The 57671-nt window shown below is 43.3% G+C and carries 41 protein-coding genes, 4 tRNA genes and 1 pseudogene (2 of these 46 running past the window's edge); 16 read left to right on the top strand and 30 right to left on the bottom strand.

The features are described 5' to 3' along the window. The 24 genes from nuoL to KW136_RS02210 form a co-directional block, all read right to left on the bottom strand. On the bottom strand, positions 1 to 1559 hold the 5' portion of the coding sequence (gene nuoL / locus KW136_RS02325) for an NADH-quinone oxidoreductase subunit L (RefSeq protein ID WP_216797444.1). 445 nt of this gene lie to the left of the window's left edge; only the first 1559 of its 2004 coding nucleotides appear in the window; the start codon lies at positions 1557 to 1559; the stop codon falls past the left edge of the window. 21 nt (positions 1560 to 1580) lie between these two features. Beyond that, positions 1581 to 1886, bottom strand: coding sequence for an NADH-quinone oxidoreductase subunit NuoK (nuoK, locus tag KW136_RS02320; protein WP_216796870.1), 306 nt, complete (start codon positions 1884 to 1886; stop codon positions 1581 to 1583). Positions 1887 to 1978: 92 nt separating this feature from the next. Next, positions 1979 to 2599, bottom strand: coding sequence for an NADH-quinone oxidoreductase subunit J (locus tag KW136_RS02315; RefSeq protein ID WP_216796869.1), 621 nt, complete (start codon positions 2597 to 2599; stop codon positions 1979 to 1981). Between the two features lie 68 nt (positions 2600 to 2667). Beyond that, the gene (gene nuoI / locus KW136_RS02310) at positions 2668 to 3156 is read right to left on the bottom strand and encodes an NADH-quinone oxidoreductase subunit NuoI (RefSeq protein WP_216796868.1); all 489 of its coding nucleotides are present in this window, start codon (positions 3154 to 3156) and stop codon (positions 2668 to 2670) included. Positions 3157 to 3165: 9 nt separating this feature from the next. Continuing rightward, positions 3166 to 4230 (bottom strand): NADH-quinone oxidoreductase subunit NuoH, encoded by a 1065-nt coding sequence (nuoH, locus tag KW136_RS02305; protein ID WP_216796867.1) that lies wholly within the window; start codon positions 4228 to 4230, stop codon positions 3166 to 3168. After that, complete coding sequence (gene nuoG / locus KW136_RS02300; RefSeq protein WP_216796866.1) at positions 4231 to 6567, bottom strand: NADH-quinone oxidoreductase subunit NuoG; 2337 nt, start codon at positions 6565 to 6567, stop codon at positions 4231 to 4233. Positions 6568 to 6643: 76 nt separating this feature from the next. After that, the gene (nuoF, locus tag KW136_RS02295) at positions 6644 to 7969 is read right to left on the bottom strand and encodes an NADH-quinone oxidoreductase subunit NuoF (RefSeq protein ID WP_216796864.1); all 1326 of its coding nucleotides are present in this window, start codon (positions 7967 to 7969) and stop codon (positions 6644 to 6646) included. Beyond that, positions 7966 to 8442 carry an NADH-quinone oxidoreductase subunit NuoE gene (gene nuoE / locus KW136_RS02290; RefSeq protein WP_216796862.1) on the bottom strand — a complete coding sequence of 159 codons (477 nt, stop codon included), beginning with the start codon at positions 8440 to 8442 and terminating at the stop codon, positions 7966 to 7968. The genes nuoF and nuoE overlap by 4 nt, the downstream gene beginning before the upstream one ends. Positions 8443 to 8562: 120 nt before the next feature. Then, a complete protein-coding gene (locus KW136_RS02285; protein WP_216796860.1) occupies positions 8563 to 9816 on the bottom strand; it encodes an NADH-quinone oxidoreductase subunit D in 1254 nt (417 codons plus the stop codon). Between the two features lie 82 nt (positions 9817 to 9898). Further along, entirely contained in the window at positions 9899 to 10501 is a 603-nt protein-coding gene (locus KW136_RS02280) for an NADH-quinone oxidoreductase subunit C (RefSeq protein WP_216796859.1), read from the bottom strand. 15 nt (positions 10502 to 10516) lie between these two features. Continuing rightward, entirely contained in the window at positions 10517 to 10996 is a 480-nt protein-coding gene (locus tag KW136_RS02275; protein WP_216796857.1) for a NuoB/complex I 20 kDa subunit family protein, read from the bottom strand. Positions 10997 to 11055: 59 nt separating this feature from the next. Then, positions 11056 to 11415, bottom strand: a complete 360-nt coding sequence (locus tag KW136_RS02270; protein WP_216796855.1) for an NADH-quinone oxidoreductase subunit A — start codon at positions 11413 to 11415, stop codon at positions 11056 to 11058. Positions 11416 to 11579: 164 nt separating this feature from the next. Continuing rightward, positions 11580 to 11664, bottom strand: a tRNA-Leu gene (locus KW136_RS02265). A gap of 153 nt (positions 11665 to 11817) precedes the next feature. Beyond that, positions 11818 to 12189 (bottom strand): preprotein translocase subunit SecG, encoded by a 372-nt coding sequence (gene secG / locus KW136_RS02260; RefSeq protein ID WP_216796854.1) that lies wholly within the window; start codon positions 12187 to 12189, stop codon positions 11818 to 11820. Further along, on the bottom strand, positions 12189 to 12986 hold the full coding sequence (gene tpiA, locus KW136_RS02255) for a triose-phosphate isomerase (RefSeq protein ID WP_216796852.1): 798 nt from the start codon (positions 12984 to 12986) through the stop codon (positions 12189 to 12191). Before tpiA ends, secG begins: the two co-directional genes overlap by 1 nt. Before the next feature lie 114 nt (positions 12987 to 13100). Next, positions 13101 to 14105: an NAD(P)H-quinone oxidoreductase gene (locus tag KW136_RS02250; RefSeq protein WP_216796850.1), complete on the bottom strand. Its 1005-nt coding sequence runs from the start codon at positions 14103 to 14105 to the stop codon at positions 13101 to 13103. A 145-nt stretch (positions 14106 to 14250) separates the two neighbouring features. Further along, on the bottom strand, positions 14251 to 16347 hold the full coding sequence (pnp, locus tag KW136_RS02245; RefSeq protein WP_216797442.1) for a polyribonucleotide nucleotidyltransferase: 2097 nt from the start codon (positions 16345 to 16347) through the stop codon (positions 14251 to 14253). A gap of 258 nt (positions 16348 to 16605) precedes the next feature. Beyond that, entirely contained in the window at positions 16606 to 16875 is a 270-nt protein-coding gene (rpsO, locus tag KW136_RS02240) for a 30S ribosomal protein S15 (protein ID WP_216796848.1), read from the bottom strand. 1538 nt (positions 16876 to 18413) lie between these two features. After that, complete coding sequence (locus KW136_RS02235) at positions 18414 to 19958, bottom strand: 2-isopropylmalate synthase (protein ID WP_216797440.1); 1545 nt, start codon at positions 19956 to 19958, stop codon at positions 18414 to 18416. A gap of 358 nt (positions 19959 to 20316) precedes the next feature. Beyond that, the gene (gene pssA / locus KW136_RS02230; RefSeq protein ID WP_216796847.1) at positions 20317 to 21207 is read right to left on the bottom strand and encodes a CDP-diacylglycerol--serine O-phosphatidyltransferase; all 891 of its coding nucleotides are present in this window, start codon (positions 21205 to 21207) and stop codon (positions 20317 to 20319) included. A 21-nt stretch (positions 21208 to 21228) separates the two neighbouring features. After that, positions 21229 to 21867, bottom strand: a complete 639-nt coding sequence (locus KW136_RS02225; protein WP_216796846.1) for a phosphatidylserine decarboxylase — start codon at positions 21865 to 21867, stop codon at positions 21229 to 21231. 129 nt (positions 21868 to 21996) lie between these two features. Next, a complete protein-coding gene (gene ilvC, locus KW136_RS02220; protein ID WP_320412902.1) occupies positions 21997 to 23064 on the bottom strand; it encodes a ketol-acid reductoisomerase in 1068 nt (355 codons plus the stop codon). Between the two features lie 32 nt (positions 23065 to 23096). After that, positions 23097 to 23588: an acetolactate synthase small subunit gene (gene ilvN / locus KW136_RS02215; RefSeq protein WP_216796844.1), complete on the bottom strand. Its 492-nt coding sequence runs from the start codon at positions 23586 to 23588 to the stop codon at positions 23097 to 23099. 68 nt (positions 23589 to 23656) lie between these two features. Next, the gene (locus KW136_RS02210) at positions 23657 to 25426 is read right to left on the bottom strand and encodes an acetolactate synthase 3 catalytic subunit (protein WP_216796843.1); all 1770 of its coding nucleotides are present in this window, start codon (positions 25424 to 25426) and stop codon (positions 23657 to 23659) included. On the opposite strand from KW136_RS02210, the gene KW136_RS02205 reads away from it, so the two are divergent. The 7 genes from KW136_RS02205 to KW136_RS02175 all read left to right on the top strand — a co-directional run bounded on the left by KW136_RS02205 (position 25408) and on the right by KW136_RS02175 (position 38106). Then, on the top strand, positions 25408 to 25698 hold the full coding sequence (locus tag KW136_RS02205; protein ID WP_217946836.1) for a hypothetical protein: 291 nt from the start codon (positions 25408 to 25410) through the stop codon (positions 25696 to 25698). The two genes, KW136_RS02210 and KW136_RS02205, sit on opposite strands and share 19 nt — an antisense overlap. A 1372-nt stretch (positions 25699 to 27070) precedes the next feature. Then, complete coding sequence (locus tag KW136_RS02200) at positions 27071 to 27625, top strand: LOG family protein (RefSeq protein ID WP_216797438.1); 555 nt, start codon at positions 27071 to 27073, stop codon at positions 27623 to 27625. Between the two features lie 1321 nt (positions 27626 to 28946). Beyond that, the gene (locus KW136_RS02195; RefSeq protein ID WP_216796841.1) at positions 28947 to 29672 is read left to right on the top strand and encodes a YebC/PmpR family DNA-binding transcriptional regulator; all 726 of its coding nucleotides are present in this window, start codon (positions 28947 to 28949) and stop codon (positions 29670 to 29672) included. Positions 29673 to 29721: 49 nt separating this feature from the next. Continuing rightward, positions 29722 to 30996 carry a phosphoribosylamine--glycine ligase gene (gene purD, locus KW136_RS02190; protein ID WP_216796840.1) on the top strand — a complete coding sequence of 425 codons (1275 nt, stop codon included), beginning with the start codon at positions 29722 to 29724 and terminating at the stop codon, positions 30994 to 30996. 632 nt (positions 30997 to 31628) lie between these two features. Continuing rightward, positions 31629 to 32297 (top strand): nicotinate-nucleotide adenylyltransferase, encoded by a 669-nt coding sequence (locus tag KW136_RS02185; RefSeq protein ID WP_216796838.1) that lies wholly within the window; start codon positions 31629 to 31631, stop codon positions 32295 to 32297. Between the two features lie 1112 nt (positions 32298 to 33409). Beyond that, positions 33410 to 34879 (top strand): ribonuclease G, encoded by a 1470-nt coding sequence (rng, locus tag KW136_RS02180; protein WP_216796836.1) that lies wholly within the window; start codon positions 33410 to 33412, stop codon positions 34877 to 34879. 1535 nt (positions 34880 to 36414) lie between these two features. Beyond that, positions 36415 to 38106: an NAD+ synthase gene (locus tag KW136_RS02175; RefSeq protein ID WP_216797431.1), complete on the top strand. Its 1692-nt coding sequence runs from the start codon at positions 36415 to 36417 to the stop codon at positions 38104 to 38106. 755 nt (positions 38107 to 38861) lie between these two features. Here KW136_RS02175 and trxB read toward each other — a convergent pair. Continuing rightward, the gene (gene trxB, locus KW136_RS02170) at positions 38862 to 39815 is read right to left on the bottom strand and encodes a thioredoxin-disulfide reductase (protein ID WP_216796835.1); all 954 of its coding nucleotides are present in this window, start codon (positions 39813 to 39815) and stop codon (positions 38862 to 38864) included. Between the two features lie 371 nt (positions 39816 to 40186). Between trxB and KW136_RS02165 the strand changes: the two are divergent. The 6 genes and pseudogenes from KW136_RS02165 to minE form a co-directional block, all read left to right on the top strand. Next, positions 40187 to 42238: pseudogene (locus tag KW136_RS02165) on the top strand (DNA translocase FtsK); the annotation flags it as partial. A 1563-nt stretch (positions 42239 to 43801) separates the two neighbouring features. Further along, positions 43802 to 45094: a serine--tRNA ligase gene (gene serS / locus KW136_RS02160; RefSeq protein ID WP_216796831.1), complete on the top strand. Its 1293-nt coding sequence runs from the start codon at positions 43802 to 43804 to the stop codon at positions 45092 to 45094. Positions 45095 to 45178: 84 nt separating this feature from the next. Further along, positions 45179 to 45269, top strand: a tRNA-Ser gene (locus tag KW136_RS02155). 1075 nt (positions 45270 to 46344) lie between these two features. Further along, positions 46345 to 47133 (top strand): septum site-determining protein MinC, encoded by a 789-nt coding sequence (gene minC / locus KW136_RS02150; RefSeq protein ID WP_216796829.1) that lies wholly within the window; start codon positions 46345 to 46347, stop codon positions 47131 to 47133. Positions 47134 to 47206: 73 nt separating this feature from the next. Next, on the top strand, positions 47207 to 48022 hold the full coding sequence (gene minD, locus KW136_RS02145) for a septum site-determining protein MinD (protein ID WP_216796827.1): 816 nt from the start codon (positions 47207 to 47209) through the stop codon (positions 48020 to 48022). A gap of 10 nt (positions 48023 to 48032) precedes the next feature. Further along, on the top strand, positions 48033 to 48287 hold the full coding sequence (gene minE / locus KW136_RS02140) for a cell division topological specificity factor MinE (protein ID WP_216796825.1): 255 nt from the start codon (positions 48033 to 48035) through the stop codon (positions 48285 to 48287). Positions 48288 to 49234: 947 nt separating this feature from the next. Here minE and KW136_RS02135 read toward each other — a convergent pair. The 3 genes from KW136_RS02135 to KW136_RS02125 all read right to left on the bottom strand — a co-directional run bounded on the left by KW136_RS02135 (position 49235) and on the right by KW136_RS02125 (position 51338). After that, positions 49235 to 49319: transfer RNA gene (locus KW136_RS02135), tRNA-Ser, on the bottom strand. A 116-nt stretch (positions 49320 to 49435) separates the two neighbouring features. Then, positions 49436 to 50704, bottom strand: a complete 1269-nt coding sequence (gene hemW, locus KW136_RS02130) for a radical SAM family heme chaperone HemW (RefSeq protein ID WP_216797430.1) — start codon at positions 50702 to 50704, stop codon at positions 49436 to 49438. A 13-nt stretch (positions 50705 to 50717) separates the two neighbouring features. After that, positions 50718 to 51338, bottom strand: coding sequence for a non-canonical purine NTP pyrophosphatase (locus KW136_RS02125; RefSeq protein ID WP_216796824.1), 621 nt, complete (start codon positions 51336 to 51338; stop codon positions 50718 to 50720). A gap of 690 nt (positions 51339 to 52028) precedes the next feature. On the opposite strand from KW136_RS02125, the gene KW136_RS02120 reads away from it, so the two are divergent. Genes KW136_RS02120 through rpoZ form a run of 3 tightly spaced genes read left to right on the top strand, consistent with a single transcriptional unit; the run spans position 52029 to position 53893 of the window. Next, positions 52029 to 52970: a YicC/YloC family endoribonuclease gene (locus KW136_RS02120; RefSeq protein ID WP_216796822.1), complete on the top strand. Its 942-nt coding sequence runs from the start codon at positions 52029 to 52031 to the stop codon at positions 52968 to 52970. Positions 52971 to 52979: 9 nt separating this feature from the next. Further along, on the top strand, positions 52980 to 53642 hold the full coding sequence (gmk, locus tag KW136_RS02115) for a guanylate kinase (RefSeq protein ID WP_216796820.1): 663 nt from the start codon (positions 52980 to 52982) through the stop codon (positions 53640 to 53642). Positions 53643 to 53689: 47 nt separating this feature from the next. After that, positions 53690 to 53893: a DNA-directed RNA polymerase subunit omega gene (rpoZ, locus tag KW136_RS02110; protein WP_216796819.1), complete on the top strand. Its 204-nt coding sequence runs from the start codon at positions 53690 to 53692 to the stop codon at positions 53891 to 53893. Between the two features lie 1885 nt (positions 53894 to 55778). Here rpoZ and KW136_RS02105 read toward each other — a convergent pair. Both KW136_RS02105 and nth read right to left on the bottom strand, forming a co-directional pair. Next, positions 55779 to 55855: transfer RNA gene (locus KW136_RS02105), tRNA-Arg, on the bottom strand. 1260 nt (positions 55856 to 57115) lie between these two features. Beyond that, positions 57116 to 57671: the 3' portion of an endonuclease III gene (nth, locus tag KW136_RS02100; RefSeq protein ID WP_216796817.1), read on the bottom strand. It continues 116 nt past the right edge of the window; 556 of the gene's 672 nt are visible here — the last part of the coding sequence; its start codon lies beyond the right edge, outside the window; it ends in the stop codon at positions 57116 to 57118.

Here is a 57671-nt window from a genome sequence, read left to right as displayed (position 1 = left end):
TTAACGTAAATTACTTTATCGAAAACGACTCCGCGTGAGAAAAAGTCGCCAGAAATTATTGGGCCAACTGCTATTGCACCAATTATTACAGAAGGGATTGTAAGTAATACTAGAGGCAGAGTCACCATCCATGGAGGCTCATGCGGTTCATAGCCCGTATGATACAAGCTTCGGAAGCGCTCATGACCACAAAACACCATAAAAAGCATTCGGAATGAGTATAAAGCAGTTACAAATACGCTAGCATTCACCGCAAAATATGCAAATCCAGAACCTGACAAGTGCGATAACTTAACCGCCTCGATAATTGAATCTTTAGAATAGAAACCTGAAAAAAACGGCGTCCCAATTAGCGAAAGAACACCAACTAATGAGCTTCTCCAGGTAATGGGCATATATCTGCGCAATCCGCCCATATTGCGCATATCCTGGTTATGATGCATGCCAATAATGACTGAACCAGCACCTAAGAACAGTAGCGCCTTGAAAAAGGCATGTGTCATTAAGTGGAATACTGCAACTGAATAAGCAGAAGCGCCAAGTGCTACGGTCATATAGCCTAACTGGGACAGTGTCGAGTATGCGATGACTCGCTTAATATCATTCTGAACAATGCCTAGAAATCCCATAAAGAGCAAAGTAATTGAGCCAATTACCATTATGAATGATAGTGTAGTGTCTGATAGTTCAAACAACGGCGACATTCGGGTTACCATAAAAATTCCTGCAGTTACCATTGTGGCAGCATGAATTAGTGCGGAGATTGGCGTTGGCCCTTCCATTGAGTCGGGTAACCATACATGCAACGGAAACTGCGCAGACTTACCCATAGCGCCTATAAATAGGCAGATACAGGTCACCGTGATGAGCTGCCACTGCGTACCCCATAGTACACCTGCGCCGATTAACGCGTCGCGATGGGCAAATACCTCACCATAATTTAATGAACCTATATAAGAAAAAATTAAACCAATACCTAGCAAAAAACCAAAGTCGCCAACGCGGTTTACGAGGAATGCCTTAAGATTCGCGTGAAGTGCAGTCGAGCGCGTGTACCAAAATCCAATAAGCAGGTAGGATACTAGACCAACCGCTTCCCATCCGAAAAATAGTTGTAAAAGATTATTGCTCATTACAAGCATTAACATTGCGAATGTAAATAACGAAATGTATGAGAAAAATCGCTGGTATCCAGGATCCTCAGCCATATAGCCAATCGTGTAGATGTGCACCATTAGGGAGACAAAGGTAACTACGCACATCATCATTGCGCTTAGCGAATCGACTAAAAAGCCAATTTCAAGCTTTAAGCTAGATTGTCCCAGTGCAGTACCCGGTAATATTGCCCATTCATAAATCGTGCCATTAAAACTAGCATGATTAAGCACATTAATAAACACTAGCACGGAGACTGCAAATGCAATCGCTACACCGAGGATTGTCACACGGTGTGCGTTATAGCGGCCGATCACTTTGCTAAATAGGCCGGCAATCAGTGAGCTGACTAGAGGCGCTAGCGGGACAGCTAGCAGTAGGTTAGGATTAAGTGTCGTTACCATAATAGTCAAAGCCTTTTCTCCTTAGCCTTTAAGCAGGTTGAGATCTTCGACGTTAATCGTATTAAGGCTACGGAATAGTGTAACTAAAATTGCCAGGCCGATTGCTGTTTCGGCGGCGGCTACAGTTAGTACGAAAAATACAAAGATCTGGCCATCCGCGCCGCCAAGATAATGTGAAAATGCAATAAAATTAGTGTTCACTGCGAGCAGCATTAACTCGATCGCCATCAGGATTAAGATTACGTTCCGGCGATTTAGGAAAACTCCAACGATTGAGATCGCAAATAAGCTCGCACCGAGCACAAGGTAATGGGCGAGGGTTAACATGATTTAATTCCTTATCTTAGTCAGCAAGTATTGCTAACTGATCCAGTACTAGTAGTTCTGGGCGTTGCCGTTTATATTAATGCATCAGATGACTACTTTTCAGGAGCTATTTGCACAATTCGAAGACGCTCCTCTCGACGAACCTGTACTTGCTTACTAACGCACTGACGCTTTACGTTTTTACTATCTCGGATCGTTAAGGAAATTGCTGAGATGATCGCAACTAACAGCACTAAACCCGCAACCTCAAAAGCAAAAATATAGTCACTATAGATAATTCGGCCTATTAGACGAGTATTGGAGAGCGGGCTACTAACTCCGGCCTCTTGTAGGGGCTGAATAAAATTATGCATTAATGAAGCGCTCGTACCGTAACTATGCCAGATAATTAGAGTAGTTTCGATTACGACAATCGCGCCCACAAGCGTTGCCATTGGCACGAAACGGTGAAAGTTACACCGTAATATATCTAGATTAATATCTAGCATCATTATGACAAACAAGAACAACACCATTACAGCACCTACATATACAAGCACCAACATAATCGCAAGGAACTCAGCCCCTAGCAATATCCAAATCCCTGCAGCGTTAAAAAACGCAAGTACTAGAAAGAGTGCTGAGCTTACAGGATTGCGAGCTGTAATTACCTTAAGCCCGGACGCGATCATCAGTAGCGAGAATATATAGAAAAGGATAGTTGTAAATTTCATATTTACTAGATATCGTTAGGCGTATTACTGGTATGCTGTTCGTCTTGATAGACTCACGCGATAGTTAGTTACCGGTATGGTGCCTCTGCTGCTTTTGCTGCCGCAATTTGCGATTCATGATGATCGCCAATCTCAAGAAGCATATCCTTTGTAAAATATAAGTCACTACGTTTTTCGCCGTGATACGCGAAGATCTGCGTTTCAACAATTGAATCGACTGGACAGCTCTCCTCGCAGAAGCCGCAAAAGATACACTTTGTTAGGTCAATATCGTAACGCGTTGTACGGCGCGTGTTATCAGCGCGTACTTCGGATTCTATCGTTATTGCCAGCGCTGGACAGACTGCCTCACATAGTTTGCACGCAATACATCGCTCCTCGCCATTTTCATAGCGACGCAGTGCATGTAGTCCGCGAAAGCGGGGAGAAATTGGCGTCTTCTCTTCGGGGAACTGTACAGTAATTTTTCGCCGGAATGCATATTTCCCGGTTAAAGCAAGTCCCCTAAATAACTCAATTAAAAAAAATGTTTTAAAAAAATTTTGAATTACGTTCATAGCAATACTTTATTCCCAAATACTGAGTGGGGACATAATCCAGAAGCCAACTACTACTAACCATATGACACATACCGGAATAAAGATCTTCCAGCCTAGGCGCATAATCTGATCATAGCGATAACGCGGTAAAGTAGCGCGCACCCAGATGAATACCGATAATAAAAAGAAAACTTTTAGCAGTAGCCAAACAATACCGGGAATAAACGATAGAAATGTAAATGGCGCACTCCATCCGCCGAAAAATAGCGTCGCGGTAAGCGCTGATATCACAATCATGTTAATGTACTCCGCTAGGAAAAATAGCGCGAACGCCATGCCGGAGTAGTCAATCATGTGCCCAGCAACAATCTCTGATTCTCCCTCAACAACATCGAATGGGTGACGGTTAGTTTCGGCAATGCCCGAGATAAAGTAAACAGCGAATATAGGTAATAGAGGCAGCCAATTCCACGATAAGAAGTTTATGCCCAGTCCAGCGAATAACCCGCGCTGCTGTGAATGCACTATATTAGTCAAGTTTAGACTGCCTGATGTCATAAGAACAACAACTAAAGCCAGGCCCATCGAAATTTCATAAGACACCATCTGAGCAGCCGCACGCATTGCACCGAGAAATGCGTACTTTGAATTTGAAGCCCAACCCGCTAGGCTAACTCCATATACTCCAAGCGAAGACATTGCAATTACATATAACAAGCCCGCATCTATATCACTTAGCACTACCTTGGCCTGGAAAGGAATAACCGCCCAGACGCAAAATGCCGGCACTACAACTATAACTGGCGAAATGAGATACATCCACTTAGTGGCCTGCGCCGGTAAGATTACCTCCTTCATTAATAGTTTGATTACATCAGCAATCGGCTGTAATAGCCCCATTGGACCAACCCTGTTTGGCCCAACTCGCATATGCATCCAGCCAATTAGCTTGCGTTCCCATAGAATAAGATAAGCAACGCACAGTAAAATCACTACTAATACGATAAGAATTCGAACTAGTACCCATATAGTTAGCCACGCGCCGCTTAAAATAAGGCTGCTGGTAGCATGAATCATTTCGAACATGCCCATTTAGGCTTTCTCCACCCGAAGATCACCAAACAAGCTACCCAATCTAGCAGCGACGTACGTAGCTGCTGGAACGCGCACCACTACATCATGCAGCTTTGCATCATGCATCGCCGGCAGCATTACAGATGTCTCTCCCTGTTGAACGCGTATAGCATCCCCTTCTCTCAACCCAAGTTTCTTAAATAATATAGTTGGTAAAAAAGCATGCAGAGAAGCCTTAGACACCCTAGTCATATGTAGCGAGGACGCACGGCGCACCAGAGAATCAGCGTCATAGATCGACACGTCAGAAATACGCTCAAATGCCCCTGGCGAACGCATTAATGTACCGCGTTCCAACGGAATATGGCGCATTGGTACGTTCGATAGACATGACTGCACGTCGACACGCCCTAGTGCTGTAGCAGCCACTTCTTTAGCATTAGCATAGCTAAAGTTATGCAGTCCGAGTAAGTTTCCCAATGCACTAAGTACTTTCCAGCCTGGCCTAGATTCACCTAGTGGTCGCACAACGCTACTAAATGGTTGTACAGTGCCTTGTGCATTGACAAATGTGCCGTCTGTTTCTGTAAAAGGCGAAATTGGCAGCAGAACGTCCGCATAGTCAGCGCCGATTTTAAACGACGATAGTGCAATAACTATATCAGCCTGGGCTAGCGCTGCGCAGGCCTGCTGTGGATTAGCAACATCGAACTGCGGCTCGACATTAAACAATATATATAAGCGACGCGGTGATGAGAATGCCTGCGCAGCGTCAGCGCCGCCATCGCCAGGTAGTGCATCAACTAAATATGCGCCGATAGTATTTGCTGCTTCCGGTAGGAAGCCTAGCGTTGCATCACTTGTCTGAGCAATCCATTGTGCAATGCTGTACAGTTTTGAGAATTCTGGATGGCTTACCGCGCTTGTACCCAGCAGGATCACACGGCATCTACCATTCAATAGCGAGTCAGAAATATGCTTAGCAGTAGTATTTGACTGCACACCAGTCAACCCAGCAGGGCTGGTTATTCCACGAATCTCAGCTAGCGCAACAGCTACGCTAGCCAACGAATCTACCCAGGCCGATGGTGGTGCAAGAATCTTATTTTTAATATGGATGAACGAATCATCAGCGCTCGCGTGTAACAAGCTTACTTTAGCGCCGCTAGCAGCGGCCTGACGCAGTCGTGCGGCTATCAGTGGATGATCGTAGCGTAGAAATGAGCCTATCACGAATGCGGCATCGACACCGGATAACATTGCCAGAGGCATGCCAAGCCATGGCACACCTTGCGATGGCATAGAAAAATCACTTTGGCGCAACCGGAAATCTAGATTTGCGCTACCTAGTTCGCGCGTTAGTCTCTTGAGTAAAAATAACTCTTCAAGCGTGCTGTGCGGGCTAACAATCGTAGCAATTTCCTTTGATCCATACGCAGTTTTAATATTTTGCAGGTTATTTGTAACGAAGGTTAGTGCAGTTTCCCAGTCGACTTCATATAACCTTCCATCTCGCCTTAACATTGGTTGTGTCAGACGCTCTGCGCTATTTAGCGCTTCATAGGAGAAGCGATCCTTATCCGAAATCCAGCACTCATTGATCTCCTCATTTTCTAGAGGCAATACACGCATAACCCGATTATTTTTCGCCTGCACAATAAGGTTTGAGCCGACTGAATCATGCGGGCTAACTGAGTGACCATGCGATAATTCCCATGATCGCGCACTATAATGGAAAAGCTTACTGGTTATAGCACCAACCGGACATAAATCAATCATATTACCCGATAACTCAGAATCAACTGTACTGCTAAGAAACGTCGCAATCTCTGAGTGCTCGCCGCGACCAAGCATCCCGAGCTCCATAATCCCAGCTACTTCTTGGCCAAAGCGCACGCAACGTGTGCAGTGAATACAGCGTGTCATTTCTTCCATCGAGATTAAGGGCCCGACGTTTTTGTGAAAAACAATGCGCTTTTCCTCCGAATATCGTGATGAAGACTTGCCGTAGCCTACCGCTAGGTCCTGAAGCTGGCATTCGCCACCCTGGTCGCAGATTGGACAATCTAATGGGTGATTAATGAGTAAAAACTCCATTACCGACTGCTGGGCTTTCACCGCTTTATCTGATGTTGTCCGAACAACCATACCAGAAGACACCAAAGTCGAACATGCCGGCAAAGCCTTTGGAATGTTCTCTACTTCAATCAGGCACATCCTGCAGTTTGCTGCGATTGATAACTTCTTGTGATAGCAAAAATGGGGAATATACGTATTGACCTTATGGGCAGCTTGGATCACCATGCTGCCCTCCGGCACCTTAACTTTTTTGCCATCTATTTCAAGCTCAACCATACTAATAAAGTTTCCTAAACTTAATGCTATGCAGCCACGTATAGCAGGCTGTTGCGTTTTTATAGCTCAGCCATGTTTATATAATTGCGGTGGGCGTTTTATCACAACGTCCACCGCAATGCACTGGAACCATGCAATGCTTGTGTTCGATGTGATACTTAAATTCTCCCCAGAAATGTTTTAACATGCCTAGAATAGGCATCGCCGCTGCGTCACCTAGCGCGCAGATTGTTCGTCCCATAATATTATTAGCAACCGAATCTAGTAATTCTAGATCCTCTAGGCGCCCCTGGCCATTCTCTATTCGACGAATAATTCGATAGAGCCAGCCAGTACCTTCACGGCATGGCGTACACTGTCCACAAGACTCTTCGTAGTAGAAGTATGATAGGCGTAGTAGCGAGCGGACCATGCAGCGTGTATCATTCATTACGATTACCGCACCAGAACCAAGCATCGAACCAGCTTTCGCAAGCGCATCGTAGTCTAGATCGGTTTGCATCATTTGTTCGCCTGGTACCACCGGTGCAGAAGCACCACCCGGGATCACTGCTTTAATTGTGCCGCATACGCCCCCAGCCAGCTCTATTAGCTTTTTGAATGGCGTCCCGAGCGGCACTTCGTAATTTCCAGGATAGTGTACATCGCCGGATACTGAGAAGATTTTTGTGCCGCCGTTGTTTGGCTTACCTAGATTTAAGTATTCCTGGGGACCAATCGCTAATAGAAATGGCACTGCCGCAAATGTTTCGGTATTATTAATAGTAGTTGGCTTGCCAAATGCACCATAACTAGCCGGGAAGGGGGGCTTAATCCTTGGTCGCCCTCTCTTTCCTTCGAGTGACTCAAGTAGCGCAGTTTCTTCACCGCAAATATACGCGCCATAGCCGTGGTGCGCATGCAATTTAAACGAAAACTCACTGCCTAAAATATTAGAGCCAAGATAACCTGCAGTATCTGCTTCGTTTAGCGCTATTTCAAAGCGCTTATAAACTTCCCAAATCTCACCGTGAATATAATTATATCCAACAGTAATACCCATTGCATATGCGCCAATCGTCATACCTTCGATTAATGCATGCGGATTCCAGCGCAAGATGTCACGATCTTTAAATGTACCGGGCTCCCCCTCATCGGAGTTACATATTAAATATTTTGGTCCGGGGAATTGACGCGGCATAAAGCTCCACTTGAGTCCCGTCGGAAATCCCGCTCCACCACGACCTCGCAATCCAGAGGCTTTCACGTCTGCAATTACCTGCTCCGGCGGGATATTTTTCTCGAGAATACGTCTCAGTTGCTGATAGCCCCCGCGAGCGACATAGTCTTTTAAATGCCAGTTCTCGCCATTCAGACCCGCGAGAATTAGTGGATTAATATGCCGACCGTGCAAAGATGTCATGTAGAGAGCTCCTCAAGCAACTGGTCAATCTTCTCGCAACTCATGAAACTGCACATCCTATGATTATTTAATAAAACTACGGGTGCATCGCCACAAGCTCCGAAACACTCACCTTCTTTCAGTGTGAATCTGCCGTCCGGGGTAGTCTCACCAAAATCAATTCTTAGTTTCTTTTTTAGATATTCTGCAGTTTTCTCTGCACCGCCTAGTTCACATGGTAAGTTCGTGCATAGTGTAATTTTGTATGTACCAACTGACGTTGTCTCGTACATGTTATAAAACGTCGCGACCTCCTGTACAGAAATAGCTGGTATTTGCAGATAGTCAGCGATAAATTGCATTAACTCCGGCAATAACCACCCCCGCTCTCGCTGCGCAATCGCGAGCGCTGCTATTACAGCGGATTGCTGGTGACCGGCAGGGTACTTTAATACTGCGCGATCGATTTCCTTGAGGCCTTTAGGTGAGATCATTTATAACACAACCTATTCAATGCTTAACGAAATAAAACCTACCGACATACCACTCTAGAAAATCTCCCTCTTCTTAATATGGGGCCTATCATATGGCATGGGATATTCTAAGTAGTTACGTTAGCGGTCCACTTCCCCAAACACAATATCCTGTGTTCCAATGATTGTAACCGCATCAGAAATCATATGACCGCGAACCATTTCATCAAGGGTAGATAGATGTGCATAGCCTGGCGCACGAATTTTTAGTCTGTATGGCTTATTCGCGCCGTCCGAAATTAAATAGATGCCAAACTCACCCTTTGGGTGTTCAACGGCAACATATGTTTCACCTTCAGGTACATGCATACCTTCTGTAAATAGCTTAAAATGGTGAATCAGCTCTTCCATATTTGATTTCATATTTAGCCGAGAGGGCGGTGCGACTTTATGATTATCAACTATTACAGGTCCTGGATTATTTCGAAGCCATACAACACATTGTTTGATAATACGGTTCGATTGACGCATCTCCTCGACGCGTACAAGATATCGGTCATAGCAGTCGCCGTGCCCGCCGATCGGAATGTCAAAATCGAGCTGATCATACACCTCGTATGGCTGTTTTTTACGCAGGTCCCATGCAACACCCGAAGCGCGTAGCATCGGCCCAGTCATACCCAATTGCAGCGCTCGCTCTGGTGTTACAATACCAATGCTCACTAATCGCTGCTTCCAGATCCTATTATCGGTTAGTAGCGTTTCGTACTCATCAACACAGCTAGGAAAACGGTTTGTAAAATCCTCGATGAAATCAAGAAGCGAACCCTGGCGATTTTCGTTAAGCCTAGTTAGTGCCTTCTCGTTTCGTATCTTTGAAGCTTTATATTTCGGCATTGCAGCCGGTAGATCCGCATGGACACCACCAGGTCTATAATATGCTGCATGCATGCGTGCGCCGGATACAGCTTCATAAATATCCATCAAGTCTTCGCGCTCACGGAACGCGTAGAGAAATACTGCCATTGCACCGATATCAAGCGCGTGAGCTCCGATCCACATTAAGTGATTAAGAATCCGAGTAATCTCATCAAACATCACTCGGATATATTGTGCCCGGATTGTCACGTCAATACCAACTAGCTTCTCAATCGCCATGACATACGCGTGCTCATTAACCATCATTGACACGTAGTCAAGCCGATCCATATACGGTATAGACTGGATAAAAGTTTTGTGCTCAGCTAACTTCTCGGTTGCACGATGTAGTAAACCGATATGCGGATCAGCGCGCTGAATCACTTCGCCATCTAATTCGAGCACAAGGCGTAGTACACCATGTGCTGCTGGATGCTGAGGACCGAAGTTCAGCGTGTAGTTCTTAATATCAGCCATGTTTACAGGCCTACTAGAAATTGAATAACTTGGATAATCTATTTGTATTTACGTAAATACCCGTAGCCGGCTAAGCCGGCTATCAGTGCCTAAGGCCACCATAACGTTCTTCGCGAATCACTCGAGGTGTAACCTCGCGTGATTCAATAGTGACAGGTTGGTAGATAACTTGTTTTTTTTCCGAATCATACCGCATCTCAACATAGCCGGATAGCGGAAAATCCTTGCGAAATGGGTGGCCGATAAAACCATAATCAGTAAGGATCCTTCGGAGATCAGGATGACCATCGAACACGATCCCGTATAAATCGAATGCTTCCCGCTCATACCAGTTCACCGAATTCCATACTTCAATCAGAGATGGCAAAACTGGCGCATTGTTATATGGCGCGAATACGCGAACTCGCAGGCGCCAGTTATGGCTGATCGACAATAAATGCGATACCGAAGCAAAACGTAGACCGTCATATTCGCCATTACGGTATTTTGAATAATCAATACCACATAGGTCAATTAATTGTTCGAAACCAAGCGTTGGGTCATCTCGCAACTGAGTCGCAAGATCAATTAGATTGCCAGCAGCAACCACAATAGTTAACTGGCCAAGCGACTCGCTTAAGCTTTCTAGCTTATCTCCAAACGCTTTGTTAAGGTTTGCTTTTAGGATTTCTAGTTTGCTTTTCATATTAGAAATTCCGCATTACTTTCGGGCAATAGTATTTGTGCGACGAATTTTTGCCTGCAATTGCATGACACCATATATGAGTGCCTCAGCAGTCGGCGGACAGCCAGGTACGTACACATCAACCGGAACAATCCGGTCACATCCGCGCACAACTGAGTACGAGTAGTGATAGTAACCACCCCCATTGGCGCATGAACCCATGGAGATTACCCAACGCGGCTCAGCCATTTGGTCATAAACCTTTCGTAGCGCAGGCGCCATTTTATTGCAGAGCGTACCTGCAACGATCATGACATCGGACTGACGTGGACTTGGCCGAAATACAACACCGAAACGGTCTAAGTCATAGCGTGAAGCACCAGCATGCATCATCTCAACGGCACAACAAGCAAGCCCAAACGTCATTGGCCATAGTGAGCCGGTTCGAGTCCAGTTTATAAGCTTATCAGCGGTTGTGGTAATAAAGCCCTTATTTAGCATGCCTTCAATACTCATTTTTTAACTCCAGGCGGATGGCAAGCTTCGTGCTTGATACAAAGTACGATTTTTAATACTCATTCCCAGCTTAGTCCACCACGTCTCCAGACATAGGCAAAACCCAGCATAAACTCCAGAAGGAAAATCATCATTGCGATGAATCCTGGCCAACCAATATCGCGTAATGCAACGCCCCAAGGGAATAAAAAAGCCGTCTCTAAATCAAAAATAATAAAGAGGATAGCTACTAAGTAATAGCGCACATCGAACTTCATACGAGCATCTCCAAATGCCTCAAAACCACACTCGTATGGAGAATTTTTATTAGTGTCTGGTTTTTTGGGACCAAGGAGCCTGCCAATACTAACTAACCCCCCCCCTAAACCAAGGCTAACAAGAATAAATAGCAGGACGGGGAAGTAGGCAGTAAGGTTCAAGAGTATTTTTTATCAAAAAGTTAATGAGCTTTAACTAGATAGCTAAATCTAATAAGGCTCCTGAGAGAGCCCTTATATTAAAGCCAAGACATTATAATAGGGGGCGGCATTAAAAATAAATGCCAGCCGTAGCATAAGTGCAAGCGGCTGGCATTATATAATGCTGGTGCCGATAATGAGACTCGAACTCATACGGCTTGCGCCACTACCCCCTCAAGATAGCGTGTCTACCAATTTCACCACATCGGCACTATTATAATGTGTGAGGACATTTAGAGCATTAGCTTTTGTTACCACTGTTACCGCGAATGACTTTAAGTTCTTGATTGTAACTTGGTTAAGTTCTTTGTTCAACGCACGAAAACACATTTCGTACACGTCATAGTTTTGCTAATCCTTACATTATTTAGGCACATTAGAATGTGACGTAGACTCCTCAGTTATAGAGGATACTAAGCCTTCTACCGGCGTAGTCACTGCTAGTGGCGCCGCACTGCTTAATAGACCGCTTCTAGGCATCTTCGGAGGATAGTTACCGCCCAGAACACTCATAAAAAGCGTACTAATAAAGAATACAGTAGCGAAAATTGCTGTTGCACGCGAAAGGAAGTCGACTGAGCCACTAGCACTGAATAAACTACCCGAGGCTCCGCTGCCGAACCCCATACCTATATTAGCAGCCTTGTCATGCTGCAGTAAAACAAGCCCAATCACACCAAGCGCAGATAGCACCTGCACCACGATAATCAATGTCTTCAAAAATAAGAAGTGCATTACTTAGAATCATCCTGATTTTCGGAAAGTGCTATACTAACAGCCGCAGAGATTTCAAGAAAATCTACAGCAGATAATGATGCAGCGCCAATTAGAGCACCATCAATATCTGATTGAGAAAACAATTCCAGCGCATTATCTGGCTTAAGACTACCCCCGTATAAAAGCGGCACGTGTATGTTTACTGCTTTTTCCATAAGCTGGGCCCGTATTGCACCATAGACCTGTTTTATCTGCTGCACAGCAGGAATTTGACCTGTGCCAATAGCCCAAAACGGCTCGTATGCGACAATTAGTCGTGCTACGTCGGCCTCGTCGTCTAGCCTGTCAAGTACCGCAGCAAGCTGTGTATATACAATACTATTAGTTTTCCCAGCCTGCCTCTCATCTAGCGTTTCGCCAACACAGATAATCGGAGTAATACCAGACTCGAGAGCGCGCTGCGCTTTTGCCGCCACTAACTCAGAGGATTCCATATGAAATATACGACGCTCAGAGTGACCGACGATGGCTAGCGTTGCACCAAACTCAGCGACCATAGACGCAGCAACCTCACCTGTATACGCGCCATGCGTGTGTGCAGATACATCTTGCACTCCATACTCGATTGACGTGCTAGTAAGCCGATTCTGAGCCTGCGCGAGATACGGATACGGTACACACACAGCAAGCCGTACTTGCGGCTCAAGTGTTACTGCGCGTTGCGTGAATGCGTGTAGTAACACATCATTGCTAGTGAGACACCCGTGCATCTTCCAGTTTGCAACTACAAGTTTTGATTGCTGTTTCTTTAACATACGTTTTTTATTTAGTACCTGTAATACGCAAGTGTCAACTAACAAGTAATAAGTATGCGTATAAAATTTTTTACTTTACTAAATATTATAAGCAAAAGTCAATCCACTATATACTTACCAAGTGAGTATAATTTTTCCGATGTTCTCCCCCCTCTCCATCATTGTATGCGCTGCGTCGGCATGCTCAGCCGGAAATACATGGTGAATTACCGGCTTAATCGCACCCTGCTCAATTAGTGGCCATACTCGCTCGTACAATTTTGTAGCAATGGCAGCTTTAAAAGTTACCGAACGAGGCCGGAGTATTGATCCAGTTAATATTAAGCGGCGACGTAATACCCTGCTTAAGTCAATCTGCGCTTTACTCCCCCCGAGTAGAGCAATCAATAAAATACGCCCGCCACTAGCCAGCACATTTAACTCTCGCTCTACATAAGAGCCGCCCACCATATCTAAAATTACGTCGACGCCTCGGTTATAAGTTAGCGACTTTATCACGGAAACAAAGTCTTCTGTTTTGTAGTTAATCCCACGTTTAGCGCCTAGCGCCTCGCATGCGGCGCACTTCTGTGCATTACCAGCCGTAGCAAATACCGGATGACCGAACGCATGCGCCATCTGAATTGCTGTTATACCAATACCACTGGAACCACCCTGAACTAATAATGCCTCCCTAGAACCATCTTTACCTATGCTAAGGCGACCACTGTCAAAAACATTACTCCAAACAGTAAAGAACGTTTCTGGCAACGACGCAGCTTGAATATCCGATAAGCCCATTGGTATAGGCAAACACTGCGCGAGTGGTACGCTTGCATACTCGGCATATCCACCCCCTTGCGTTAAAGCACAGACTCGTTGCCCATGCGTGAGACCGAATGGATTATTTACTTTATTAAGAGTACCGGAAATAATTTTTCCAGAAATTTCGAGACCAGGAATATCTGATGCGCCTTGTGGCGCAAGATAATTACCCATACGCTGAAAAACATCTGGGCGATTCACACCAGCTGCTGAAACTTTAATCAGCACTTCGCCGAGCTTGAGGTCAGGTATCGGGCGTTTAACAGTTTTTAAAACATTAGGGGCGCCGTATTCTGTAATCTCGATTGCTTTCATGCGAAATTCTGCGTAGCCGTCGCATTGACTAAAAAAAGGGGGGGTACAAAACAGCCGGCAGTGCTCAAAACACTCCGGCTATATAAACTCTTAGTTATATTACTCTACATCTCCCCGACGTGTCCCTGGCATGACGGATGGCTTCTTATAGAAGCAGTGTCTTCACGGATAACCGTATGCGACCCTTCTCGTCGGTCTGGATTACCTTAACTTTCACATGTTGGCCTTCTTTTAGGTAATCGTTAATATCTTTAATTCTCTCGTTTGCAATCTCAGAAATATGCAGCAGACCATCACGACCTGGCAGGATATTCACGATTGCACCAAAATCTAGAAGTTTCAAGATTGTACCCTCATAGATTTGGCCGACTCCCACTTCCGCCGTAATATTCTCGATGCGTTTTTTCGCCTCGGCTAGGCCATCAGGACTTATGCTTGCGATCGTTACGATACCGTCATCGGAAATATCGATCGTTGTGTTTGTTTCCTCTGTTAGCATACGGATTACCGAGCCACCCTTGCCGATTACATCGCGAATCTTTTCTGGATTAATCCTAATTGTGATTATGCGCGGCGCGAACTGTGACAATTGAGTGTTTGTCGACGGCACTACGGCAATCATTTGATTTAAGATATGTAGGCGTCCTTCCTTCGCTTGTGCAAGGGCAACTTGCATGATTTCTTTTGTAATTCCCTGTATTTTTATATCCATCTGTAATGCAGTTACACCCTGTAACGTACCTGCCACTTTAAAGTCCATGTCGCCAAGATGGTCTTCGTCACCTAAGATATCAGTGAGTACTGCGAACTTATTGCCCTCTAAGATCAGCCCCATAGCGATGCCCGCCACGTGAGCTTTCATGGGTACGCCCGCATCCATTAGCGCTAAACAGGCGCCACACACAGAAGCCATCGACGATGAGCCATTCGACTCAGTAATTTCAGATACAACGCGGATCGTATAACTAAACGAGTCATCACTTGCTAGACATGCGGAAAGCGCTCGTTTAGCAAGCCGGCCGTGACCGATCTCCCGCCGCTTCGGCGAGCCGATACGTCCCGTTTCACCAGTCGCGAATGGTGGCATATTATAGTGTAGTATGAATCGCTCACGATATTCGCCCTCGATTGCATCGATTATCTGCTCATCACTTCTAGTACCGAGTGTAGCCACTACTAATGCCTGTGTCTCGCCCCGGCTAAACAGCGCCGAGCCGTGCGTGCGTGGCAGTATCCCGGTCCGGATTTCAATCGGACGCACAGTACGTGTGTCACGTCCGTCAATCCGAGGCTCGCCATTTAGAATTTGACCGCGCACGATTTTTGCCTCGAGATCGAATAAAATGCTGCTGACTACCTCAGCATTAACGCCACCCATTCCAGCGTATTCAGCGAGTTTGGCTATAACCGATGCATATACCTCCTTCAGCTTAATCGATCGCTGCTGTTTCTTCTGTATCCGGTATGCTGCTTTTAGTTCGGTCCATGCCAGCTCTGTCACGCTCGCAATTATCGCTTGATTCTTTGATACTGGACACCAATCCCATTCAGGTTTACCTCCCTCCTTAACAAGGTCATGGATAGCGTTAATCGCCACTTGCATTTGCTCGTGCCCAAACATGACCGCACTAAGCATTACTTCCTCTGGCAACTGATCTGCTTCGGACTCAACCATCAGAACAGCGTGTTCAGTGCCGGCAACCACTAAATCTAGCTGTGATGCCTTAAGCTGTGAACGAGTCGGATTAAGCAAAAATTGATTATTAATATAAGCGACGCGTGACGCTCCGATCGGTCCATGAAAAGGAATGCCAGAGATAGCCAACGCAGCAGATGCGCCAATCATTGAGGGAATATCTGCTGGAATATCCGGGTTGATAGATAGAACATGAATTACCACCTGTACTTCGTTGTAGAAGCCTTCTGGAAATAGCGGACGCAACGGGCGATCGATTAGCCGCGAGATCATCGTCTCGCTCTCGGAGGGGCGGCCTTCTCGACGAAAGAAACTGCCTGGAATTTTACCGGCCGCATACGTTTTCTCGATATAATCAACAGTCAACGGTAAAAAGCTTTGTTCCGACTTAGCCGCTCTAGATGCTACCACTGTCGCGAGCACGACGGTATCCTCGACATTAACAAGAACTGCACCGCTTGACTGACGAGCGATCTCGCCTGTTTCAAGGCAAAACTTATGTTGGCCCCATTGAAATTCTTTGATAATCTTGTTTAACATTTTTATCCCTTCGAGACACCGCGCTTATACACGGCCAGTCTATCGACCGTTCCTTAACCGCTGCCAGATACCTACAAACAGAGAAGTATTATTATTTCAGCGCGACAGCTAATAATCCTGCCGCCAAAGGCATTACATAATACCCCCTGTCTCCTTTACTAGGCGGTTGCATGACAGCGTTCGAAACTCATCATTAGAAATGCTAAAATAAAATGCCTGCATCAGGTTTCCTGATGCAGGCAGAGGTTCTCTGTATTAAGACACTTACTTGCGTAGACCTAGCTTTTGGATCAGTGTACGATAGCGATCGGCATCTTTAGCCTTTAAGTAGTCAAGCAGCTTACGGCGGCGGCTCACCATGCGTAGCAGACCGCGACGACTATGGTGATCTTTTATGTGAGCCTTGAAGTGCACCGTCAATTCGTTAATACGACTCGTTAGTAGGGCAACTTGCACCTCTGGTGAGCCAGTGTCGTTTATACCACCAGCAAATTGCGCGATAATTTCTACTTTATTAATATTTGCTACAGACATAATTTTCTTTATTTTGATCAACAGGCGGTCACAGAAGAAAGGCCGTGCCGTGTGTTTACGGAAAGGTTACAATTTTAGCATAGCTAGGATATGCCTTATAGCGCTATAAGATACATATAGTTTAACGCGATTTTTAGGCATAAATACTATAGAGAGTGAGAAACTATAGCCCTTCCGTATAACATGAGAGGTTGGATTATTTATTAACTGAATACTATGCTAGTATTCTATACTACACACATCGTACTCCTCTTAAAAGTATTCGACAATCTAAGCTAATATTATTCAAAGTGTTCCTACTAAAAGTGTAAAGCTATAGATTAGGGTTTACTCACAAGCCCCATATATCACTATCAAAGACCTAAGATTTTAAACTCATTTACTATTCTTATAGTAATTGTCCAGCATACTAGGAGGCTAGTGTAACTAAAAAGAATAGAATTTATTTAGTCTAGTTTAAGTAGGTAACCTTCTTAAACAGCAGACCTTAACAAGTGCTATAAATTAATACTTTTATTTAACATGTACTAAGATGGCACTATATTAGTAGTTAAATAATTACTAAACAGTACGAGTGAGTTAGTTTATTTATTACTTTTGTAAAGTAAGGACAATAACCCCCCTAAAACACTCTAACATAAAAACCGCAGCATATCGCTACTTTCATAAAATATTACCCTGATATAGACGTATTAATATACCCTGACCACGTTCAAAAACATACTAAAGAATATAATTAATATTGAAGCCTATAGCTTTGTGATGTAATCGTTACTACTTAATACGAACGATAGAAGATATATGGATTCTACATATAGCGACACACTACAGCTAGAAATATTGCCATTTTAAAAGTTGTTACACGTTTATCCCTCTAAACTTATCTAAACAACTTACGTATATTTGAGCTCTTCTATTAATATTAAGAATGTATCATAAATCATCACTATTTTTGCTAAAATAGTGATGATTTTGTAACGCTCAATTTTAAAGAAAAAAAATAGAAGAAAAAAATTTTGATCATGTATTCATATATTTAACCGCGTAGCCTATAGTTAGTCTTGATATGTACGGCGTATGCGATTATATAGAAACTTTTGATACTGGAAACTATACATTGATACTAAGCATCGCGGATTAGTATCCTATTTGTAAGCTATACAGCTCTCTATATTTTAGGAAAATTATTGACATTTTAATAAATACCATAATACAGAGAATTCTACACAATGATAGTGAAATATAGATAAAAAGATATTTTAATGCGTTTTAAAAAACTAAGGAAACAGCCTATATCTATAGAATAAATCGGGCATCGTAAAGATATCGTCATATATAATTTTGTATAGTGCTATCTACATTACTTTTACTCGACGACACTCGTACTATCATCGTTATAGTATAACTATGTTTAGCAGATCCCCTTAAAGAGGGGCTCCTCTTTGGCACTCTTTTTATGTTTAGCGGTGTACCACACTAGCAGTAGCAGCGGCTTACCCCAGTATTGGTGGTAGAGGGAGTCTACTGTGTTAGAGTAACTACGAGCATTGTGGGTTCAGTCTTTCAGTATTTGAATTAAGCTTATTTAACGCCGCAATATAAGCTTTTGCAGAAGCGGCCACGATATCTAAGTCGGTGCCAACGCCATTGACAATACGCCCCGCTTTAGATAAACGTACGGTTACTTCGCCTTGTGCTTGCGTACCGGTTGTAATCGCATTCACTGAATATAGTATCAATTCCGCACTACTATTAACTTGTGACTCAATTGCATGTAGCGTCGCATCGACTGGGCCATTTCCATGAGCTTCACCGACTGTCTCGCTGCTATCAATAGCAAACACTACTTTTGCAGATGGTCTCTCGCCGGTTTCCGAGTGTTGTGATAACGAGACAAACCGATAGGTCTCATGATCAAGCACCGCATTTGCTTCCTGGCTTAAGATTGATAAAATATCCTCATCGAAAATCTCTGCCTTGCGATCAGCCAGTTCTTTAAAGCGCAAGAAAGCGCTATTTAGTTCTGCTTCACTATTTAATACCACTCTTAATTCTTGTAGTCGTTTTTTAAAGGCATTTCGGCCAGATAGCTTGCCAAGCACAATTTTATTTGCGCTCCAGCCTACATCTTCCGCACGCATAATCTCGTATGTGTCCCGAGCCTTAAGAACTCCATCTTGATGAATCCCTGACGCGTGCGCAAACGCGTTAGCACCTACTACAGCTTTATTCGGTTGCACTACGAAGCCCGTCGTCTGAGATACGAGCTTAGAAGTAGGTAGAATTTGTGTTGTATCAATTCCCACCTCTAGCCCAAAGTAATCACGTCGTGTCTTTACGGCCATCACCACTTCCTCTAGTGAAGTATTTCCAGCGCGTTCTCCAAGACCGTTTACTGTGCATTCAATCTGCCGTGCCCCTCCTAGCTTTACTGCTGCTAGCGAGTTTGCAACCGCCATACCTAAATCATTGTGGCAATGCACCGAAAACACCGCCTTGTCTGAGTTTGGTACTCGTTCTCGAATTTGCTGAATCAACGCAGCATAGCCGTCTGGTACTGCATAGCCGACAGTATCCGGAATGTTAATAGTAGTTGCACCTTCTGCGATCACTACCTCTAGCACTCTGCACAGAAAATCTATTTCTGAACGGCTGCCATCCTCACATGAAAATTCAATGTCATCTGTAAACTGTCGGGCAAAACGTACTGCAAGCCGAGCTTGTTCGTACACTTGTTTCGGCGTCATACGTAACTTTTTCTCCATATGTAACATGGAAGTCGCAATAAATGTGTGGATTCTAAACTGCCCTGCTGGCTTAAGCGCCTCAGCTGCACGCGCGATATCTTTGTCATTAGCGCGTGCTAGCGAACAGACTGCGCTGTCTTTCACCTGTGAAGCAATTGCCTGAATCGCGTCAAAATCTCCATTAGAGCTAGCCGCGAAGCCGGCCTCAATTACATCTACTTTCATACGCTCGAGTTGTCGTGCAATTCGGATTTTTTCCTCCTTCCTCATCGAGGCACCCGGCGATTGCTCGCCATCACGTAATGTCGTATCGAATATGATTAACTTATCTGTCATGTCAGTCTCCGGACTCGAATTAGTGGTGGTAAGCGACAACATTATCTGTCGGAACCAACGCAGGTGACGCCAACCCAAATAGGCGAGACGAAGCGGGGGTCGAGATCGATTCAGAGCAAATACACTCTAACCGGCAGAGATGGTGAAGCCTTGCAGCCATATTTATCAAATGACTATAGCGTTAATTAGGTTAAAGTACAACGAGACCTAACTGCGATATCGCGCTTATTAATCTGCTACAGCCACTTATTTTTAAGCTGCTTATTATTTACTACCTTGTTTGCGATGTGTTCTTTTACACAAGATATTTCTTATGCGTACGCTTTATCTCATTCCTAGTCGGTAAGGTGGCTTGTGTTTACTTAAGCTCATGGTCACTGAGATTAGCTATATTATGAGTCCTAGCCAGATTGAATTTATACGATATCGCTTGCTTTATCCATAAAACATATCCGGACAAACCATACATTATAAATAAACAGAATAGAATTAGCGGTGGATCAGAGGAGACCAGCACAAATACGACTACAACTAGTAGTACCGCTGCAAAAGGCACACGATGCCGGACGTCAAGCGCCTTGCCGCTATAGAAAGGTGCATTAGATACCATAGTAATGCCAGCATAGATCGTTAAGCAAAATGCAATCCATGGTAAGTAGTTAAGTTTCAGTGGCACTCTATTATCGGTCGCTAACCATAGAAAACCAGCTATTAGCGCTGCGGCTGCAGGACTGGGTAGGCCCTGAAAATATCGATTATCCGCTACGCCGATATTTGTATTGAAGCGAGCTAAGCGCAGAGCAGCACCAGCACAGTAGATGAACGCAGCAAGCCACCCCCAGCGACCAAGATCTTTAAGAGCCCACTCGTATATCACTAATGCCGGCGCAACACCGAAAGATACCATGTCAGACAGGCTATCGAATTGCTCACCGAACGCACTTTGTGTATGTGTCATACGCGCAACGCGGCCATCCATTCCATCTAAAACCATAGCTACGAAGATTGCGATGGCAGAGATTTCAAATCGCCCGTTCATCGCTTGCACAACGGCAAAAAAACCGCAAAACAATGCAGCAGTTGTAAATGCGTTAGGCAGAAGGTAAACGCTTCGTTTACGCAATAATTGTTGGCGAGCAACTCGAAGACTACGTCGTGCAATCCGCTCCTGTACTGTGCGGTTGTGCCGGAATAGTCTCGTTGGTCGAGGTCTTATGTCACGGGTGACTCGCGGTTTAAAACCAGTCATCAAGCACTCCTCGCTCGACGCTTAAAGCTCAGCTAAAATCGTCACTGACGCGCGCGCTTTCTCACCAATCGACACTTTCGGCTTACTGTCTAAGGGTAAGTATATGTCTACACGTGAGCCAAAGCGGATAAATCCATAGCGCTGCCCACGGGCGAGCATCTCGCCCGTTCGCACGTAGCAAAGGATGCGCCGAGCAAGACACCCAGCTACCTGGACAGAGGTAATAATATGATTGTCTAAAGACTGCAGAATAATAGCATTACGCTCATTTTTTAGCGACGCCTTATCGATTGCTGCCCTCAAGTAGGTACCCGGGAAATATTTAATCTTAATTACTGAACCGTCAATTGGGGAGCGCTGCGAATGAACGTTGAAAACGCTCATAAACACGCTTATTTTTAAAGCATCTCGGTTCGCGTACGGATCGTAGGCAGTCTCTATCCGGATAATCCGCCCATCAGCTGGGCATAGTACTACATTGGGCTGCTGCGTTACAGGACGTTGTGGATCCCGAAAAAACTGCACAACTAACAGGCTCAGTAACCAGAAAGGCCATGCCCAACTGAAACCTACACACGCATGCATCAGCAGCGCTACGAAGAATGCAAGCGTGATAAAAGGCCAACCTTCTCGGGCAATAATCGGGTGAGGATATGTCATATAAGGAGAGCCGGTTCCAAGAAGATAAAAGGGGTATAATTAGATCCCTACCGTGCCCGCGATATTGCGAGCACGGTATCTTAAAAGATAGCTTAAACGCGCAATCACCTTTGTGGTGCAATCACATATTTAGTTCTTAGACTGATCAACCAGCTTATTCTTCGCAATCCAAGGCATCATTGCACGTAGCTTTGCACCAACTGTCTCAATCTGGTGTTCTGCTGTTAGGCGTCGGCGCGCTTGTAAGGTCGGAGCTCCTACACGATTCTCAAGAATAAAGCTTTTTGCATACTCGCCAGTCTGGATATCACGCAACACCTCTTTCATTATTTTTTTTGTCTCGTCGGTGATCAGGCGCGGGCCGGTCGTATATTCTCCATACTCAGCGTTGTTTGAGATGGAGTAGTTCATATTTTCAATGCCACCTTCATAAATAAGATCGACAATCAGCTTTAACTCATGCAAGCATTCAAAGTACGCCATCTCAGGCGCATAGCCTGCTTCAACTAACGTCTCAAAGCCAGCCTTGATCAGCTCAACGGTGCCGCCGCATAGTACAGCCTGTTCGCCAAATAGATCTGTCTCAGTTTCCTCGCGAAAGTTTGTCTCAATAATGCCTGCTCGGCCACCGCCATTAGCCACAGCATACGATAGCGCGATATCTCTCGCCGCGCCTGATCTGTCCTGCCCAACCGCGACTAAATGGGGTACACCACTACCCTGTGTATAGGTGTATCGCACTGTATGGCCTGGCGCCTTCGGTGCGATCATAATCAGGTCTAGGTCAGGACGCGGTATCACTTGGCCATAGTGAACATTAAACCCATGTGCAAATGCGAGTGCCGCCCCTTTTTTAATATGCTCATGTACGTCGCGCTTATAGACGTCGGCAATCTGCTCGTCCGGAAGTAAGAGCATCACGACATCAGCACCATTTACTGCTTGAACTACCTCCTTCACAGTCAAGCCAGCGCTCTCAGCCTTTGTCCATGACGCACCGCTTCGACGCAGCCCTACCGTCACGTTCACGCCACTATCACGTAAGTTCTGCGCGTGTGCGTGTCCTTGAGAGCCATAGCCGATAATTGTTACTTGCTTACTCTTAATGAGCGAAATATTAGCATCTTTATCATAATAAACTTTCATATGTTTTCCTTGCTGTATTGTTGTTTCAATTCGGTGTGTATTAACACTGATATTAAGTTATTCGTTAGTACTACTAGAGTGGGTTAAATTTTAAGGATCCGCTCGCCGTGTCCGATACAAGATCCGCCGGTTCGAACTGTCTCTAGGATCGCTGTAGCATCAATCCCCGAGATAAACGCATCAAGTTTTCCGCTGGCCCCAGTTAATTCGATCGTATAGGTCTTTTCAGTCACATTAATAATGTGCCCTCGGAAGATATCCGACATTCTCTTCATCTCATCCCTTTCCTTGCCAACCGCCCGCACTTTTATTAACATTAGTTCCCGCTCGATGTGAGTTCCTTCAGTGAGATTAACTACCTTGGTAACCTCGATTAGACGGTTTAAATGCTTCATAATCTGCTGAACTACCTCGTCTGAGCCAATTGTTACGATCGTCATACGAGATAGGGAGTGGTCTTCGGTAGGTGCGACAGTTAGGGTTTCAATGTTATGGCCACGCGCCGAGAACAGACCAACTACGCGTGACAACGCACCAGGTTCATTCTCTAGAAGCACAGAAATAATATATCGCATTGTTTATCTTCTCAGTTTCGATATCCCCGCATCCAGCACAGCCTTTCCAGGCGCAGATGCTTGCTTTGTCAGAGGTCCTCTGCGCTAAAGAGCATTTCAGTAATACCTTTACCAGCCTGAACCATAGGCCAGACATTCTCGGTGGGGTCGGTCTGAAAATCGAGAAATACAGTGCGCTCTTTTAGATATAATGCCTCTTTTAATGCAGGCTCAACGTCCACAGAGCGTTCAATACGAAGACCAACATGGCCATACGCTTCGGCAAGTTTTACGAAGTCTGGCAGTGCATCCATGTATGAATGCGAATAGCGCTTGTTATACTCTAGTTGTTGCCACTGTCGAACCATACCCAAATAGCGATTATTCAGAGATACAATCTTAATGGGCGTCTCATATTGCTTGCATGTAGATAGCTCTTGGATGCACATCTGAATTGAACCCTCACCAGTAATGCAGATCACGTCGTCGTCACGATGAGCCATTTTCACACCCATCGCAGCTGGCAAACCGAAGCCCATAGACCCAAGGCCCCCGGAATTGATCCAGCGGCGCGGCTTATCGAAGCGGTAGAACTGTGCAGCCCACATCTGATGTTGTCCCACATCCGAGCACACAAATGCGTCGCCGCCAGTCAGCTCATGCAGTTTTTCGATAACGTACTGTGGCTTTATAATTTCGCTATCGCGGTTGTATTTCAAGCAATTTCGGGCACGCCATTGCTCAATCTGCTGCCACCACACGTTCAGCGCAGTGCTATCTGGGCTATGTGGAGCGATCTGTAACTGTTCGATTAATTCCTTAAGCACTTCTTTTATATCACCAACAATTGGGATATCTACTTTAACTCGCTTAGAAATTGATGAGGGATCGATATCGATATGAATAATCTTGCGCGGTGTACTCGCAAAATGTACTGGGTCGCCGATAACGCGATCATCAAAGCGCACTCCAATCGCGATGAGCGTGTCGCAGTGTTGCATCGCCATATTAGCCTCGTACGTGCCATGCATACCTAGCATGCCGAGGAATTTACGATCGGTTGCGCGATAGCCTCCGAGACCCATTAGAGTATTAGTTACCGGATAGCCGAGTAAATCTGAAAATTGGTTTAACTCACGCGAAGCCTCAGCCAGAATAACGCCACCACCAGTATAGATATATGGGCGATTCGAGGAGAGTAGTAGTGCGACCGCCTTGCGAATCTGGCCCGAATGACCTTTCGTGACCGGACTATAGGAGCGCAGTGTAATATTCTTAATTTTCTCGTATTGACACGGCGCTTTAGATATATCCTTTGGAATATCGATTAGCACCGGTCCAGGGCGACCGCTCCGGGCAATATGGAATGCTTTCTTGACGATCGAAGCGAGCTCATGGACATCTTTCACGAGGAAATTATGCTTGACACATGGCCGCGTAATCCCAACTGCATCGCACTCCTGGAAAGCGTCTTGGCCTATCGCTGTTGTTGGAACCTGACCGCTGATCACTACCATCGGTATCGAATCCATATACGCGGTAGCGATACCTGTCACAGCGTTTGTTACACCGGGACCTGAAGTCACTAAACAGACGCCGACATTACCGGTTGAGCGCGCGTAAGCATCCGAGGCGTGTACTGCAGCTTGCTCGTGACGCACTAAAATATGTTTAATTTTATCTTGCTTATATAGTTCATCGTATATGTAAAGTACTGAACCGCCTGGATATCCCCAGATAAATCTGACATTTTCGTCAGCAAGTGCACGCATTAATACGGTCGCGCCAATTGAGCTCGTTTCGGCTGCAGCAAGGGGGGGGATGTTTGACGTAAGGCATTTTGCGCTTGTCATATTCATTATTCACCTTTCGAATTTTCGGCAAAAAATTGATCGGGGGCTTTCTACCGGGCTTGTGGCTCGGGTTTAAGCAGCGCCTTTTAGAGAAAATGCAAGTTCTTGAGAGTCGCCTCACTGAGGCAATCACATCGTCCCGAGACGATATCATTTATCGAATCACGCAACAAGGATCAAGAAAAAATGCCGGCTTCCTATGGGGGCTCTTTTCTGCCCGAATTCTCGGTATTTTAACGTTTCTATTATGTTGGGATAGCCTCAATAGGGTCAGCTAGGTCGGGAGCCCTCTACTTTGCCTATCGTGCTAAATTCTATCAGCCATGATATTGCCACCTGAAACTCTCTGCCCATCCGCGAGGAGGCAGAGAGTTTCAGGTGGCAATATAGAGCTATGTATTAAGAGAGCCCAATCGAAGATTAATTGTTGTGCACCGCTGAACTATAAGTACTGAAGGCAAAAATTTCACTATGAGTCCCGCACTTGAGGTAAAACTAAACTAGTCATCGACAAGTTTTAGATAGCGAGCTATGCTGAGTGTGAAAATCATTGGTTATCTAAGATACTTGAGTATAGATAGCACCACGTAAAAGCGTGGAGGGCGTATCGGAAATTATCTGATATTGAACCTCAAGCTGGCTAGCTAATAGCCTATCAAGAAAGCGTAGCCACAGTCTCATACCAAGAGGGTCTCCAACAGGTAAGCGTAGCACAAAAAACTAGGTTAGCGTGAGCACGTCTATGCTTCCATGCGTCGGTTGCTACGTCTGTGATGCCCAGCTACAGCTAGCACTTTTTGTTTAGATTAATAGTTTCTACCTATGCAAAGAATTTATTTAGCCCCCCCTTAGTTCACTACTATATGGCCATAGCTCGCAGAAGTTATATCACCGAGAGCAACACTAAAATATCTAGTCATTGTCTCGCTAGTTTTATATTGAACACGATGCTGGATTTTATACTTGAGCATTGGACGCTGAGATGCTGTGCGTCTCAGCGTGTTATTGATCATTAGATATGAAGGTTCTGCCTATTTTAGGTATATAACATTAATACTACTTACATTACTGAATACTAAATGCTGCCTAGTGATATCTAGCTTACTCAGCAATCTGCCACTGACTGGTTTGTTACCGTCTGATGCCTGTCTATATAGAGGTTAGTTGAACTTATCAATCTATTTAAGTTAAATAATTAAAGTTTTTGAGATGTATAATATATACAATGAAATATACGTAGCTCCGCTACACTCGACAGCTAAATCTATGAGCTGTCGTTAAAACTCTTGAATAAATTTGATGTATTAAACATCACAATGATACCGATCGCCAAGCTCCAGATAATTTTCTCACGCGCAATCGAATATTGAAGACCTGCTTTAAGAAAATTGCTATATGCAGCAATATACAGTACATTGGTTTTTACCAAACTTATACAAATATAACAAAGAAAAGATAATCTAGAACAGATTATCTGAATTAGACTAATACAGATTATTACTAATATACGACCTATTTGAGCAGAAGTGCACATTAATTATTAGATGACCTAGTTTTCTGATTTAACAATGTTTCTACTGCTTCACGACAGCGGGGTAAGATATAGTTCGATGGCATTAAGATTGAGACAAACATCTAAAGGGCTAGATGATTAGCTCAGTGTGCGTATATTGCGGCTCAGCTGTTGGCTATAGAGACGAATATCAGCAAGCAGCACGGGCATTCGGTCGTGCGCTTGTTCACGCAGGTATGAAGCTAGTTTATGGTGGAGGGCGGCACGGATTGATGGGAGAAATTGCAGATGCTGTGCTTCAGGCGAATGGTTATGTGATCGGAGTAATTCCTAAACTTTTGCTTGAAAAGGAGATTAATTATCGTAACCTAACTGAGCTGCATGTTGTAGAAAACATGCACGAGCGAAAAAAGATGATGGCTGATTTGAGCGATGCTTTTGTCGCTCTGCCGGGTGGTACGGGAACATTTGAAGAGTTACTCGAGATCTACACGTGGGCACAACTCGGCTATCACGAAAAGCCGCTGGGCCTGCTGAATGTTTCTGGCTATCACGATCCACTGCTAGCACTGTTACACCATGCTGCTAATGAAGGATTTATGCGATATGACTACATCAGTCTACTCCAGGTAAGGTCGGATGCTCAAGAGTTGCTTGATAGGCTGCAACGTTATGTCCAATCAGATCGGTAATCAGTAATCAAATAAGCACTAAGTAGTTTCACGGCATTATAGCGTTTTCGTTACACAGTTCGATATGTATACCTAGAAGGTATAGCAAGTATTTAGCCTAATATGCCTTAGAGCTACCCTGGCTATCGCAAGGCGACGACGACCATATAAGGAGGATTACCTCCGGATTAGCTATTTACATGTAATTCTTTTGCATGTGTATGAGATAGATCTACTTAATACCGTCGGTCTATGTGTCCACTTGTAAATTTCAATTTACAGTATGAGAACAATTCATCTCGTGATAAATAAACTCGTTATATAGATCCAGCAGGCAGCAAAATCTACTACTTAACGATTAAGATTTGGTTAAAAGTATTCTATGTAGACTTAGCAGCATAGAAATTCGGCGGGATCTGATACTTCATCAATATCAAGTGTCAGATCCCTATTCGCCTTACCTATGTAGACAAATAAATCTTATAGCTATATATCAGCGCTACCGTAGCGGTAATGCAGGAGGTCCTATAGTAGCATGGCTATTTAAGCTGTTTAAACACCGTCTAATATGATTCCTACGTCAGGAGCGGCCAGCAAAAGAAATTAAGATGTTATCTCTTGATGCGATAACGAAAATCCGATGGGCTTTATCCTTACTTACCCGGGTCTACCACCCCTAGTAAACATAAATAGGCATCTTCAAAAATGCTGCTATCGCATACACTATAAATCCTGGCAACAAAGTCGATATGACGTACTAGAGCACGCATATTCTATAATCTTTTTGGGCAGTAGCTTATTGTCAAAGCTAGCATCGACTACCGTTCCAGTAACCCGTATACAGATATCTTCAGGCAGTAAATATTACCTTAATTGATAGAGTACTGCATGACTGCGAGACTACTCTACTACGGCAACCCTATTTTCGCCGCTCGAGCGTCTCAAAGCATGGCTCTATTGGTGTAGAGCTAAGTAGTAAATCGATTTAGACGACGCATTTATCTGCTAAATAACCTAGCTGAAAGCGAGCGTATACCGTACACCTACTTATTATATTAATTGCATTAATATACAATTCTGACAGATTCTACGTCTGGGGCGCGTCTCCCAAAACAATATTTAGGGGTGTAACTGGAGATAAGTCTAGGCTCGGATTATGAATAATATCTAGAGGTTATATTACAGCCGTGTCACTGACAGGTGTAGTTGGTATGATACAGTTATACCACTTTTATTCTGGAAGCAAAATACTATTATGCACATTCGCGTACTACAGTTTTCGCCATAATATCGATATTCCAGCAATGATGCGCGCATTGCGTACGCCGTCGGAGAAATTATCATGGCTGGTCATTCGAAATGGGCTAATATTAAGCATAAGAAAGCCGCGGTAGATGCTAGGCGAAGTAATGTCTGGACACGGTTAATTAAGGAAATAACTGTTGCGGCGAGGCTCGGTGGTGGAAACGCTGAATTAAACCCGCGCCTACGGTTAGCGATTGATAAAGCAACAGATGCTAACATGCCAAAAAATAACGTTAATCGCGCGATCCAGCGCGGTGTAGGTTGCGTCGAGAACGTAAACTATGAAGAAATACGTTATGAAGGATATGGAATCGGCGGTGTAGCTGTTATTGTCGATACAATAACCGATAACCGAACTCGCACTGTCTCGGAAGTACGTCACACGTTTTCTAGATACGGAGGTAATCTGGGCACAGACGGTTCAGTCGCATTCCTATTTAACCATATTGGCCAGTTCCTGTTCTTGCCAGGTATACCAGAGAACAAACTAATAGAGGCTGTATTGGAGGCTGATGCAGATGACGTAACAACTCATGACGATGGCAGTATCAGAATAGTCTGCCCACCAAATAATTTCGCCCAGGTTAAAGCTGCGTTTGAGTCTAGGGGTTTTAAGGCAGAATTTTCTGGAATAACAATGCAGCCTCGAACTGAGATAGAGTGTATCGGCGCTGACGCAGTGAAGCTTCAAAAACTGCTTAGTGCACTAAAAAATCTCGATTATGTTCAGGAGGTTTACACGAACGCAGCTATCGCGGATTAATTACAACCTGAGTCAAAAAATTCTTCATTCTTTGGAGGAGGGGATTTCTATGAAGATACTGGTCGTCGGCTCCGGCGGTCGCGAGCACGCACTAGGATGGAAACTCGCCCAATCGCCACGGGTCACCGCGGTCTATATGGCGCCAGGTAATGGCGGCACTGCGTTGCAGGAGCGCTTATATAATATTAACATTACTAATCTTGATGAGCTAGCTGACTTTGCTGAGCAGAGGCAGATTGCCTTCACTTTGGTTGGACCGGAGGCACCACTCGCGGCAGGTATTGTTAACTTATTTCGCTCGCGCAGCCTAAAGATATTTGGGCCGACCCGTGAAGCTGCTCAGCTTGAAAGCTCAAAAGACTTCGCGAAGACGCTAATGAAGTGTTACGGCATTCCAACCGCTGAATACGCAACGTTCTCCGATGCGGACTTAGCACACGCATATGTTCAAGAAAAAGGCGCACCGCTCGTGATCAAAGCGGATGGACTCGCAGCCGGCAAAGGCGTGGTGGTTGCTCAAACGCTTAATGAAGCACACTGTGCGATTAGGATGATGCTAACTGATAATAAGCTCGGTAGCGCAGGCGCGCGTGTAGTTATCGAGGAATATCTGCAGGGAGAAGAAGCTAGCTTTATTGTGATGGTCGATGGAAAGCACGTACTTGCTCTAGCGTCAAGCCAGGATCACAAGCGGCTACTCGACGGCGACCAGGGTCCAAACACCGGTGGTATGGGTGCTTACTCGCAAGCACCTATTATTACGCCGAAATTGCATTTACGTGTTATGCGCGAAATTATCTTACCCACTGTGCGTGCTATGGAGCAAGAAGGCCTCTGTTATACCGGTTTTCTGTATGCTGGATTGATGATTGATGCACAGGGTAACCCGAAGACACTAGAGTTTAATTGCCGAATGGGCGACCCTGAAACGCAGTCAATTATGACGCGGTTAAAAGGTGACTTTACTTGTATTCTCGAGCATGCACTAGCTGGAACGCTCGACGCCATCGAACCCGAATGGGATCAACGCACAGCAGTAGGTGTTGTACTCGCGGCGCATCAGTATCCATACGCGCCTCGAAAGGGAGATAGTATCTACTACATTCCAGAACAGACTGAAAATCTCGTTATATTCCATGCGGGTACTAATCTGGTCGATGATAAATTAGTTACCTCGAGCGGACGCGTACTATGCGTAGTTGGATTAGCAGATTCAGTATGTGAGGCACGATTAATTGCTTATAAGGCAATTCATAGAATTCAATTCGATGGTATGCAGTATCGACGCGATATCGGTTACCGTGCTCTAAACTCTAAGCACTGATCTACTATTAGATATCTGTTTAAGCTTAATACCTTATCTTTTAATCCAGATTTAGTAGTTGGACTGGTTCGTGGCATAGCTGCTTGCGATTTCAAAATCTTCCGATCTGTACAAGATCATCTACTTATAGTAGAGCTCCGTGTTGCTGGCGCTTGGACAAGTGATGTAAGCCACTTGACATTTATATGTTGAGACAGGCCTAAAGCTAAGTCACGGGTCTCAGGGTGAGGGCTTATAGCTGAATCTAGCTTCGTTTATAGGGCTTTGAGATGCCCTTAACAGTTACAGACGCTGTACGCGGATATCTAATAGCAAGCTTGAACGGTGGTATTTCAGGCGTATTTCCAGAAATAATATGTTGCATTTAATATCATCTCTGAGCGTGTCACGCTATTTAGTCTACAAAATAGTAAGCAGGCTACATCTGTATAATGTTAATCTAGCTATAGCGATAACATCGTAATCCGACTGGCAGTTTAATACTAGCTTATAAGGTATTTTACTTTATCGTAATTTTAATGTATACCAGACTAGATCTGGTATACATTACCCGCCCTGATTGTGTTCTTAAATAAGGACAATCTGAGTGTTCTAAATTCAGCATTACTAAACATTGTTGTTACGACCGACATATGCCACCCCTATCTACGCGGATTGGCATCCTAGGCGGTACATTTGACCCAATCCACACTGGTCATTTAGCTGTCGCACGATATTTTTCTCAATGGATCGGATTAACTGAGCTCGTGCTATTGCCAGCTGGGCAGCCATGGCAAAAGAGCGATGTATCAGCCGCTTATCATCGGCTTGCGATGACTCGCATCGCGGCAGCGATGGTGTTACCCTCTACACGAGTGACTGTATCAACCGACGAAATCTATCATCCTGGCCCATCATATACAGCTAAAACGCTATTAGAATGGCGAGAATATTATGGAACTTCTGCATCGTTGACGCTCTTGATTGGAGCCGATCAACTAGTCCGCTTGCACACCTGGAAAAACTGGCGCCGATTATTTGAGCTAGCCCATATCGGCATTGCGGCTCGTCCTGGTTTCGATCTATCGAGGGCAGATACTATAGTGCTTGAGGAAATCAGGCATCGTAGCGTGTCGGTCGACCTGCTACGCTCAACAAGCCATGGTTATGTCTTACTTGACACGACACTATCAGTAGATGTCTCAGCTACAGATATGCGCCGTTTAATACGCGAACAGGGATGTAGTCGTCTTACGGCGGTTAAGAACGTTCCAGACGAGGTTTACTGGTACATTTACCAGCATCATCTTTACCAGACTTGAATATAAATACCCTAAGATTTTAAGATATTGTTATTATACATGCTTAAGCATGTCAAGAGGTAATATCTTTATATTTTTAAAACCGAAATCAGGGATATAGGGGCGCGGTTTCTTTATACTATTAAGTCTAGAATACTATTCTGCTCTCTAAAATTTAGAAGAAAGTTATTACGTGTACGGGCTAGGAAGTTACATCTACCTTAAACAGCAAGCACAATATTAAAAATGATGCAAAAATAATGCTAGTATATTATACTGATAGTAAGAAAAAGATATACAATCTAACAAAACAATCAGCGCCGAGTTGCGGCAAATATTTTTGATGATTAGTGTACTATCTAATTATAGTAGAGCATCTAACTCTAGTCTAGATTGTGAGCAACTTTCGGCGATATAGATGGATCGCAATAGCCTAAGCAGGCATATCGTATTCTCGAATATATAATTGGGATAGGTACTTCTGGGCGCCTAGAAAGAAAAAATATAGTATCTGATAGAGCATGTACAGGTAGTCTACTTAAAGTGGTCATTATATTTCTAGATACGCGATATATAACTATAATTAGACTATGATGTAAATGCGAGCAGCTTGCTACTGCGATCCTAGAAGAACTTCTTTATATGCTAATTTATTCTAATTAGAATAAATTAGCATGGGATTTAAACTATTGCTCGCTGAAGCCGCTTAACTTAAAGAAACCGAGGCTAATATACCTCTGTAACGCAGGCTTATGTATGCAAGCTGCACAGGCTATGATCTTTATGAAGGCTTCTACCTTTATATTTAGTAGAGAATTCTGGGTAACCTGGTAAATGCTAATTTCACATAAGATGTATGTCTAAAGGTTAGCCAGCTAATAAGCTATTTATCTCTACTGCTTTTTCACTCCCTTCTTTATCCGCGTTATGCGCGAAATTACTACGAGCAAACAATATATCTTATGCTCGTGATATATGCATCAGAGTGCTTTCTATAAATAAAGTACCTACGATATACAAGGCTATTGTATTCGATAGGCGGATTGACAAGCTCTATTCAGGTATCATACTTTATCCTTTGCGAAATCGCCAGTGTTGCTGCGCGCAGGCTCTATGTGACGTTCTAATACATAATGACCGAAGAAATTCTGATCAACGTCACCCCGCAGGAAACCCGTGTTGCTATCGTTCGGCAAGGCACCGTTCAAGAGCTTCATATTGAGAGACAGTTGTCACGCGGCTGCGTTGGTAATATCTATCTCGGTAAAGTGGTTCGGGTGCTTCCCGGCATTCAATCAGCGTTTATTGATATTGGGCTAGATCGCGCTGCCTTCCTGCATGTAACCGATATCTGGAGACCTCGGTTTTCACTAGATGTAGCAGTTAATGCTCCTCAAAAACCGATTGAAAAAATCGTATGCGAGGGGCAAGCGTTAATGGTCCAAGTCATTAAAGACCCAATTAGCACGAAAGGTGCCCGTCTCTCTACCCAGATTAGCATTGCCGGACGAACGCTTGTTTATTTGCCACAAGAGCCGTATATCGGAATCTCAAAAAAGATAGAGAGTGAAGCGGAACGCGAAGCGGTCCGTGCTCGCCTAATATCCTCTCTTCCTATCGACGAAAAGGGGGGCTACATTGTACGTACGATTGCCGAATATGCGTCCAGTAAAGAGCTATTAAATGATAGCACTTACTTACGCAAAATATGGTCCACTATTCAGACGCGGGCTATGCAGGTGCCGCCGCCAATATTGCTATATCGGGAACTGAGTTTAGCACATCGCGTATTACGCGACCTTGTTAATGACGATACCACCTGGATCCAGGTCGACTCTTACGAGACATCTCAGATGCTAGTCGAGTTTGCAAATAAATTTATGTCGACTATTACCGCTAAGCTACATCACTATACTGGCGAGCGCCCGCTGTTTAATTTGTATAACATAGAAACAGAGATCTTACGCGCACTATCGCGTCGCGTCGACTTGAGGTCTGGCGGATACCTCATAATTGATCAGAACGAGGCTATGACTATAATCGACGTCAACACGGGAGGCTATGTTGGCACACGTAACCTTGATGATACGATCTTCAAGACTAATTACGAAGCCGCTTATACCATTGCACGGCAACTGCGGTTACGTAATCTAGGTGGTATTATCATTATCGATTTTATCGATATGGACAATGCTACACATCGTGATGCAGTGCTTAGCGAGTTAAAAACAGCGCTCAGCCAAGACCGAATACGCGTTACTGTCAATAGTTTTTCTCAGCTTGGTCTGGTCGAGATGACCCGAAAGCGCACGCGTGAATCGCTCGCACATTTGCTATGTGAACCATGTCTAGTATGCCAAGGTAAGGGACATGTAAAGACAGCTCGAACTGTATGCTATGATATTCTCCGTGAAATCCTACGTAGGTCTAAGCAGTTTAATGCGTGCGAGTTCCGTATTATAGCCGCACAGCAAGTAATTAATCTTTTTCTTGAAGAAGAGTCGCAACACCTATCGACACTCTCTAACTTCATGGGAAAACTAGTGTCGTTACAGGTCGAGTCGAATTTGAATCAAGAACAGTATAAAATCGTACTGATATAGAAAAAATATAATATCTATCGCGATTTCGCCGATCTTTAAATGGTATGCATTCTAAAGAATGCCTAATCCTAGATTAGGCTGTAAGCAACAGAACTCAATGTAATTAATCTTATCGATTTTATAAAGGCACACAGTATACTAGATAGTGTACTGTGTGCGATAGAGCATAGCAATTATGCACCCTAAGCGCACGTTTAATAATTGCCGCGAAGCATCAGATTATTATTAATATTATCAACACAGAATAATACTGAGGATAAGAATAGCTAATATCTTAGTGGTCTGAATAGCGAAATTAATACCCCCATACCCCCCTAGCCAGCCTGAAATATTGTGTTAATCGACTTCTCGCTTCAGAAATTAGTAGTTAATTAATAACTTAGTATTACATAGCGCTATACAGGTGTTTTGCATTGCTTGCATTATGCTGCGATAGAAATTACCGCATCATTTTATCTGCTTTTATTATAAGAGTTACCCCAGGATAGCTTTAGAATAAATCCGATATTATAAATTGACTATCTTATTCACGCGAGTAATTCCTATTAGACGCGAAAAAGCTTTCATAGTAGATACTATGGGCTTCGCTCTCAAAAAATGTGATTTCTTCGCTAGCGAATCCCGAGTAACCAGGCTAGTTCCTAGTAGGTAAACGCCACTCACTATTTATATTCTCCTTAAAATACCACTTTGGGAATACGAGGACTGTTCATCGATAAATACTTATGCGATTTATCGTATGTGATCTCGAAAGCGAGATTTATTCAGACGTCTTTCCCTGGAGTATCTTATGTAACAATCCCTGTTTGTCCCATCCTTAATATTTATATATTTATACCTTACGTTTGTAGACCTCTACCAAGCTAGTGATTTGATCTGCTAGCCTTCTCTCCATAATCATAAGAAATAGGTTTCCTAAGAAGGTGTGCTAATTTATTCAGGAACATCTACGCCTAATCAGGCTTATCGCATAATGCTTCTGATTGGATAGCAATATTCAGCGAAAAATAACGATTCTTATAAAGAGTACTATGCTGGGAACTAAAGTAATATCATACGCAGTTCTACGTACCTTATACTATTTGGCTGGGATATTTTTATATTCTTATGTAAGGGCGTATACATCAAAAGTTGGTAGTATGATGCTCGCTTCTGTTTAGCTAAATATACATGTTCGTGCGCAGATATAGATTTTTATTACAGGCAGTTCATGCTCTCCTTAAATCCTCATAAATCGATACAACAATTTCGTGGTTCTATATCTCAGAACAAGCGAGGCTACTAAGCAGTGGCGTAATTCGTTAGGATTCGTTTATGCGGCGTATATCCCGTCTTGTGCTAGCTTAATGCTACTAAATATAGAGTCCATCAAATAAATTCAGTAACCAGCGCTGCTAATATCGCAAGGTTACTCCCGGTGTGAGATGAAGTGTGCACGGCTGAGATGCTTCCAATAATCGCATTGCGTACTACCTGCAATATGTTGAAATCTAGTGCACTCAAAATCCGCTTATGTACTTAATATTATTGATTATATTGCCATGAAAATCGCCCTTGCCCAGATTAACGTAACTGTCGGTGATTTTTCTAGAAATATTTTAAAAATCGTTACCGCCGCTCAAACCGCTTATACTGCTGGTGCATCGTTGATGATTACGCCGGAACTGGCACTTTCAGGGTACCCACCTGAAGATTTGCTACTACGACCAGCATTTTACACGGCAAGTTATCTAGCATTTAACGAGTTAGTTTCTCGGCTCGGCTGTTTTACTGGACTTCATGTGTTAGTCGGCCATTTATTTCGCAGCTCCCCAATAGAAGATACTAATTTAAATAGACAAGTCAAGGGCTGTGCATTGCCGGCAGATATATTTAATGCAGTATCACTGTTAATCAATGGCCAGATTTCTGGAACATGCTTAAAGCAAGAACCACACAATACGGGTGGATTCGATGAAAAAAAGTATTTTAAGTCTAATCCTCAACCGTTAGTGTTTGAGTTAGAAGGAGTAAAGTTCGGCGTTATCCTCTGCGAAGACGCGTGGCTGCCTTCGGCTGCGTTGCTGACGAAGGCAGCGGGCGCCAACGTACTACTAGTACCGAATAGCTCACCATACCACATAGACAAAGAAAATTTGCGTATTAATATCCTGAGAGAGCGCGCTCGAGAGATAGGCATGTCAGTGGTCTATTTGAATTTGGTTGGTGCTCAGGATGAGCTAGTGTTTGATGGGGGCTCGTTTGTGCTTAATGCACAGGGCGAACTAGTAACTCGCCTACCACAATTTGTGGAAAAAACAGCGATTGTTAAGTTCGATGGCGCACACGCGCAACGTGATGAAATTGCGCCATGCGTATCCATAGAGACTCAAGTCTATGCTGCGCTGGTACTTGGCGTACGCGATTATGTAAATAAGAACGGATTCCCAGAAGCTATTATTGGGTTATCCGGTGGCGTAGATTCAGCTCTAGTACTAGCTATCGCGTCTGACGCATTGGGTGCAGACCGCGTTCGGGCAATTATGATGCCCTCCCGTTATACTACGGAGATATCAATATCCGATGCAACAGAGATAGCGCGTCGTGCTGGCGTACGCTATAATGAGATTTCTATTACTCCAATGTTTGAGGCGTTTCGCGTATCGCTTGCCTCAGAGTTTTTGGGTCTATCTGACGATGCCACCGAAGAAAACATTCAGGCACGCATTCGCGGTACGCTGCTTATGGCTATATCGAATAAATTTGGCTCTATCGTATTAAGCACTGGCAATAAGAGTGAGATAGCTGTGGGCTATTGCACGCTGTATGGTGACATGGCAGGAGGCTTTTCTGTACTTAAGGATATCGCGAAAACACTAGTGTATCGACTATGTCGCTATCGGAATACAGCAACTACATTCGCTACGCGCAATATTATTCCAGAACGCATCCTAATGCGGGCGCCGTCAGCCGAGCTGCGAGAGAATCAGTCTGACCAGGACAGCTTGCCACCGTACGAAGTGCTAGATGCGATTATGCAGATGTACGTAGAAGAGGGGCGCTCTCTATCAGAAATCATTGCAGCTGGCTATATCCGAGATGATGTTCAGCAGGTTGCTCATCTAATTAAGATCAACGAATATAAGCGGCGCCAGGCACCAATTGGGATCCGCGTTACACACCGTGCATTCGGACGGGACTGGCGCTATCCGATTACATCGCATTTTAATGAGGAACGCTATCTATAATTAATTTTAATCTATTCCAATTAGAGGAGTAATAAACAATAAGGCTTGTTCTTAATAATTGGGCTTTAATGGCAAGGTTTTAGCCGGCTAAAGCTCTGTCTACTGTTATTTCGATAAAGTATATAGTCGACTTTTTCTGAAAAAAGGATGAGGAATTGCAGTTTCCAATCACTTTTATCTGTTACGAGATGCGCTGGATACACACGGTGATTATCGGTTTTAAAAGATCTTATCGGTTTTAAAAGATTTTTATTGTGTAAATATCTTGGCAGTGATTTAGATGCGCACCATCTAAAGAAACAAGCTGGGCAACCGTAATTCATATAACCCATGCTGCCTGATACAGCAGCGATTATGTTAAATTCCGTTCAGCAGTCATCCTGAGTAATCCATAACCGTAGATTACACACACGCAGAGCACAACCTTAGTTTTAATCTACGCATGCATGAATCCGCTAATAAGGCTGCGAGCCCTCATCGAATCATAGTCTATGTAGGCCGGATATGCTCATCGAGCCGTGATTGTGTGTCATGCTATATTAAAACCATGCATGGGGTTAAAGCGTGAATATCACCGCGCTTAGTGCGGACCTAGAAATCGCGGCCTGGGACGGGTATCAGTTGTGCTAAAACACAATTATTCGGACGGACCTTATGCTTCGATATGCTTGTCCTTGACTTAAAGCTATCTATTCGTTGCGGTAGTATTTTGCAATGTTTTGGGATTAGTGTCGTGTTGGATACCTTAAGGTGTTTTATTGAGTTATCTCAAGATAACGCTGTGCGTCTAATGCGGCCATGCATCCGGCGCTCGCGCTAGTAATAGCTTGACGATAGATCTGATCCTGCACGTCGCCTGCAGCGAATACGCCGGCAATAGAGGTTGCAGTCACATTGCCTTTCAAACCAGAGTTTGTAACTATATAACCGTTTCTCATCTCTAATTGGTCCTCGAAAATATCGGTATTTGGCTTATGGCCGATAGCCACAAACAAGCCATGTACAGATAGATCGGTAACTTTGCTAGTTTGTATATCCTTGATACGCAAACCAGTCACACCAGAATCGTCGCCGAGCACTTTATTAAGCACATGGTTCCATTTAATCTGAATAATGCCCTCCCGCTCTTTTGAGCGTAGTCGATCGATCAGGATCGGTTCGGCGCGGAACTTGTCACGACGGTGAATTACCGTAACTTTTTTCGCGATAGCAGACAAGTAAAGAGCTTCTTCGACAGCGGTATTACCACCGCCGATTACTGCAACGTCTCGATTCCGATAGAAGAAACCATCGCAGGTTGCGCATGCGGAAACTCCCCTGCCCATAAATTTTTGCTCTGACGGTAGACCCAAGTATTGGGCAGATGCGCCAGTTGCGATAATTAACGCATCGCACGTGTACTCACCCAGGTCACCTCTTAGTCTCAATGGCCGATCTTTTAATTGAGTAGTATGAATGTGATCACAGATGATTTCCGTATTAAAACGCTGTGCATGGTTGAACAGCCGCTGCATCAGTTCTGGACCTGGTGTAGTGCCCGGATCGCCGGGCCAGTTCTCAATGTCAGTAGTCATCATTAGCTGCCCTCCTTGTGTTAGGCCGGTTATAAGTATGGGCGAGAGGTTGGCCCGTGCTGCGTAGACGGCCGCGCTATAGCCAGCCGGGCCGGAGCCGAGAATAAGGACTTTCGAGTGCTTATGTTGAGACATGTAGTGATCGATTCTTACAGGATGGATATGTGTTTGACCGCACAGCACGGCAATGCACACTTAATATTAATTTCTCTATTATAAAATAAAGGCTCTAACCGGTATCGGTCTAACTGATTTTTGCATAGGAGTAATGACGATGCTCTAATTAGTCTATACTTTGTTATCCATTCGCACACTACCCCCAATATTTGATGGAACTTAAACATATTATTCTGTACTCAAGCGCTCGCTTACCACATCGGTTTTGCAGCTTTTATGTGGCGTATAAGTCCGACCGGTTTACTAGAGCATTCGGTTATTTCATGGACTATAAATAATACAGGCACACGAATTCTAGTGACCTTATAGGACGCTCTCTTGTCGATTCAATGACGAAATCCACGTATTCCTCTAGGGCAAAAGTTTTGCCGCATCGTCTATCGCGTTTACTGAGTGAGATTTACTGGCTACTGCAGGTTAGCTTTGCCTTGTTCCTACTAATGACGCTTATTAGCTACAGCAAGAGCGACCCAAGCTGGACACATGCTGTACATGTAGACTACCAGATTGTAAACTGGGGTGGCCGTGTCGGTGCATGGATATCCGATATCCTATTGCTATTATTCGGCCTATCTGCTTATTGGTGTGTTGTTTTGCTAGCCCAACATATCGTTGCAAATTATCAATGCATTGCTCGTCACGACGAATTAGATAAGCCGGCAGCGCCTTTACGCGAAGGCGGTTGGTTAGCGGAGATTCTGTCGTTTATACTCGTGCTTGTAGCTAGCGACGGCCTAGAAGCATTACGCATGTGGTCTCTAAAGGCTCAATTGCCCCAAGCTCCCGGCGGCATCGTTGGTAATGCAGTAGCTTACGGCGTTCAGCACACACTTGGATTTACTAGCGGAACGCTAGCATTACTGCTTATGCAGGCAATCGGCTTATCATTATTTTTCCGTTTTTCATGGCTATCGGTGGCTGATCGTGTCGGCGATGCCATTATCAACGTTGTTGTGCTCCTACAGTTATGGTGCGCTAAGAAGCGTGCCTACAAGGTTAACCGGAAAGAGGAAGTCAATCAAGGGGGTAAAATTGAGCGCAGTCAGATGCGGATTGAGGAGCGTGAGTCTGTAACGAGCAGGCCTGCCATAGCGATGCTAACCCAGTCTAAGTGCATTGAAAATGAAGGAAAAGCGACTCTGTTCCAGGAACATACTGGCAATAATCTGTTGCCGCCGCTCACACTACTAGATCCATCGCCGGATACTCGTGAAGCTGTATCAGCTAATACGCTTGAATCTAACTCACGACTAATCGAAAAAAAGTTAAAAGACTTCGGCGTCCAGGTTAGTGTAGTAGGGGCCTATCCGGGCCCAGTAATTACCCGCTACGAAATCGAGCCAGAGATCGGAGTGAAAGGCAATCAGATCGTAAGCCTTGCAAAAGATCTCTCTCGGGCGCTATCGCTTGCATCGATCCGAGTTGTCGAAACAATTCCCGGAAAGAACTATATGGGTCTAGAGCTGCCTAATCAGAGCCGTCAGATTGTGCGTTTGATAGATATTGTGAGCTCTAAAGATTATATAAATGCACTATCGCCACTTACAATAGGGTTGGGTAAGGATACTGGTGGCAATCCGATATGCGCAGATCTAAATAAGATGCCGCATCTTCTGGTAGCTGGCACGACCGGCTCAGGTAAATCAGTTGGCATTAGTGCGATGATTTTATCGATATTATACAAAGCTAGCTCGGATCAGGTCCGTCTTATAATGATTGATCCAAAAATGCTTGAGCTATCGGTCTATGAAGGTATTCCCCACCTATTATGTCCAGTTGTTACTGACATGCGCCAAGCTGGCCACGCGCTGAGCTGGGTAGTTGGCGAAATGGAGCGTCGCTATAAATTAATGAGCAAGATCGGGGGGCGCAATTTGGCTAGCTACAATAGCAAGATAGACGACTTAAAGAAAAATAGCCGGAGAATTCCTAGTCCGTTCAGCCTGATTCGGGACAAATCTGAGCTGCTTGAAACCTTGCCGTTTATTGTGGTTATCATTGATGAATTGGCAGATTTAATGATGGTCGTCGGCAAGAAGGCGGAGGAGCTTATTGCCAGAATCGCACAGAAAGCGCGCGCATCCGGCATTCATCTTGTGCTTGCAACCCAGCGGCCATCGGTCGATGTAATAACTGGTTTAATTAAAGCAAATATACCTACGCGCATTGCATTTCAAGTATCATCGAAAATTGATTCCCGCACAATTCTAGACCAAATGGGTGCTGAATCATTACTCGGTCAAGGAGATATGTTATACCTGACACCAGGTAGCAGATTGCCAACCCGCGTCCATAGCGCATTTGTATCCGACGATGAGGTTTATCGTGTCGTGAAGAAACTGAAAGAGCTGGGCGAGTTAAACTATATAGACGGTATTCTAGAGGGAAAAATAGATAGCGAAGGCAATACGTTACATGACTAATCTATAATAGTCATTTTTAAACAGCGCCGCGTGCTGATCTCGCTAGTGTAGTATCACTTTCGCATTAGCATAATAAATAGCCCGGCTTCTGAACAGATATAGCCATCTTAGTTAGATATAATAGAGCCTTGATGCGGAAAAGCATTAATAATAGTACCACTCCTTCTCGCTATAGCTAGCGTCGTAGAAAGCGAATGAATTACCTTAGTTAGCGTGCCGTTCGTGTATGTTTAGAAATACACCGCGAAATTCAAGGTCGGAGATATAACGCCATCTCTTTCTTAAATATCTATAAATTCGGTACTACCTGCTCAAATATTTAAGCTTGTGATGCCATAAACAGAGCGATAGACTCATTTCTAGACTACCGCCTGCTTGACAATATTATGCATGGTAATTGCTCTCTAGCGACGTGTTGGATAAATAGGTATAAATATATGCATCAGCATAGCCGCTTAGTCGTTTGATTATTTTGTTCTAATAATATTAGAACAGTTATTCGGCTGTCGAAATAACTACTACAAAAGATAATTAACAAGGTTATTATCTTATCTTATGTGCTATAGCTTATTCGCATAAAGCAGGTGGGATTTAAGTCCATCACGCAGCATACAATAAATCCATGGAGTACCCGGTGTGTTAAAGATCCCTATAGTAGTAGACATTTAATACTCTAATATATTCCGTATTTTTTGGTCCTACCCTAAAAAATATATTATTTAGGGTGAATAGTGCCTTATTTTCCACTAAAAGAGTTGATTTTTATAAAGTTTAGAAGGAAGTGTAAGTACATATATTTTGTAATTAGATGTTAGTAACGAGTTAACGATTACGTACAGCAGGCGCTGAAGAAACTATATCTATATATAGCCTAGCTCTATTTCGGCAGAAAATCTATCCCCCCCCCTTGACAAGCAAGACAATACATTCAATTTACAATAAACGCATGGCGTTAATTAGTTCAAAGTAGTAGCTTTGATGATATTAAATCCCCGGGCTGCGCGCGTTGTGCTACCAAGAAGGTATCACTCCCTACAAGGTGTTTACCTTCGAAAAAGGTGCTATAGCACCCCATACGACTAGAACTGCATACCGGCCAGAATAGCTGTATGTCTTATGCGATAAATACATGGGGTACCCGTACCATCTTAGCAAGCTAACCAATTTAATAAGGGAGCTTAGATGAGGTCGTCTATATGTAATATAGGTTTTAATAAATTAAACCTTATAGGGCAGCGGATATGCTAATCAGACAGCCTCTACAATATTATTTAGGTAGTATATGTCCTCCATGCAAAGATGCAAAATCTAGAGTAAAGAGCCGTAAAATCTAGACCCCCCCTACCATGGCATAGATATAGCTCGGTAAGAATCAACACAAGAAAGAAAGCTACATAGTATCTATGCAATAAACAGGGCAAGGATACGTGACATAGTTCTAGCTGACCTTTAAGCTGCTAAGATCCTTGCTAGTAGCAAGATAAAATCGCGGTCTATTTATAATAGTATTATAAGGTTCCTATGCTTGATATCACCTTGCTCCGAAAAGACATAGACGCGGTTACACGACGGTTAGTCGATCGTGCCTATGTTCTTGACATTTCTGCATTTCAAGCGCTTGAATCTGAACGACGACGGCTTCAAACTCTTACCGAGAACTTACGATCACGCCGCAATACCTTATCTAAGAAAATTGGCGCTATGAAGGGATGCGGCGAAGATGCTTCCGAGATTATGGAGCAAGTTACGCGTATCAACTACAATATCAAATCATCAGTGATGCAACTAGATAAAGTCCAGGCAAAATTGTCTGAGCTAGTGCTAGGCATCCCAAATCTTCCGCATCAATCCGTGCCAATTGGCCAAAATGAGACCGGAAATATCGAAGTAAGACGCTGGGGTATGCCACGAAGGTTTGATTTTGCTGTTAAAGATCATGTAGACCTTGGTGTGCCGCTAGGAGTTGATTTTGAGGTGGGCGCTAAACTGTCTGGTGCTCGCTTCACATTGCTACGCGGCCAGGCAGCTCACTTGCATCGGGCGCTCACGGGGTTTATGCTCAATATGCACACGCAAAATCACAACTATACTGAGTGCTATATTCCCTATATCGTGAATCCGGAGATCTTATACGGTACCGGTCAATTACCTAAGTTCGGTAATGATATGTTTCGTGTCGAAAAAGGGGAGGGGGATAATAGGGTGACCCAATATTTGATCTCGACGTCAGAAATCGTGTTGACTAACATGGTACGTGACAGCATTATTGAGGAGAATCAATTGCCGATCCGGTTGACTGCGCATTCACCATGCTTTAGGTCCGAGGCCGGTGCGTATGGGCGAGATACACGCGGTATGATCCGGCAGCATCAGTTTGATAAAATTGAAATGGTGCAAATTACATTGCCGACCAGATCATACCAAGCATTAGAGGAAATGGTAAGACACGCTGAAGCTATTTTGCAACAGCTAGAGTTACCGTACCGAGTAATCACGCTGTGTACTGGTGACATGGGGTTTTCAGCGGCAAAAACGTATGATCTCGAAGTGTGGCTACCGGGGCAGCATACCTATAGAGAGGTTTCATCATGCTCAAACACTGAAGCGTTTCAGTCTCGCCGTATACAAGCGAGATTCCGCAATCAGCATGGCAAGCTTGAGCTAGTGCATACACTAAATGGCTCCGGGCTAGCAGTCGGCCGCACGCTGGTGGCCATTCTAGAGAACGGCCAAAACGCTGACGGGTCGATCACAATACCTTCGGTATTGCGCCCATATATGGGAGGCATTACCTTATTAGAGCCCAAGAGGTAAATCTTGTGGCTCTAGAATACGCTTGGAGTTGCTTCACAGATTGTTTATAGTTCTTTATTGCGCTAAGCGACAACTAAAATCCTAGGAAAGGTGGCAGAGCGGCTGAATGCGCCGGACTCGAAATCCGGTATACGGTTTTCCCGTATCGGGGGTTCGAACCCCCCCCTTTCCGCCAAAGCAATTTATTACTAGACTAAATCTGTCTAGAACACTGGAATTTCCAGTATATATTTCTCTATGTATACCACTACGTTGATGTGTCAAAACTTGATATTTTTATCAAATTTGACGCTATAATGACTGTATTGTGCGTTATTAGTTATTCTCTACTCATAGTAAAACTATAAGATAAGGTTAGTAATTGTTATTTAAAGCTCGCTTAGCTTATCTCCAGTGCTGCTAGACTGCGTACCGTTCTGCATATCATTTTAGTGTTTGCTAATAAGTTTCTTTATCTAAGCCTCCAGCTCTAGGGCGTCATTAATATCAATGCAAGCATAATAATTTTCTCTACGCTTTATTTCTAGATGTGCACGAACTCTTGAATGGTGTTTATGTATCCACGATATGTGTGTTCAATCTATTAACTTCTATCTAGCGTATTAAGATTAGTTGTAATTTCTAATTATTCTAGAATAATTTCTGAATAAGGTTGCTCAATTTATTACTAGGGGGTTCTCGCCGGTTCATAATTTGGTTAAAACTATGCAGGAAAGTATAAAATCACTTGTCAAGGTCAGACTCCCAAATTTACTAAGGTGTTCTCCATAGATTTAGTTTTTGGTTCTAAGTTGTTTGGTATAGCGTAAGGTGCGATCTCTAGAAGATCTTAATAAGATTTCTTGGTCTATATTTTCTATCAAGATCTTACTGTATAGCTTGACCGTTAAACATATCTGGGAGGTATGGACAGCGGGTCTGTATATATACTTCCGGCCAGCCGTCTTATCTGATTGAGTTAATCTAGATTATGCAGCTTTAAGCTCCGATTCCTTTTCGCATACAGTACGTTTAATATCCCATATTAGACCTTATTGTCTTTGATTAATTTTTAGACAAATTTACTATTTCTCGAGGCCACTTCCCTAGTGCGAGCGGGTTTCTGTTTATGAGATTCTTGAAATAGCATGTCTATGAATGATTTGTAATCCTCATATAAAAACTTCGTTTTTGTGGAATATACAGCTAATCTTTCTCGGCACAGTCTCGCAACAGGCCTGTAAAATATAAAAAATTTTTTGTAGTCCTTTATGCCGGCTAAAAACTCACTCTTTTTTGAATTACGCAACAGTGTAGTCAACACGCTTTTATTTGTCGTGAAGACAACTGATCTAGCTAAAATACAGGCTGAACTAAGTCGACGTTTCGATATGATGCCGGAGTTCTTCGCTAATGACCTAGTGGTAATTGATGTGCGGCGCCTGTCGTCGTTTCCACGTATTCTAGTTATAGAAATAGCCGAGATGCTAAAGACATTCCGGATGCATCCAGCTGGTGTTGTTGCGCATGAGGAACAACGATTATGGATACAACTTGATACACTGCCATTCGTCGAATTGCGCGAAAGTTTTATTGCTCGTAGTAGCACATCTATCAGTGAGCCGCTAATAGAAGCAACATCAACGATATCACAAGTTATGCCATGCAACTTAATATCTAAGCCACGTAGCATCCTCCAAGCCGATATCAATTCAAGCAGAAACAGCGAGGCACTAGTAATAGAAAGACCACTGCGCTCCGGACAGCAGGTCTACGCAAAAGGTGATCTTGTAGTATTAAACTTAGTTAGTTACGGGGCGGAAGTAATTGCCGAGGGCAGCATTCATATCTATGCTCCACTGCGAGGACGGGCACTAGCGGGTGTACATGTTAACTATAACGCACGGATCTTCTGCATGTGCTTAGAGCCGGAACTAATTTCTATTGCTGGAATATATCAGACGACTGAAACGCCACTTGACCCTAGTGTTCTAGGTAAGTCAGTACAGATCAGGCTAGAAGATGAGAAGTTAATTATCGAGCCGCTGCGGCTAACATAAGCACAAATCCGTATTATAAGACGATATTTGCGCTGACGGTAGCAGAGCATATTGCCGAATCTAAGGTAACATTATGACAAAAATTATTGTAGTGACTTCTGGCAAGGGCGGAGTAGGTAAAACGACGACAAGCGCAAGTTTTGGGTCTGGACTCGCACTGCTCAGGCATAAAACCGCTATTATTGATTTCGACGTTGGGCTACGTAATCTTGACCTTATTATGGGTTGTGAGCGTCGTGTTGTATACGATTTAATTAACGTGATTCAGAGTGAAGCAAACCTCAATCAGGCCCTAATTAAAGATAAAAAGTGTGAGCAATTGTACATACTACCAGCGTCTCAAACGCGCGATAAAAATGCTTTAACACTAGAAAGTGTTGAGAAAGTTATTGGTGCCTTGAGTGAAATGGGCTTCGAGTATATCGTCTGCGATTCTCCAGCTGGTATTGAGTCGGGTGCATTGATGGCAATGTACTGTGCTGATGAGGCGTTAATCGTTACGAATCCTGAAGTATCCTCGGTCCGAGATGCAGACCGCATCCTTGGAATTCTAGCGTCTAAGACGCGCCGCGCGATTAAGGGTAAGGAGCCAGTCAAAGAGCACCTACTAATTACCAGATATAACCCAAAGCGTGTTAGTGAAGGCGAGATGTTATCTCTAGATGATATCCAGGAGATTTTGCGGATACCATTAGTTGGCGTGATCCCTGAATCTGAGTCAGTATTGCATGCATCAAACCAGGGCATGCCAGTAGTGCACTTAAATGGGACTGATGTTGCAGAGTCATATAAGGACGTCATCGCTCGTTTCCTCGGGGAACAAAAGCCGCTACGGTACATTAATTATCAAGAGCCAGGATTATTAAAACGTCTGTTCGGCAGCAAATAAGGGGGGTGAAATGTCGATTCTTTCTTTTCTGCTCGGCGAAAAACGAAAATCCGCATTAGTTGCAAAAGAACGCCTGCAATTAATCATTGCGCACGAGCGCGCAGCTGGTCGAGCGCCAGCTGATTATTTGCCTGCGCTTCAGCAAGAACTTGTTTCGGTAATCTCGAAGTATGTAAAGATAACAAATAATGATATTAGGGTCCATCTAGAACGTCAGGATGACCTTGAGGTAATTGAGGTCAAGATTGAGATTCCCCAGCCTTAATGTGCTACAAACTAGATATTACTACCCCTAGCAATGTATCATATGTAGCAGTGTTACGTGTCTATATAGTATAGAAAGAATATTGTATAGTGGTAGTGTAAAAAGTAAAAATTTCGGATCGCAATCTATACAATCATTATTAATGATAGTCCTAGTATACAGATTATAAATGACTTATTAATAATGATTAAAAAAGTGCTAATGAGCTTTACGTAAACTTAGACAGATATCTAATCTGTAGTTAACGCTTATAGAAAAAATCTTTGTATATATAAATACACAACGTGTCATATTATCTGTTTCTACATCGGTTATACGCTTGTAATATATAGTAGATATAAGTAGCAAGCATAAAATTCTATTTTTTAGTAGGGAATGATAGGTAAATCTCGTATTTTTTGCTAATGGTGGATAATGAGATATAATTACTTGTGTAAGCTTAACTGGTACTTAACTCTGTGCTTCTAAAGCTGTATAGCACACTACGCTATACTATCCAGCGCTTTATCAATAGATAAGATAGTAGAAGTAGATAGCCAGAGTCATTAGTAGCTATGCGCCACTAGCATCTATTATCTTGAATAGTTAACAATTATTTTATATATAACTTTTTATGCAAACTCATTGAAACTCCTAATTTTTTAATGTATTACGAATACAATTTGTGTTAGTCGTTGTGTTAACGATTTATTACAAAGAATATAGACGATATATTATAGTTTTTATATATTTTATAAAACATTTATCGCGTTAATATAGGCTTCAAACCATTGATTATTATATCAATAGTGAAATTTATTCAATTAGGATCTTAAGAGAAGTGTTTAGTACTAAAGACCGGTAGTGAAAAGCCATTAGGCTCAGTTGGACTAGAGGGGGCGAGTCACTTATGATATAAAATAGTGAGTGGCTCCTTTAGCTTCCCACTTAATTTATAAGTACGCTTATGGAAGCGGTGAGATTCGAACTCACGGACAGTTGCCTATCTCTGGTTTTCAAGACCAGCGCCTTAAACCGCTCGGCCACGCTTCCAAGAAGAAAAGGATTATACGCCGATGAGTAGCGTATGATAAGCATAGATATATCTTAACTAGTGCTATAAACTGAATGCATGAAGTGCTTTTACTCAAGAGTAAAAGCATATTATCTTATATTTTATCCTTTAGGAATAATGCCTGCAAGTCATTCAAGAAACGCTGGCCGAGTGGCGTCGGCGCAATATTCGTTTGATCTCGCCAGATTAAGCCGCGGCATTCGGCTTCTAAAAGAGCTGGCTCGATTGATTTCATGGTTAGCCCAGTCCGCTCAACAAAAAGATGTGCTGGGAAGCCTTTAGTGAGTCGTAGCGCATTCAGCATAAATTCAAATGATAGATCAAGATCACTAATCTCGTGTTGTTCGTGAATGGGTGCTCCCTTAGCAATCTGCGTTAGATATCTAACAGGATGTTTATAACGCATCTGTCGCACGATTCTTTCTGGAAAAGACAATTTTGAATGCGCGCCTGCGCCAATGCCTAAATAGTCGCCAAATTGCCAGTAGTTTAGGTTGTGTTGACTGTATCGATGCTTTTTAGCATACGCTGACACTTCATAGCACTGGTAGCCAGCTTCATGCATATGAGCACGGATCCAATCCTGCATATCGGACGATGTATCGTGGTCCGGTAGTGCTGGTGGATATTTGTGGAAATAGGTGTTTGGCTCTAGCGTGAGCTGATACAGAGACAAGTGGGGCGGCTCAAATGAGAGTACAGTTTTTATATCTGTATAGCATTGTGCGTACGTTTGGTTCGGCAGCGAAAACATTAAGTCTAGATTAAAGTTATCGAAGCTTGAACGCGCAATTTCTACTGCGCGGCGGCACTGGGCCGCATCATGCGTGCGGCCCAGTGCCCGTAAGTGAGCGTCATTAAAACTCTGGATGCCAATTGAGAGGCGATTCACGCCACTACTGCGAAAGCTTGTAAATTTAGTGGCCTCCAATGTTTCTGGATTAGCTTCAAGCGTGATTTCCGTATTTATATCTATTAACAATAGAGCACGTAAGTCTAATAACAGTCTGTCAATAGCTTGTGCCGAAAGTAGGCTGGGCGTCCCGCCGCCAATAAACACGGTATGGATAGGTCGCCCCCAGATCAATGGCAACGCTGTTTCTAGATCAGCGCGTAGCGCGTTTATATACTCGATTTCAGGGAAATTTTCTGGGAAATATATGTCTTTTGAGGTACGTGAGAATGCGTGTGAATTAAAGTCGCAGTACGGGCACTTCCGAATGCACCATGGAAAATGAACATATAAAGATAATGGTGGTAGAGTAGTGGGCCGAGTGCGCCTCGGCCCACTACTGGTAGATAGCGCTCCGATCACACCCTGCGCATCGTTCTCTTCGAGCGGTGATGGATATGAGGGGAGCATTCTGTCATTGGATTTACCATGCATTTTCTAGTCTCTGGGTTAGATCTGCGACTGCAAGCGCACGATGGCTATAAGTGTTCTTCACCTTTAGATCTAACTGCGCCACGCTGCTCTGTAGATCAGAGACGTAGAATAACGGGTCGTAGCCAAAACCATTCCCGGTATAAGCCTTAGTCAGAATCTCGCCGTTCCAGCGACCAGAGGCGATTAAAGGCTCGGGATCATCGACATGGCGCAGTAACACTAGAACGCAATAGTAGTAGGCTCGTCGGTCAGAATGCTCGCGTAACTCCTCAAGCAAGCGAGCATTGTTAGCCGCATCGGACTGCTTATCATCAGCTAATTTCGCATAACTAGCTGAATAGACGCCTGGAGCACCTCCAAGTGCATGCACACATAGTCCAGAATCATCGGCGAGCGCGGGTAACCCGGTAATGTGTGCTGCATGGCGAGCTTTTTCTAGTGCGTTTTCGATAAATGTAGAATGCGGCTCGGGCGCTTTGTCTACGCACAATGCATGTTGCGGTATAAGCTCAATACCAAAAGTATTCAGTGCGAAAAATTCGCGCAGTTTGCTGGGGTTATTCGACGCTAGCACGATACGTGGCAGCACAGATCTAGGATCGTTGTTCATACCTTCTACGCTTTTTTAAGCGTGATTAATAGCGCGTGTGTATTATCGCAATATAGCTCAACAGTTTTTAGACTGTATTTATACTTAAAATCAGCCTCCCTATTATCACTACATAGTATGTATGTGTATCGCAACGTGCGTTTTCTTCGCAGTCTAGTTTAAGCACCGCTTTTTAGCTACAGATACCGACTGATATGCTGCACTCCGTGGTCAAGCCTGAGCGTTATTGCTGTGATCTCTTACTATGTGTTATCGATTAATCGCGTGCTCTGTACAGCGTTTGACTTAAAAAAGGGGGGGGTCTTTGGTTTTTTGAAGTACTCTTACTCTATTTTCTTCACATTGGCCTGCGATCGCTATATATATATTTTTCGGGCAGTGGAGTCTGTTGAAAACTTAGCAGTAAGCCCCGGCTCGTTTATAATCTTATGCGATGCACGTAATGCATATCTCTCTAGGCGCGTTAGTAGAACCAGTAACCGAACCGTGGACGCGGAACTTGTATATTCAAACACTTAGAAATTAAATGCGGTTTCAACTAAAAATAGTTAACCTGAAAACTATATCTTAGCGCTAAGTTCGGATTTTTGATCCTACAGATTGCTTTTGATATCACTTGCTGTCACTACAGTAAGTATACATTTAATGCGATAATCATCATTTAAACAAAGATTATTATGAGACGTAAAAATGATTTGTAGCATGACGGGCTATGCTAGCGTAATACGAGAACTGCTTGTCGACAGCTCGGCCGGGATCAGTGGCAATACTCATACCGCGAGTATATCAGTCGAGTTGCGTACAACAAATTCTCGATTTCTCGACCTAAATTTTCGCATGCCCGAAGAGGTCCGCATATGCGAGCTAACCTTGCGTGAAATACTAATGAATCGTCTTTCACGAGGCAAGATCGATATCCGAATTAACGTACAGCGCAGCGAACCGGTAACGATGACTAAGTCGCTTAATCGAAATGCGCTATTGCAACTAGCAGCACTAGAGTGCTCTGTTCTAGATGTATTCCCCCAAGCGAGTAGTCTACACGTTAGTGAAATATTGCGTTGGCCAGGTGTTATTGCTGATAGCGGCCTATCAGCATCATTACTATGCGACACAGTTATAGCTTGCAGTCAGCAGGCTCTGAATGAGCTCATTAACTCTCGCAGTCGCGAGGGAGGCCAACTAGCTACAATGCTATTAGCCAATATATCCAAGATGGAGGTAATTGTCGGCAGCCTTACACCATTGGTGCCTGAGCTAGTTACGCGTCACCAGAAAAAGATTATTGAGAGATTACAGGCAGCACTTGGTATAGCGGTATTGGATGGTTCCCCGAAAATTGTCTCGCATGAGGAAATTATCGAACGGATCCGTCAAGAGGTTACAATATATGGCGTCCGTATCGATATCTCTGAGGAGTTATCTCGATTAGGCGCGCATTTAGCTGAGACTCGCTATATGATTAAGAATGGAGGCCGAGTTGGTAAGAAACTAGATTTTATGATGCAGGAACTAAACCGAGAGGCAAATACTTTGGGGTCCAAGGCTGTAGCAAAGGAGCTAGCAGACGCATCTATGATGCTGAAGCTGTTAATCGAGCAAATGCGTGAACAGGTTCAAAACTTGGAATAGTCTGTCACGATGAAAAATAATTGTAATCTTTACACCGGAGGATATCCAGGAAACCTGTTTATGGTAGTTGCACCCTCTGGTGCAGGCAAGTCAACACTAATTCATGCGCTATTAGCCGACGATCCCCTAATCCGGATGTCGGTGTCGTATACTACTCGGCCGCCGAGGCAGAATGAGAAAAATAACGTTCAGTATCATTTTATTTCAGTATCTAATTTCCAGAAGCTCTATGCCCAAGACGAGTTTCTCGAGAGCGCCATAGTTCACGGCAATTACTATGGAACGTCACGTATATGGATCGAAGAGCAGATAAAGAGTGGGGCAGATATACTCCTTGACATCGATTGGCAGGGTGCTCGACAGGTGCGCAAGAAGTTCCGAAACGCAGTTGGCATCTTTATCCTTCCACCATCGATTGATGTGCTAGAAGCGCGTCTATATAAACGTGGACAAGACGAGCGGCATGTAATTACTCATCGGATGTTAGCCGCTAGCAATGAAATGCTGCATGCGCCCGAATTTGAATATGTGTTGATTAACAATATTTTCGATCGTGCATTAACCGAGATGCAAAGCATAGTCACCTCAAGACGACTATGTTTCTCAGCACAGTATACACGCCACGAAAAACTATTCGTCGAATTAGGTATTCATTCATTGCAGGAAAATTAGTAGCGCTGCACGTATAAATAATTTTTAGTGATAAAGGAGATTTCAGCATGGCTCGCATTACAGTTGAAGACTGCTTGAAGCATATTTCTAACCGATTCGAGCTTGCGTTAGTAGCAACGTATCGCGCACGAGAACTCGCGCAGGGCCACACACCGAAGATAGAAAGCAAAGATAAGCCAACAGTACTTGCACTACGCGAGATTTCCGAAGCAAAAGTTGGTATCGAGATGCTAAAAAGAGTACCAGTCTAATCGGTGTATACATTATGTGCTAGTTGCAGCCTAATAGTCCTAGGTTATACATAAATTCTAATTTAATGCACACCTCTAAATTGTTGTTTGCGGCGAGTACAACAGATAAGCGTGCAACGCACTATATACATCCACTGAGGCTCGAATCCTAATCTATATCTCTAGACAGCGCATAAATATTGCAAGAGAAAAACTAGCGTAGCTCTTAAAATATTGCCTACGTACGGGTCTATTAATATAGAGACACTCAAGCAGTCGAACACGAATAACGTTATGTCGCCTTTAAATCTGACTGAAGAGCTTCAATCTTATATGATATAGTGATCTACAGGGGTTAAGTTTCGATAATTTTAGTCCGCTGCGGTATATAACACCTAAAAAGGTTGTTAAAGCAGCACAAAGCAATTAACGGATAGTTATTAATAAGATTATGGAATCAGTACAGAATTCTGTGGATAATGCCAATCTGACCTAGCGTGAAAAAACGATTTACAGCATCTATAAAAAGATGCGTAATAAGCTGATTATCATTTTTGAAGATGCTCGACGTATACGGTTTGCGAGTAGTTATAGGTATACTCATTACCAACTAGTGCCCCAGAAGTTCAAATATTACATAGCAATCCTAAAAGGCAATAGATATCAGTTATTAAACACTACTCTAGTAGGTCAGTTTAGCATACTAGTCGAGTTCTAAATCCATACCGTCTAAGATGCATCAGATTGCCGAAGAAAGCGCTGCAGCTTATTGGCTGTAATTAAGCATGACAATATGGACCTGGGAGATGTTCAAAAGCGGGCGAATTAGTAGCTAATAAAGCATTACTTGATATTTTAAGTAAAGGAAGTTAACTCTAGCGAACTCCTTTAGCATGTCAAAATAGCATCTATTTTAAGATGCAATCTATGCATTCATACTATGTAAAAATCATAGTATGAATGCATAGATTGCACTAAACTTAGTGAATTCAGTACATAGAGATTTATATAACCAATATATTATTATCAATATTAATAATAAGTGATTTCTATCATGTACAGAGTTAAGGGTGAGATTATTGAAGTTATCACGGCTCTATACTTAAGATAAAATCCAGGCTGGTTAGTGCTTTTTCCAACTGGAAGGGTATGTTCAGAGATTCCCTATTACTTAAAAACGATGCGTTTGCATAAGTTGGTGCAATTAGGCGAGCAGCTTATAGAGAAAGTGCCAAAACCCATTAACTATCTCTTGCTAAACTTATACTAGAGATTTAGGATAATATCTGGACCGGCATAAATCGTAGCAAGAAGTATTTATAACACCAGGTTTGCATTGTGGGGGGGTATTAAATTGCCATGATACTTGCTCAGAAAATTTCATTTTTTTAAAAACCGCGATAGAGATGCTAAAAACTAGATCTTAAAGCACTAACTAATGCTAGTAATAAACGCCAGTATTAATTACTGCTACAAAAATCATAAAAGTACAACTGCTGTCTTGTTATTATCCGATTCCTGAGAATAGCATTGCAAGCTACATGAGGATGGGTCTTGGCATATCGATCCATACGATTTCGTATTAATTAGCGATATCGTCTATTAACGTGATCCTAGTCCTGATTTGGTGCTAATTTAGTATTATATTGGCAACCTCCGCTAGGTTGTTTACTTATATAGCGGTTACAGTGCTAGTCATAACGCTCTAGGAATTTTTTGCTCAAGTAGCTGTTACTATTTCTACTACTAATACAGATACTACGCACATTGCTATAGATAGGCGTTATCTAAAAAATGAATAATATTACGTTCTTAGTTCAGGTACTCGTTAGCCATAAATACGGGTCAGACAAGGCATACCACCGTTACGGTAGTTGAGTACTAATTTATGCTTAGCTATAAGGTATGGCGCGGCTGGCAGGATTTGAACCCACGACCCCTTGGTTCGTAGCCAAGTACTCTATCCAACTGAGCTACAGCCGCGCGAAGAATGGGAAGTATAGCAACTTTTTTAAAGATGTGGGTATACTAGGAAGTTTTTTTACATACTAGTTTATAAAAAGACGTAGGATCCTAACAACAAAATTATCTTATTTATATAAATTAGTACGTAATTTTCTGAAGTTTAAATAAATAAGACAAATTTTTAATAAACAGTAAAATTTGACATGGAATAATCTTCCATAGTTGGAAAGACAAGCTAATGTATAGGTTATATGATAAAAGAGCAATTACCGCAACTTCTAAATATAGGTTGACGTAATTTCTTAACCTTAAGTAGGTTAAGATTAATCTTATAGTGATAGCAATTCTGTTGATAGAAACCATCTCTGCATAAGATGAGCTGGCGCATATAGTTGTAAGAAAAGAATCAGCCTACACTAGAATTAGCGATAATATATTCTATAGTTAATAGGGTGCTAGAGAGTTATTTATTCTTTAATATAATTGATTACCATCTAATATACTATAATACTAGGCATAAGATTAATAATAGTCAGCCATGATGAAATATCTTTGAGGTAGGGTAAACTTAGCTGGGTTCCTCATAATTTTCCGAAGCTTATAAGAGGCGTAAATCTATCCTTAGTAGGAGGTACTATAATATTCTTATAATAGATTAAACAAATAGGACATTGTATTTTATCTATAAATGCATTTCATACTGACTTCTATCAGGATAGGCACTCATGTTAATGTCTCTAAAAATACTTCTTAGTTCGTAGTTCGTACTTACTATATTTTAGAACACGTAATATGTGTAAGAAATACAGTTAGGTGCTGCGCGTATAACAGCAAGGCAACAGGGGTTTTATAAACCTCTATAGCGCAATTAGCTTGCGATTACCCTGGACGCATTTTCTCTAGATTTCTGATTTTATGATACGCTTAGAGCGCTTGATTACATGATGTGCAGGATACTGTTTTAATGCCCAAACAAGCGAGTAGATATTAATAGATACGTATTCAGACGAGACTATGTAATATACTTACTAGGCATATTAAAGAGAAAAAGCTCTGGAACTGTAGGTTAATACAGGGTTGTTAATCTACGGTGTCGAAGGATGGCGTTGATGTTCTATAGCAGAGCTAAATTCACGCTAACATGTACAGCATTGTTATACTGTAGCAGAGAAAATAACTAATTTCTTTGAACATGTAGTATAGTACTAAACTGCCTATCAGGGCAGGTACTTAATATTTAATTACATCTCAAAGGACCAATAGATTAGACAAATTCATCTAATAAACTTTGTGAGAGTCAATACATTTTTGAGTAAAAGCATACGTTTTACTCTTAAATTCACAAAGCGTCTCGATCACACAATTCCCGCATTTAGGCGCCCGTGCATAGCATACGTGTCGGCCGTGCAAAATTAACCAGTGGTGTGCATTATGCTGGAATTCAGCTGGTGTGAGTTTTTTTAGGGCAACCTCTACTGCTCGGACGTTTTTACCTGTTGCTAGCCGCGTTCGGTTCGCAACGCGGAAGACGTGTGTATCGACAGCAATTGTTGGGTGCCCGAATATAGTATTTAACACGACACTTGCTGTCTTTCGGCCTACCCCAGGAAGGGCCTCAAGTGCTTTACGATTATTGGGTACTTCTCCATAGTGCTTATCTAACAACATTCTACAGGTCGAGATTATATTCTTGGCCTTGATTCTATATAACCCAATTGCCTTAATATACTGCTCTATACCTTCCTCGCCAAGCGCTAGCATAGCTTTTGGTGTATTAGCAATCGGCAATATTTGGCGCATGGCTTTATTAACAGAGATATCAGTTGCTTGGGCT

Source organism: Candidatus Vallotiella hemipterorum, from assembly GCF_910593725.1.
GTDB classification, from domain to species: domain Bacteria; phylum Pseudomonadota; class Gammaproteobacteria; order Burkholderiales; family Burkholderiaceae; genus Mycetohabitans; species Mycetohabitans hemipterorum.
The sequence above is the reverse complement of the archived record's forward strand: the minus strand, read 5'-3'. Positions and strand labels throughout refer to the sequence as shown.

Coding starts and splice junctions, on each gene's coding strand:
- nuoG (WP_216796866.1), bottom strand. CDS start 6,567: ATGGTTGAGCTTGAAATAGATGGCAAAAAAGTTAAGGTGCCGGAGGGC.
- KW136_RS02315 (WP_216796869.1), bottom strand. CDS start 2,599: ATGAAATTTACAACTATCCTTTTCTATATATTCTCGCTACTGATGATC.
- KW136_RS02275 (WP_216796857.1), bottom strand. CDS start 10,996: ATGAGTATTGAAGGCATGCTAAATAAGGGCTTTATTACCACAACCGCT.
- minC (WP_216796829.1), top strand. CDS start 46,345: ATGCCGGCTAAAAACTCACTCTTTTTTGAATTACGCAACAGTGTAGTC.
- purD (WP_216796840.1), top strand. CDS start 29,722: ATGAAGATACTGGTCGTCGGCTCCGGCGGTCGCGAGCACGCACTAGGA.
- serS (WP_216796831.1), top strand. CDS start 43,802: ATGCTTGATATCACCTTGCTCCGAAAAGACATAGACGCGGTTACACGA.
- trxB (WP_216796835.1), bottom strand. CDS start 39,815: ATGTCTCAACATAAGCACTCGAAAGTCCTTATTCTCGGCTCCGGCCCG.
- nuoH (WP_216796867.1), bottom strand. CDS start 4,230: ATGGGCATGTTCGAAATGATTCATGCTACCAGCAGCCTTATTTTAAGC.
- KW136_RS02125 (WP_216796824.1), bottom strand. CDS start 51,338: ATGAACAACGATCCTAGATCTGTGCTGCCACGTATCGTGCTAGCGTCG.
- nuoK (WP_216796870.1), bottom strand. CDS start 1,886: ATGTTAACCCTCGCCCATTACCTTGTGCTCGGTGCGAGCTTATTTGCG.
- minE (WP_216796825.1), top strand. CDS start 48,033: ATGTCGATTCTTTCTTTTCTGCTCGGCGAAAAACGAAAATCCGCATTA.
- KW136_RS02285 (WP_216796860.1), bottom strand. CDS start 9,816: ATGGCTGATATTAAGAACTACACGCTGAACTTCGGTCCTCAGCATCCA.
- ilvN (WP_216796844.1), bottom strand. CDS start 23,588: ATGCGATATATTATTTCTGTGCTTCTAGAGAATGAACCTGGTGCGTTG.
- KW136_RS02235 (WP_216797440.1), bottom strand. CDS start 19,958: ATGACAGATAAGTTAATCATATTCGATACGACATTACGTGATGGCGAG.
- nuoI (WP_216796868.1), bottom strand. CDS start 3,156: ATGAACGTAATTCAAAATTTTTTTAAAACATTTTTTTTAATTGAGTTA.
- KW136_RS02225 (WP_216796846.1), bottom strand. CDS start 21,867: ATGACATATCCTCACCCGATTATTGCCCGAGAAGGTTGGCCTTTTATC.
- KW136_RS02120 (WP_216796822.1), top strand. CDS start 52,029: ATGATTTGTAGCATGACGGGCTATGCTAGCGTAATACGAGAACTGCTT.
- rpoZ (WP_216796819.1), top strand. CDS start 53,690: ATGGCTCGCATTACAGTTGAAGACTGCTTGAAGCATATTTCTAACCGA.
- KW136_RS02250 (WP_216796850.1), bottom strand. CDS start 14,105: ATGAAAGCAATCGAGATTACAGAATACGGCGCCCCTAATGTTTTAAAA.
- KW136_RS02210 (WP_216796843.1), bottom strand. CDS start 25,426: ATGAATATGACAAGCGCAAAATGCCTTACGTCAAACATCCCCCCCCTT.
- secG (WP_216796854.1), bottom strand. CDS start 12,189: ATGCACTTCTTATTTTTGAAGACATTGATTATCGTGGTGCAGGTGCTA.
- nuoF (WP_216796864.1), bottom strand. CDS start 7,969: ATGACATCTTTGCACGGTCGGCATATTAATCCACTAATTCTCGCGGGT.
- KW136_RS02185 (WP_216796838.1), top strand. CDS start 31,629: ATGCCACCCCTATCTACGCGGATTGGCATCCTAGGCGGTACATTTGAC.
- nuoE (WP_216796862.1), bottom strand. CDS start 8,442: ATGATCTCACCTAAAGGCCTCAAGGAAATCGATCGCGCAGTATTAAAG.
- rng (WP_216796836.1), top strand. CDS start 33,410: ATGACCGAAGAAATTCTGATCAACGTCACCCCGCAGGAAACCCGTGTT.
- KW136_RS02280 (WP_216796859.1), bottom strand. CDS start 10,501: ATGAAAAGCAAACTAGAAATCCTAAAAGCAAACCTTAACAAAGCGTTT.
- pssA (WP_216796847.1), bottom strand. CDS start 21,207: ATGACTGGTTTTAAACCGCGAGTCACCCGTGACATAAGACCTCGACCA.
- hemW (WP_216797430.1), bottom strand. CDS start 50,704: ATGCTCCCCTCATATCCATCACCGCTCGAAGAGAACGATGCGCAGGGT.
- rpsO (WP_216796848.1), bottom strand. CDS start 16,875: ATGTCTGTAGCAAATATTAATAAAGTAGAAATTATCGCGCAATTTGCT.
- tpiA (WP_216796852.1), bottom strand. CDS start 12,986: ATGTTAAAGAAACAGCAATCAAAACTTGTAGTTGCAAACTGGAAGATG.
- minD (WP_216796827.1), top strand. CDS start 47,207: ATGACAAAAATTATTGTAGTGACTTCTGGCAAGGGCGGAGTAGGTAAA.
- gmk (WP_216796820.1), top strand. CDS start 52,980: ATGAAAAATAATTGTAATCTTTACACCGGAGGATATCCAGGAAACCTG.
- KW136_RS02195 (WP_216796841.1), top strand. CDS start 28,947: ATGGCTGGTCATTCGAAATGGGCTAATATTAAGCATAAGAAAGCCGCG.